The organism is Sphingomonas yabuuchiae (genome assembly GCF_014199595.1).
GTDB lineage: Bacteria > Pseudomonadota > Alphaproteobacteria > Sphingomonadales > Sphingomonadaceae > Sphingomonas > Sphingomonas yabuuchiae.
This window is the reverse complement of record NZ_JACHNX010000011.1, coordinates 55,794-110,557: the sequence shown is the minus strand read 5'-3', so window position 1 is coordinate 110,557 and position 54,764 is coordinate 55,794. Positions and strand designations below refer to the sequence as shown.

Sequence of the window (54,764 nt, the reverse complement as noted above, 5' to 3'; positions counted from 1 at the left end):
CAGCCGCATCGCCGACCATCCAGCCCGCCAGATCAATGAACTGCTGCCGTGGAACTACCGTCCCGCCTGACGCGACGCCTTCACCGGACGCTTACGGGCCGCCAGCACATCTTCGTGGCGAAGCTGACGGGCGACCACCAGCGCCAGGCACTCGCGGCTGGCCTCGTCGATGATCGTGAGGATGCGGAACTTGCGCCCGTCGTGCGTCCGTGCCTCGACAAAGTCGTACGCCCAGATGTGCCCGGGATATTCCGGCCGCAGCCGAATACACGAGCCATCGTTCAACCACAGCCGACCACGTTTCGGCTGTCGCTGAGGCACCTTCAGCCCCTCGCGTCGCCAGATCCGTTCCACCCGTTTGTCGTCTAATCGGTCAAGCCGTTTGCCAAGGTGCTCGTAGTCGATCTTCTTTTGCGCATCGTTGTCGTCTTCGAGGTCAGGACGGGTCCAGCCTCAGCATGGCGCCAGATCGCCGGCCTCTCGATGTGGTTCCCGTGTTCCAGATGGTCACGAAGCGGGTCACGAGATGGCCGTGGCCGCACCCTGGCGGGGCGGCAGCTCGGAAAGCAGATATCAGGCCATGGCAGTCACCTTTGGGTCAAAGCCTCGCCCGTCGATCCACATCCGGTGGAGGATCACCGCCAGCTTGCGGGCCAGCGCAACGCGCGCCTTCCAGAAGCCCGATCTCCGGCCGATGGCGGCAGCCCAGTCCTTCAGCGCCGACGCCTGCGAGGTCCGCGACAGCATGACATTGGCCGCTTCGAACAGCAGCTTGCGGGTGAGACGATCTCCGCACTTGGAGATGCGGCCGTTGATGTCGACCTCGCCCGACTGGTAGCGACGCGGAGTGAGACCGAGATAGGCGCCGACATCCTGCGAGCGTCGGAACCGGTGAGGATCCTCGATGGTGGTCATGAAGCTGACGGCCGTCAGCGGTCCGACGCCGGGCATCGTCATCATCAAGCGGCAGGCGCCGCTTTGCCGGGCAACCCGGGCGAGCTGCTTGGCAATGGCAAGCTGTTGCTCCCGCAATGTGCTCAGCATCGCCAGTAGGCTCTCGAACAGTGCGGCGACCACCGGATCGTCCGGCAGCGTTGCCCGGACCTGACGTTCGAAGGTGCCACCCTTCCCGGGTCCGACCAGAATGCCGAAAGTCTTCGCCAGGCCGCGTATCTTGTTGATGAGCGCGGTGCTCATGCCGACCAGCTGGTCTCGCGTGATCAGGAGCGCACGCAACCGGTGCGTATCCATCGAGCGAACAGCGACCGGCCGGTACCAGCCCGAGCGGACCAGCCGTGCCAACCCAAACGCGTCGTTGCGGTCCGTCTTGTTCATCTGCAGCTTCAGCGCTGCCGCAGCATGCCTGGCATGAAGACACACCACCGGCAGCTCTCGCTCGGTCAATGCGTGCCACAACCACACGGTCATCGGGCCCGTCTCGATACCGATCCTCACGGCTCCTGCGGCCCTCCGCGCCAGCACGGCCGCAATAGCGTCCGGGTCCGTTCGCGACTTACCGTCCCATATGCGATCGCCCGTTTCGTCCACGACGCAGATCGCGGTCTCCTTCATCGACACATCTAGGCCAACATAGCAGGTCATCTTCCGTCCTCCTCTTCAGGGGACGACAGGCTATCCCAACGAGCACCGCTCCTGATTACGCCATGTGGTTCACCGACCAGCCGGCCGCATGCAGCAGTGCGGTTACCCGGCGATAGCCGTAGCGCCCGTACTGCCTGGCCAGCGCGACGATGTCGTCGGTCAGCGCCTCCTCGTCATCTGCCCCACACGGCACTTTGCGCTGCGTCGACCGATGCTGCCCGAGGACGCGGCACACCCGTCGCTCGGACACATCCAGCACCTCACGCACCTGGTCGATGCACCGCCGGCGCCGTGCGGGGCTCAGAAGTTTCCCCGCGCCGCCTCCTGCAGGATCAGCTTGTCCAATGTCAGGTCCGAGATCGCGCGACGCAGCCGGAGGTTCTCCTTCTCCAAATCCTTCATCCGCCGCGCCTGATCCGTCTTCAGACCACCATATTCCTTGCGCCATCGGTAATAGGTCTGCTCGCTGACTGCGATGCGCCGGCATGCCTCGGCCGTCGTGCCGCCCTGGCCCAGCATGATCTCAACCTCACGCAGCTTGCCGATGATCTCCTCGGGCTTGTGCTTCTTCGCTGGCATTCGTCGTCCCTTCCTCGATCCAGACTGTCATAGTCGATGGACCACTCAGAAGGGGGCAGCTCACGGGGCTGGACACACCAAGCATATCCATTATGCTGGATATATGGAAAACGAGGATGCCATCTCGGCGCTGGGTGCTCTTGCACAAGGAACGCGCCTTGACACGTTCCGCCTCTTGGTACGGCACGAACCGGATGGTTTGGCTGCCGGCGATATCGCGCGTCAGCTCGACGTGCCGCAGAACACCCTGTCGGCGCACCTCGGCATCCTCGCCCGCGCTGGCCTGGTCCGCTCCGCACGGCATAGCCGCTCGATCATCTACCGTGTCGATCTGGACGGCCTGCGCGCGCTGACGCTGTTCCTCGTCAAGGACTGCTGCGCCGGCAATGCGGAGCTGTGCGCGCCGCTCGTCGCCGAACTCACCCCCTGCTGCTGAAAGGACGCCCTGTGGCCGTCGATGTCGTCGTCTATCACAACCCCGAGTGCGGCACGTCGCGCAACACGCTCGGCCTTATTCGCAACGCCGGCATCGAGCCGCACGTGGTCGAGTATCTGAAAACCCCTCCAGCCCGCGCGTTGCTGGTCGAGCTGATCGATCGCGCCTGCATGACACCCCGCGAACTGCTGCGCGAGAAGGGGACGCCCTATGCGGAGTTGGGCTTGGGCGACACGTCGCTATCCGACGACGCGCTGGTGGACGCGATGATGGCGCATCCGATCCTCATCAACCGGCCGCTGGTCGTATCGCCGCTCGGCGTGAAGCTCTGCCGGCCCTCCGAAGCCGTGCTCGACCTGCTGCCGACCAATCAGCTCGGAGCGTTCGCAAAGGAAGACGGCGAGCAAGTGGTGGACGCATCGGGCCAGCGCGTCGCCTGATGCTCCTTGCTGTCCTGATCTTCGTTGCGACGATCGCGCTCGTCATCTGGCAACCCAAAGGCCTCGGGATCGGGTGGAGCGCGATGGGCGGGGCCGTCGTGGCGCTGCTTGCAGGCGTCGTCACGCTGTCCGACGTGCCGGTGGTGTGGGGCATCGTCTGGAACGCGACAGCCGCGTTCGTCGCGATCATCGTTATCAGCCTACTCCTCGATGAAACCGGATTCTTCGAATGGGCGGCGCTCCATGTCGCGCGCTGGGGGAGGGGGCATGGTCGCCGGCTGTTCGTTCTGATCGTGCTGCTCGGTGCGGCGGTGTCCGCGCTGTTCGCCAACGACGGCGCGGCGCTGATCCTGACGCCGATCGTCATCGCCATGCTGCGGGCGCTGGGCTTCAACGACAAGGCGACGCTGGCGTTCGTCATGGCGGCGGGGTTCATCGCCGACACCGCCAGCCTACCGCTGGTCGTGTCGAACCTCGTCAACATCGTGTCGGCCGACTTCTTCCGGATCGGGTTCGGCGACTATGCGTCCGTGATGGTGCCGGTCGACCTGGTGTCGATCGCAGCGACGCTTGGCGCGCTGCTGCTGTTCTTCCGGCGCGACATACCGGCGGATTATGACGTAGGCGCGCTGCGCGCGCCGCGTGACGCGATCCGCGATGCCGCGACATTCCGCGCGGGCTGGATCGTTCTTGCACTGCTGCTCGCCGGCTTCTTCCTGCTCGAACCGCTCGGCGTCCCTGTCAGCGCCGTCGCCGCTGCCGGCGCGATCCTGCTGCTGGTGATCGCGAGGCGAGGCCATGTGATCCCAACGGCCAAGGTGCTGCGCGGCGCACCCTGGCAGGTCGTGATCTTCTCGCTCGGCATGTACCTGGTCGTCTATGGCCTGCGAAACGCCGGCCTGACCGACCATCTGGCAGCACTGCTGGATCGCACCGCGCAAGGCGGCGTGTGGGGCGCGGCGCTAGGAACGGGCGTCATCGCAGCGGTCCTGTCGTCGGTTATGAACAATATGCCGACGGTGCTGGTGGGCGCGCTCTCGATCGACGCCACGCACGCGAGCGGCGCGATCAAGGAAGCGATGATCTACGCCAATGTGATCGGCTGCGATCTCGGCCCCAAGCTGACGCCGATCGGCTCACTCGCGACGCTGCTCTGGCTCCATGTCCTCGGGCAAAAGGGCGTGCGGATCGGATGGGGCTATTACTTCCGTGTCGGCGTCACGCTCACCGTACCGGTGCTGCTCATCACGCTCGCGGCGCTTGCAATCAGGATTAGCATCGCATGACCAGAACGGTCGCCACGTTGCTCGAACCTGCCGGTCTGGCTGGCTTGGCACAATTGCTCGATGCCGCGGACCTGCCGAGTGCCGATATCGCCGATCCCGGCCGCCTGATCATCCGGATTGAGGCCGATAGCCTCGTCGGTTTCGGTGGGCTCGAGGGAGAAGGGTCCGACCGCTTGCTCCGCTCGATCGTCGTCGTCCCCGATCGACGTCGACATGGCCTCGGGCGGGTGTTGGTCGCCGCCCTCGAACGACAGGCACACGACCTCGGGGTGGAGCGCCTGCACCTCCTGACGACCACGGCCGCACCATTCTTCCGGGCGCTCGGCTATGCCGATGCCGATCGCGGCGCTGCTCCCTCGGCCATCGCCGCATCGCGCGAATTCACCGCACTGTGCCCCGCGTCGGCCGCCTACCTCGTGAAAGCCCTCTGATGCCGCTCCGCACGCTCGCCGATCCCAATATCATGCCGGCGCTCGATCCGGCCTATGCCATCCAGCGACCCGCCGTGAGGCTCGGCCCGCTCGATCCCGCGCCGCGTATCCTTCTGCTCTACGGTTCGCTGCGCGAACGGTCCTTCTCCCGGCTGTGCGTTGAGGAAGCGGCACGCCTGCTCCGGTTCTTCGGCTGCGAGACGCGCATCTTTGATCCATCGACCCTGCCGCTGCCTGACCAACATGCTGGCGACGACCATCCGGCCGTCCACGAGCTGCGCGAGCTGTCCTTATGGTCGGAAGGGCAGGTGTGGTGCAGCCCGGAGCGGCATGGCCAGATCACGAGCATTATGAAGCTTCAAATCGATCATCTGCCGCTTTCTATGGGCGGGATGCGTCCGACACAGGGGCGCACGCTGGCGGTCATGCAGGTGTCGGCCGGATCGCAATCGTTCAACAGCGTCAACACGCTGCGCGTGCTGGGTCGCTGGATGCGAATGATCACGATCCCGAACCAATCGAGCGTTGCCAAGGCGTTCAACGAGTTTGATGACGCGGGGCGCATGAAGGCGTCCAGCTACTATGACCGGATCGTGGATATGATGGAGGAACTGGTGCGGTTCACGGTGCTGCTGCGCCCGCACGCGGTTCAGCTTGTTGATCGCTACTCAGAGCGGAAAGCGGCGGGCGTGCCAATCGACCGCGCGACCGATCTGTCGAGCATAGCGATTGCGGCCAAACCGCGTGGCCGGCACGCCGTCAAGGCAGGCGGCTGATGCGACGTTTGCCGAAGCGAGCCACGCTAATGTGGTCCCGCCGGCTAATCCGGCTTGTGCTCTGCGCTTTGAGAAACCTACGGGTTTCAACCTGCGTGGCCGGCCTCCCCAGGCGTCAGCTGGATCGTCGAGCGCTACCTGTCTTGCGCTGACGCGATTATCGCTTCAGGTCGCTACAGCGACAGATGAAGGGGAGCGTGCTTGACGATGAACACCAAGGATCTGGCCAAGGACGTTGCCGCCAAGCGGGGCGTCACCGAGAAGCAGGCCCTCGAGGTCATGGCTGGGCTCCTCGAGGGTATCGCGGAGGCGGCCGCCAAGGGTGAGGAGATATCGCTTCCCGGCTTCGGCAAATTCAAGGTGAAGGACACGCCCGAGCGCTCCGGGCGCAATCCGTCGACCGGCGAGGCGATCACGATCGCGGCGTCGAAGAAAATCACATTCACGCCGGCCAAGGCGCTTAAGGACCGACTGTAGGCTCGACAGCACCGGCCGGCGTCGCCCGGCCACGTGTTGGATGTTCACGAATTATTCGCTATCTAAGGCGTTGGAGAATGACAGGCGCGTGAACACTGCCAAATCTATGCGGCTGGCCCGGCAGGTGAAGGGGAGGTTCGGCACGTGGGCGGCCGTGCGTCAGGCCTCGCGCGTCGAGAACGGCGTATATGTGGTCGATCCAAGCGCTGGCGGTGACCGCGACAGCAAGGATGTAGCGGTTCCCGCCACGGCGTAACGGCCGTGACGTTCAGCTACTCGCTGTTCCTCGCACTGCTGCTGCTTTTCCTGGGGCTCTGCTTCTGGGCAGGGTGGCGCGTCGGCGAGCGCACCGATTTCCTCAGCCCAACCCCGGACCGGCCGAACTCTACGGTGACGCTGTTCATCGTGGTGTTCGGCACCATCGCAGGGCACCTTCTGGGAACCGGCTTCTTCGCCGCCCAGGCGGCATGGTGCCGGGCGACAAGCGTCTGTTTCGACCCCGGCTTCGATCCAAATATCTATCGCGCGCTCGCCCGCGGCGGCGCTGGGGCACGCGATGCGTCCGACCTCGCGCTGGAAATGTGGCTTTTCGCGATGCTCCTCATCGGAGCCGCGACGGGCTCGATCGCGCACTGGTTGGTGCAGCGGGAAGCAGTTAGCGGGAAGACCGACGCGATCGCGTTCGGCTGGCTCAACCCGGCCGTCCAAGCGGTCAAGAAGGGAGACTCGTTTGTCGTCGCCTATGTGCTGACAAAGACGAGCCACGAGTGCTTCACGATCGCATACGAGGGCACCGTCCAGCAGCTCGCGCTGGACGAGGAACAATCGATCAGGTTCGTCGTCCTGAACGACGTCGACCGATTCCTCGTCAAGATATCTGAGAACGGCCTCGAGCGTGTGGACGCGCCGTCGACGCCGATCACGCAGCTTCAGATCACCGCGGTCGAGATCGCCAACGTCGCGCTTGAGGTAGTACGGGCGCCAGACATGGATGTTGCGGCAATCGAGGCTGAAGACGCGGGTTCATAACGCGGCGTTCGAGATCGTCAGACGTCCGTCAGACCTGTCTCCATCCATAAAGTCTAAATCCAAAAAGCTCTGCATTTAACATAATCTATGTTATCGGACTAGCAAATCTGCTCTGCGGCGGAAGCACTTAGGCCGCTCTACCGGCACTCACCCGATCAGCGACACCCGCTCGCGCTGGCGTGCTTCGGCTCGGCGAGCCACGCATGAAACTGCGCCAGAATGTCGGCAACGTCCAGTCCCATTTGCCGATGGTGCATTGGCCACGAGCGCGCAGCGGCGCCAACCAGTCCTTGCAGTTCTGGATCAACATCGCCTGGACCCATTTCGGCGTGCTAGCGAGCAGCCATTCCAGTGATGGCCAGTCATAGGCGGGCCGTACCCGCAATTAGGCGGCTGACCGGCTCATCCGAAGCAGTGCGATATCCAGCGTCCCGTTTCAGGAGAACCAACACGCGCCCTGCCCGGCCACTCTCTTTTTCCAGGAAGAGGGGTTACCGGAAAATACAATGAGGGTGACGAAGCCGGTTAGATCGCTTATATGTTAGCTAGACTAACCGTAGGAGCTGCTCATGGCGACCCTCGCCAACGCCGTTGATCCGGGTGCCTTTGCCAATCTGGTGTTCGCCAGCTTGGTCGAGACCGCACGCAACAAGCCAGCCAAACAGCGTGGATCCGAGCCGGCGCCTACGGTCGACGAAACCTTATATATAGCGCCCACGGTTGAGGGCTTCTCCGCACAATATCGCACCGCCGTCGATCACGCGCTGGAGCAGCTAGCTGAAGCCGGTATTGCAACTGATCCGGATCGGCAGGCGCTCTACGCCATCGTCGACAAGCTGCTGCCCGACATTCGCACCCGACACCTCGAGCGCAAGATCGAGCAGCTCCTCGATGTGTTGGCCGACACGCATGACCCGATGGCGGAATTTCACACTGCGGTCGCGGCCGATAACACCGCGATCCGGCAGCGCTTCCTTCAGGAGGTCGAGACGCTTACCTCGGTCGAGGTTGCCGCGCGCGCCGGGCACGAAGCCAAGAACCGCCACCAGACGGCCGCGCGCTGGAAGGCGCAGGCCCGTGTCTTCGCCGTCCCCTATCAGGGGCAGGATCGCTTTCCCGCGTTCCAGTTCGATGCCGACGGCAAACCCCTTCCGCTAATCCGGCAGGTTCTCGCGGCCCTCCCCGCGAACCGCACGCCATGGCAAGTTGCTTTCTGGTTCGTATCGTCCAACTCATGGCTTGGTGGTCCCGCACCCATTGAGCGGTTCGACGAACCAGCAGCCGTTCTCGAGGCGGCAGCCCACGAAGGTGATGAGATCAGCGGGTGACGGCCCTCGCTCCGACAGGCATCGTTGCGAAACCGCCGACCGCCTTCCCGACCCACGTTACCGACCTACCGGTGGGGACGGTGCTTTGGCGCATTCACGCCGAGAAGCTTGCCGGAGACGCGTTCAATCCGGGTTTCGGCGCTTCGCGCTTCGCGCCGATCGGCCCGGTGCGCAAGCGGGTGCCGACGGCCTATGCCGCAGACGGGTTTGAGGCTGCGGTGTACGATACGATCTTCCACGATCTCGATTCCACGCAGACCTTCAAGACCTTTGCGCTGAGCAGGCTTGCCGATGTTCGCTGCTCGGTACTCCGGGTCGCCAGCCCGCTGGTGCTTCGCTCCTTTCTCGCGCCCGATCTGATGAAGCTGGGCGTCGCCCGTACCCAGCTGATCGACACGCCCGCGCGCGAATTTCCGGACACGCGGCGCTGGTCTGCGGCACTGCATCGCAAAGACGCCGCCACGCATGGGATGGTCTGGGAGTCTCGCCCCTATCCCTCGTCGCAGGCGATGATGTTGTTCGGCGATCGCGTGCCGCCTGGTGCGCTAAGCGTGGTCAGCACGTCTGGCATCGATGGTGATCCGGGGCTCGCCATGCGCTTCAAGGCGCTTGCCGATCGCTCCGGCGTGACCCTTGTCGCGTAAGATGGGAGCGAAATTTGCGGTAAAATAACGCCGTGCTGACGCTCCCGCAGGTGGGGTATCGTGGTATATGTATCTCCTAATCGACGCGTAGCGCCGGCTGCCAAGATCAGGAGCACGGGCCGTCGCGTTCCGGCCTCAAGGCCTCGTGTCCGTCACCAAGGTGGCGACCTTAAAATCGGATTGGCCTGTGGGCACACATCAAGGCGCGCGCGACACGTAAGTTCTTGCGATCAACCACCGTCTGAGCTCAACTTGCTTCTAAGAATGCATTGAGGGGGCGAACCAGTGGCGACGAATCCTTCCGAGAGGGTAGAAGCAGACCGATCTGTGATCCTGCGAGACCTCGCCGAAGACGCCTTGGCGACGTTCGAGCGGATCGTCGAGGCGGCTCTAGCTCGACACCGGCGCGTAGCTCGGCGATCTCATCGGATCGCCGCTCAGCACGTTCACCCATCTTCCAGGTGCCTTGACCCATTGAAGGAACCACTTCCCCGCCGAGCAATGTCACGTGTTTCATGTGCTTTCGTCCAATGAGATGAGTTCGACTGTTCGGTCGCGGGAGGCGGATTGGCAGATGACCACCATGTAACGATCATATCGCGGCCGGCCATCGATCGAGTGCCATTTTGGCGATGGAGAGCAGTTCGTTGATCGTAGCGCCGTCGCGCGCCTGAACGGACATGCCTTCCATGACCGTATTGATGAATTTGCCTAGCACGGCCGGATCGGTGTTGGCCGCAAGCTCGCCCTGCGCGGCGCCGCGTTGCAGACGCTCGATCAGGAGAGCCTCCGCCGCGATACGCTTGTCGCGCAGCAGGCATTCGATGGCGGCGGACGCCGGCGAAACGGCTGCCGCTGCCGAATACATGAAGCAGCCGGCCGGCGTTCCAGGTTCCGAGAATGATGACGCCGCTCGTTCCAGCAGGCCTTTGACGGCCTCGTAGGTGGACAACGCCGGATCGTTGATGGGTGAATAGAGGTGGACGCTGAACGTCGCGGCGTAGCGCTCGATCACCGCCGCAAACAGCCCCGCCTTGTTGTCAAACGCTGCATAGAGACTGGCAGCGGCGACGCCAGTCTCCGCCACCAGATCGGCCATCGATGTCGCCTCGTAGCCGCGCTGCCAGAACAGCCGCACCGCCTTGTCGAGCGCAGCGTCAGTGTCGAACACACGAGGGCGACCTGCGCGGCGACGGGCTTTCGTCTCTGTCATCTTTCGTGCACGATATGGAACGATCGATAAATAATATCTTGAAACGGGTGGTCCGTCTCCTTACAGAACGATCATTCAATAATCAAGGATTTTACAATGAGCCGCATCGTCCGCATCCACGAATATGGCGACGCCAGCGTCCTCAGGATTGAAGATGTGGCAGTCCCCGCGCCCGCGGCCGACGAAGTGCAGATCGCGGTGAAGGCGATAGGCATAAACCGCGCCGAGGTGATGTTCCGCAACCATGCCTACCTTCAGGAAGCCGAGTTCCCGAGCCGCCTTGGCTATGAGGCTGCCGGCACTGTCGTTACGGTCGGCGCGGACGTGACCGGGTTTGCGGAAGGCGAAGCCGTCAGCGTCATCCCCCCGCTCGATATCGCGCGCTGGGGCACTTATGGCGAGGTCGCCAACGTGCCCGCCCGCCTCGTCGTCAAGCATCCGGTGGCGCTGACGTTCGAGGAAGCGGCGGCCGTGTGGATGCAGTATGTCACCGCCTGGGGTGCGCTGGTGGAGCAGGCGAAACTCGGCGAGGGCGATTTCGTCATCGTCACTGCTGCCTCCAGCAGCGTCGGCCTTGCTGCCTTCCAGATTGCGCGGATGGTCGGCGCGACGGTAATCGCGACGACGCGTACCGGCGCCAAGCGCCAGGCCCTGATCGATGCCGGTGCACATCATGTCGTCGCGACCGGGGAAGAGGATCTGGTAGCGAGGGTGATGGAGATAACCGATGGTCAGGGTGCGCGCGTGGTGCTCGATCCGGTCGGAGGCCCGTCGTTCGAGCCGCTGACCGAGAGCATGGCACGCGGCGGCATCCTGCTCGAATATGGCGCGCTCAGCGGCGAACCGACGCCGTTCCCGTTGTTCTCCGTGCTGGGCAAGAGTCTCACGCTCAAGGGGTATCTCTACAGCGAGATCGTCTCGGACGATGCCGCCCTCGATCGCGCCAAGGCGTTCATCGTGGCGGGTCTGGAATCGGGCGCGCTCAAGCCGCGGATCGCGCGCACTTTCCCGCTCGACGCGATCCAGGACGCTCACCGCTTCCTCGAATCGAACGACCAGGTCGGCAAGGTCGTCGTTACGGTCTGACCTGCATACCGGGGGGAGTGAGCGATCGCTCCCCCACGAATTTGCGCTGACGCGACGGCCTCGCACCAGCAATCGGTTTAACTCAACGAGGGTATCCCAACATGAAATCTCGCGCCGCTGTAGCCTTCGAGGCGGGCAAGCCACTCGAAATCGTCGAGATCGATGTCGCCCCACCCCGGAAAGGCGAAGTCCTCATACGGGTGACGCACACCGGTGTGTGCCACACCGACGCGTACACGCTGGCGGGGAGTGATCCGGAGGGTGTTTTCCCGGTGGTTCTGGGCCACGAGGGCGCGGGCATCGTTGTCGAGGTCGGAGAAGGCGTCACCAGCGTCGGACCGGGCGATCACGTGATTCCGCTCTACACCGCCGAATGCGGCAAGTGCGACTTCTGCCTGTCGGGCAAGACCAACCTGTGCGTCGCTGTCCGCGAAACGCAAGGCAAGGGCTTGATGCCCGATGGGACCACGCGCTTTTCTTACAATGGTCAGCCCCTCTATCATTACATGGGCTGTTCAACCTTCAGTGAATATACTGTCGTCGCCGAAGTCTCGCTCGCCAAGATCAATCCCGAGGCAAACCCCGAACATGTCTGCCTGCTCGGCTGCGGCGTCACGACCGGCATCGGCGCAGTCCACAATACCGCCAAGGTCCAGCCGGGAGACTCGGTCGCCGTGTTCGGCCTCGGCGGCATCGGCCTCGCGGCGATTCAGGGTGCGCGCCAGGCGAAGGCGGGTCGCATCATCGCCATCGACACCAATCCATCCAAGTTCGAGCTGGCACGCCAGTTCGGTGCTACCGAGTGCATCAACCCCAAGGACCATGACAAGCCTATCCAGCAAGTGCTGATCGAGATGACGGGCTGGGGCATCGATCATACCTTCGAGTGCATCGGCAACGTCCACGTCATGCGCGCCGCGCTTGAATCAGCGCACCGTGGCTGGGGTCAGTCGATCGTGATTGGCGTTGCCGGCGCGGGCGAGGAAATCTCCACCCGCCCATTCCAGCTCGTCACGGGCCGCGTATGGAAGGGGTCCGCTTTCGGTGGCGTCAAGGGACGGACACAGCTCCCCGGCATGGTCGAGGATGCGATGAGAGGCGATATCGATCTGGCCCCATTCGTAACCCACACGATGGGTTTGGAGGAGATCAACGAGGCCTTCGAACTGATGCACGAAGGCAAGTCGATCCGCACGGTCATTCACTACTGACCCGCCGATCCGAAGCGGCGCGAGGCGCTCGGATCGACAACTCGGCCGTCATCATGGCCCGACCCCGGCCATGATGAAGCGCGCTCTGGCAAATGGGCAACGCGTCGCGATGCGGTAACAAGCGCCGAAGTACGGTCGTTACATGCCGATAGCGGCACGGACCAGGGCCGCCCAGCCCAGGCGCTTACCAGCGGAGTGTGTGTGGCCTCGTCGCGCGACCCAACAGGGAAAATGGTTTTATCGTAACCTTTGTCCACTGCTGGAAAAATACTTCAAAGGTGCCGAATATCGGGCCAGCCTGACCTTTGGATGTATTGAGTCGGAAAAGCATTCATCTGTTCCCCGACTGTGATGAACCACGGGCCGCACGGGCGGATAGGGCAGGAAGACTGAATTGAAGAGCAAGGATATTCACGCGACGACGCCGGCCACCGATCATGGGCATACGGGGCTGCCCGCTTGCGTGCAGGTTCGCGGCGCGCGCCAGAATAACCTCAAAAATATTGACGTCGATGTACCGCGCGACGCCTTCGTGGTGTTCACCGGCATATCGGGCTCGGGCAAGTCATCGCTCGCGTTCGGCACCCTCCCGCGAACGAATGGTGCCGTCACGTCGCGACCCATCAACGGCGCCTTATCGTTAAATTCAGAGATATGATAAGTGCAGAAGACAAGGTCATCCACTATTGCGGATGACCTGCCATATTCATCTATTCATTTCCCGATACGGCCGGGCCACCCATTCCGGATAGAAACACGAACCTTACCCTGCAGTCAGACAGCAGCTTAGGGTGCCGACCGCTCGGCTATTTCGCGGCCAGCAGGGTGAACTTGTGAATTTGCGGCGGTTCAGAAAAAAGTTCTTCTGCCTTGTCCATCAGTGCGGCGGCAACCTTGCCGTCGAGATGGGCTTGCCGATCCTCCTCTGTGTCGAACGTATCGAAGATCGCGTACGCACCGGGACCTTCCTCGATCGCATACCAGGTCAGAGTGCCCGCCTCAGCTTGAACGAGCGGCAATGCCGAGGTCAGGAAATTGGCGACATCACGCTCTTTTCCGGGCTTGGCCTTCAGTGGTACATACAGGGCAAGTTTGGGCATAAATGACTCCTCAAGTGAAACCGACAGTCATTATTCGGCAGAGTAACGGAAGAGCGGGCCGCTACGTTCCCCATGAGGCGGAGCAAACGCGGCCCCGCCTCCTCGTCGAAATCAGAACTGCTGTGCGGTCGGCCGGATGACGATCGCGTTGACGTCGACGTCATCAGGTTGTTCGACAGCGAACGCGATAGCACGCGCCACCGATGCCGCCGGGATGGCCTGCTTGTAGAAGTCCAGCACCGTCTCAGCAGCCGTACCCGACGTCGTGAACTTCAGGTCGCTCTCGACGGCTCCGGGCTCGATCGACGTGACGCGGACCTTCTCGCCCACCTCCTGGCGAAGACCTTCGCTGATCGCGCTGACGGCGAACTTGGTGCCGGAATAGACCGTGCCGCCCGGGGCGAAGACCTTGATGCCGGCGACCGAACTCAGGTTGATGATGTGGCCGCTGCCCTGCTCCAGGAAGCCGGGAAGAGCCGCGGCGATGCCGTAGAGCGTGCCCTTCAAATTGACGTCGATCATCTGGTCCCACTCGTCGGTGTTGACCTCGGCCATCGGACGGATCGGCATCAGACCGGCGTTGTTGATCAGTACGTCGAGACGGCCGAAGTCGGCGACGATCGCGGCGACGACGGTCTGGACCGCCGACTTGTCGGTGACGTCGAGCGCATAGGCGCGTGCCGTTCCGCCGTTCTCGGCGATCTGCGCGACGACCTCGTCGAGCTTGTCCTTGCGCCGTGCGGCGATGGCGACCTTCGCACCGCGTTCGGCGAGAAGACGCGCGGTCTCGGCGCCGATGCCGGTGCTCCCGCCGGTGATGAGAACAACCTTGCCTTCGATACCTTTGGTCATGACTGTGTTTCCTTCACTTCAGATGTTGATTTTTCGCTGCGTCGCGGCCCCGCGCCAGCGGTAGCCGCGTGGATGAACGAGGCCGATAAGGCCCGCGCGAAGCGCAGGTGCCAACAGGCCGATCATCCGCAGCTCCTCTATGTAGAACGGTTGTGCCAGCAGCGCCGACCCCACCCATTCTTTAAGCTTGCCCATGGCAGCACCCTTAGGTCGCGGAGACGGGGTTGAGGACAAACGTGGCGCGCTCGGCCAGATCGCCGATCTGAGAGAGGTAGTTTTGGAAGTGGGGCGTCGCGCGGTGGGCGGTAACCGCATCCGCGTCCGCGTACAGCTCGTCGAGGACGAAGCGGTTCGGATCGCTCTGGTCCTGCCAGAGATCGTAGCGCAAATTGCCCGGTTCGGCACGGCTTGGCTTTAGCATGGCGTCGAGCAGAGCGCGCAGGCGGTCGACGGTATCCGCACGGGCGGTTAGGACGGCGACGATCTTCACGTTGGCGGTCATGGCACCATATCCTGTCCTGGTTATATCCGAAGCGGGGCGCATCCTGAGCGCCCCGCCCGTCATCCTGGTACTCACGCAGCGGCGCGATCGAGGGCTTCGATCAAAGCGTCGGCCATGGCTTGGTCCGACGCCGGATTCTGACCCGTGATCAGCTCCCGGTCCACGACGACATTCGAAGCGAAGTTCTTGTCGGTGACAGAGACGTCGCCACCGGCCGACCGCAGCGCCTTTTCCATGTCGAAGAAGAGCTCGCCCTTCAGCACTTGCTCCTCAGCGATCTTCTCCTCGCTCGCCGAGAAGACGGTCATGCGGTAGCCTGAGTAGATCCAGTCTCGCGCCAGGTCGGCCGCCCCGGCGTCATCGCCTTCCTCCAGCGCCTTGCGGAAGGCCGGAGCATCGTCGAGCGTAGAAACAACGACCACCGGTCCGTGGCAGAGGAGCGCGGTCGGCTTGGCCGCCGCGTGGAAGTGACGGAGGATCGTGCCCGCATCGCGGTCCTGCATCAGATCGACGATGGGCGCGTGACCTCCCGGCACGAACACGCCAACGAAGCCGTCCAGACCCTCGTCGACGACCGATTTCAGCGTGCGGACGTCGTTCATGGCCGGGTGGCTGGCGAAGAAGTCCTTGGCGCGCTGGTATGCCGCCTCATCACCGCCAAAGTGGTCCTTCGTGTCGGAACCGGCATCGATGTGCGGCTTGGTCCCATTGGGCGTAGCGAGAACAATATCATAGCCGGCGTCGAGCAGTGCCAGCGCGGGGACTGCCGTTTCGTTGAGATACTGACCGACCGTTGCGGTACTGCCGCCACGCAGACCGAGCTGTGTCGCGTTCGATCCAAGAACGAGAACCTGACCCTTGCTCATCTGAACCTCCATGTTCGCGGCGCCCGTCGCCGATGGATGGGAAATGGGCCTAGTTGATATATTCTAGAAGTTTATCTTTCTAATGTCAGATATACGTCTGACAGGATGACTGCGTGCGCTACGATCTGAACCTGCTGCCGATCTTCGTGGCGTTGATGGAGGAGCGCAGCGTCACGCGGGCCGCCGAGCGAATGGGCATGACACAGCCCGCCCTGTCTAATGCCCTATCGCGTCTACGACTGATGCTTCAGGACCAACTGTTCGTCCGCGAGCGCTACGGCATCCAGCCGACCCCGATCGCGCTTGAACTCTCACCGCTGATCGCCGAGGCACTCGCGCAGCTTGACGACGCGGTCCTCGGTCAGCAGGCCTTCGATCCCGCACAGGCCGAACGGCTCTTCACCATCGCGCCGAACGGCTATGTCGAGTTCGTCCTGGTCCCCGCTGTCGTGGCGCGCCTGGAGAAGGTCGCGCCCGGCATCAAGCTCCGCCTGACGCCCTACGGCAACGATCTTGTGGAAACAGGCGTCGTGTCGGGCACGACGGCGCTCGTGCTGGGCCGCATCGTCGATCCGCCCGACAACCTCGTCGTCCAGCACCTGATGGACGAAGGGCTCGCCTGCGCCGTCCGCGCCGACCATCCGGGCGTCGGCGATGCCATGACGCGCGAGCAGTTCGAGGCGATGAAGCACGTCAACATCGTGCCGCCCGGACGGATGCGCGCCGGGCTGTTCCAGGCGCTGGCGCAACAGCAGCTGAAGCGCGACGTCGCAATCTCCGTGACAAACTTCTTCGCGGTAGCCGAGATGGTGGCGGTGACCGACTATTGCGCCACCTTGCCCTCGCTCATCTGCAGGCGGCTGATGCACGACCCCCGGCTGAAGATCCTGCCGGCTCCGGTCGACCTTGGCAGCTTTCCCGTGGAAATGGCTTGGCACGTCCGCTATCGGCATGATCCCGCACACCGCTGGCTACGGGCGCTGATCGGCGCGGTCATCACTGACCTCACGGGGAAGACGGCAGCGGCAGCCACGCCGTCGCCAGCCTGAGGACGATGTCGAACCGCGACGTCGCTTGTGCGTATCCCGTAGGTAACAAAATTCGCTATATAGCCTCTGACGATAGGATTTATCATGCGCGCAATCGGCTACCAGCAGCCCGGAACGATCGATCGCACAGAAGCTCTCGTCGATATCGAACTTCCCGATCCCAACGCTACCGGCCGTGATCTCCTCGTCGAGGTCAAGGCTGTCTCGGTAAACCCGGTTGACACGAAGGTGCGCGCTGGCTCGGGTTCGATCCACGGTGATTGGCGCGTCCTGGGTTGGGATGCCGCCGGTGTCGTTCGCGCGGTTGGCCCTGAAGTGCGCGGCTTCGAACCGGGCGACGAGGTGTTCTACGCGGGTAGCATCGGCCGCGATGGGACCAACGCCGAGTTGCACTTGGTCGACGAGCGCATTGTCGGGAAGAAGCCGGCTAGCCTCGATTGGGCAGAGGCAGCGGCGTTGCCGCTGACGGCGATCACTGCGTGGGAGGCCCTCTTCGAGCGATTGTCCGTGCGTACTCCTGTAGCCGGTGCAGCACATGCGCTGTTGATTGTCGGGGGTGCCGGCGGGGTAGGCTCGATGGCAATCCAGCTTGCTCGCCAGGTACCCGAGCTGATCGTCATTGCGACAGCCTCGCGCCCTGAAACGCAGGCCTGGGTGGCCGAGCTCGGTGCGCACCATGTCATCGATCATCGCCAGCCGCTGGCTCGGCAAGTGGCGAATTTGGGCATTGGCGCGCCGGCTTTCGTCTTCTCGACCACGCACACCGACGAGCATATCGAGCAGATCGCCGAGATGATCGCCCCGCAGGGACGTTTTGCGCTCATCGACGACCCCAAGACGCTCGATGTCGTACCATTCAAACGCAAGTCGGTGTCGACCCACTGGGAGTTCATGTTCACCCGGTCCATGTTCGAGACCGCTGATATGGAAACGCAGGGTCAGATCCTGTCGACCATCGCCAGCCTCGTGGACGCCGGCGACGTGCGCACCACCCTCACCGAACGGTTCTCCCCCATCAACGCCGCGAACCTCAAGCGTGCGCACCAGGCGCTTGAGAGCACTACCGCACGCGGCAAGATCGTCATCGAGGGTTGGCAGTGATGCGGTTCACGCTCACCCGCAACGTCCGCCGTGCCCGCGGCCCCCGCCGCACCAACTGAAAAGGACCAAGCCTCGGCGTTATCGATGCCAGCCATGTGCGGTTGTGGGCGTCGCTTTCGCTGGGTCACTGATATCTACAATCATAAAAGACCGTGATGTTTTGAGATAGCAGACGCGGTCCTCGGGTGAAAACTCGGGACGTCTGCTAGCTCGGCCTCTCACCAATCGGTGCCAAGAGCGGGGAGTGCTTCGGCTAAGAAGTCAATCCACGCCCGCGTCTTGGCGGCGGGGCGCCGCGTCGGGTGTGTGATGGCATATGCCGCTCCCAGCATCATAGGCGGCTCGTCCAGCTCAAGCTCGCTCAATTGGCCGGCGCGAAGCGCCTCTGCCGCAATAAAGCGTGGCCCATAGACCAGCCCTTGGCCCGCGATGGCAGCGCGAACCAAGGCCTCGCCATTGTCGGAACACATCGATCCTGAGATCGGCACCTTGATCGTCCCGTCTTTGCCGAACGCCCACGATGTCGTTCCTGCAAGCGACGCGTTGGTGTGGCCCAGGCAATCGTGATCGCCGAGATCGGCCAGGCGGGTTGGCGTTCCCCGCCTCGCCAAATAAGAGGGTGCGGCACACAACACGACGCGCATCGCCACGAGCTTGCGGGCAACAAGCGCACTGTTGGCGAGGCGCCCGATCCGTACGGCGACATCCCAACGTTCTTCCAGCAGGTCGACGTAACGATCGTTGAAGCCCAGTTCGATCGTCACTTCGGGATGACGTGCGGAGAAAGCAGGGATGAGTGAGGCAAGGTGCAGAACGCCGAAGGTGGCGGGCGCACTGACGCGCAGCAGTCCCTGCGCGGTGATCGACCGCGACGATGCCTCCGCCTCGGCTTCTCCGATCTCCATCAGGATACGTTCGGCCTTTTCGAAATAGTCGGTGCCTGCCTCGGTCAGCGACAGCCGACGCGTCGAGCGCTGGATCAGCGTGGTGCCGAGCCGCGCTTCGAGGGCGTCTAGGTGCTTGGCCGCCATCGCCGGCGACATGTGCAGATCGCGTGCGGCAGCAGAGATGCCACCGAGCCTGATCGCCCGGACGAACACGTCCATACCCGTCAATCGATCAGCCATGATTTCCTACCCGTGGTTGAAGCTGATCCTTCTACGCGAACGATTATCATTGCGCGATATCGGGCACATATTCCGGTCAACAGATCGAACAATGATCCAGGCGGCTTCCGTGGCGCCTGCACCGGAGTGTATGACCATGAGCGTCCAGCCTACCTACTTCATCCCGCATGGCGGCGGCCCCTGCTTCTTCATGGACGATCCGCGCGGCGTGTGGAGCGGTATGGAAGCGTTCCTGCGCAGCCTGCCGAACTCGCTTGCCGAGAAGCCCAAGGCCATCCTCGTCGTCTCGGGACACTGGGAGACGGACGGCTTCGCCTTCACCGGCGCCGAACGGCCCGAGCTGATCTACGACTATTACAACTTCCCGCCCCATACCTATCAGCTGCGCTACGACGTGCCGGGCGCACCAGCGCTCGCCGCCCGTGCCGCGGCTCTGCTCAAGGATGCGGGCATCCCCTCGTCTGTCGACCCGAAGCGGGGCCTGGATCACGGCGTGTTCGTGCCCCTCAAGGTCGCCTTTCCGGATGCGGACATTCCGCTGATCGAGATGTCCGTCGAGCGCGGGCTGGACCCGGCCCTCCATGTCGCTGCGGGCCGCGCCCTTGCGCCGCTGCGTGAGGAAGGTGTGCTGATCCTAGGTTCGGGCATGAGCTTCCATAACATGCGCGCCTATGGCGATCCGCGCTCGACGCCCGGCTCGCAGGCGTTCGACCAGTGGCTGGCCGAAAGCATGGAGCTGGACGGCCCACAGCGGGCCGAGCGTCTTACGCAATGGGCCGATGCGCCCTCGGCGCGGTTCGCCCATCCCCCGGCCAAGGAGGAGCATCTGCTGCCCCTGATGGTCGCGGCCGGCGCGGCCGAAGGCGAAGGCGCCCGGGTCTATGCCGAGGAAGTGCTGTCGACCGCCATCTCCGGCTTCCGTTTCAACTGATCTCAACTCTCAACGCGTCATCGAAGGAGAATTGTCATGACCATCGCCGTCACCGGCGCGACCGGCCAGCTTGGCCGCCTCGTCATCGAAAGCCTGAAGCGCAAGTCGACCGGCGAGCCGATCGTGGCGCTGGTGCGCTCGCCCGAGAAGGCCAGCGATCTGGGCGTCGAGGCACGCGCGTTCGATTACGCGCAGCCCGAGACGCTTGCTCCGGCACTGGCCGGGGTCGACACGCTGCTCCTGATCTCGTCGAGCGAAGTCGGGCAGCGCGAGCCGCAGCACCGCAACGTCATTGAGGCCGCCAAGCAGGCGGGCATCAAGCGTATCGTCTACACCAGCCTGCTCCACACCGACCGCTCGCCGATCAGCCTAGGCGAGGAGCACCGTGCGACCGAAGCGATGCTGGCATCCTCCGGCATCCCGACGACCCTCCTGCGTAATGGCTGGTACACCGAGAACTACACGGGCTCGATCCCGGCGGCTCTGGAGAATGGCGCGTTCGTCGGCAGCGCTGGCGAGGGACGCCTGTCGCTCGCGACCCGTGCCGATTATGCCGAGGCCGCAGCCGTCGTGCTGACCAGCGAGGGCCATGAGGGCAAGACCTATGAGCTGGCTGGTGACGACGCGGTGACGCTTGCCGACCTTGCCGCCGAGATCTCGCGCCAGACGGGTCGCGACATCCCGTACCGCGACCTGCCGCAGGCCGACTACGCTGCGATCCTGAAGCAGGTCGGCCTGCCCGAGGGCTTCGCCGAAGGGCTCGCGGCGTGGGACGTCGATGCCTCGAACGGCGCGCTGTTCGATGACGGCCATCAGCTCTCGAAGCTGATCGGACGTCCGACGACGCCGCTGGCCGACGCCGTGCGGGCGCAACTCGCCGCGCAGGGCTGACGTTACGCAATCCTCCGACGGTTAAAAAGCCATCCCTGGAGATAGCGCATGAACATCGACCTTTCCGGCAAAACAGCGCTCGTGACCGGTTCGACCGCCGGTATCGGCTTCGCAATCGCGAAGGGGCTGGCGGCAGCCGGGGCGATCGTCGTCCTGAACGGGCGCGACGAGAGCCGCACCCAGGAGGCGGTGGCCAGGCTGAAGCGTGAGGTCGGGGATGCCGATGTGCGCGGTGTAGCCGGAGACGTTGGAACGGAAGCCGGATGCGATGCCATCGTATCCGCGCTTCCGGCGGTCGACATCCTGGTCAACAATGCCGGCATCTTCGGCCCGCAGGACTTTTTCGAGACGCCTGACGCGGAATGGGAACGCTTCTTCAAGGTCAATGTGCTGTCGGGCGTACGCCTGTCCCGGGCCTATCTGCCGCGGATGCGCGACAAGGGCTGGGGTCGCGTGCTGTTCCTGTCCTCGGAGTCGGGCCTGAACATCCCGGCGGACATGATCCACTACGGCGTGACCAAGACCGCCGACCTCGCCCTGTCGCGTGGCCTCGCCAAGCGCATGGCGGGTACGGGTGTAACGGTGAATGCTATCCTTCCCGGTCCGACGCTCTCGGAGGGCGTATCCGAGATGCTGGCGGATGCGGTCGCCTCGGGCAAATCGTTGGAAGAGGCCGGCGCCGATTTCGTCAAGGCACACCGATCGTCCTCGATCATCCAGCGCGCTGCCACGGTCGAGGAAGTCGCCAACCTGTGCGTGTACATCGCCTCTCCACAAGCGTCCGCGACCACCGGTGCGGCGCTACGCGTTGACGGCGGTGTGGTGGATACGATCGCCTGACTTTCAGTTTGTCCTATCCCGATTGGGAAGGGCGGCCAGCACTACCAATGCGCGAGTTGCACGACATACGGCAAGGCGGGTGCCGTTTCCCGAACTGCTTGTCGAGCGTGGCGAAACGGAAAGCCAGACCGCCAGAAAATCGACCGGGGCTGTTGAAAAATGCGCCGCTGGTGGCCGGTCCGGTTGAGGGCGAGATGACACCCCAAGGTTTCGGGATCCCGTCTCGCATGGGATCCCAATCGGAACGGGGGCCGCGGTAGCCAACGTCAGCTATGCGCCTTGCTTTACCCAAAAGCGGCCGGTCCGCTAACCACCAGAATTTCTAGGTTCCGTTACCGACCTCCCGCCAGGCTAATCCGGTTACCAAGATGGCGAAAGGCGCGATCACGACAGGTAAGCAGGATGACCTGCATTCGCGTTGCTGCCTCCGTCAGAATCTCGGTCATAAGATCGAGGCGGGTATCGTCCGAATAGACCAGCGGGTCGTCCAGGATCAGCGAGACCGGCATGCCCTGCTCGAGGAGCATGTCGGCAAAGGCAAGCCGCGTGAGGACTGCCAGCTGTTCCTGCGTGCCCCTGGAGAGATCGCCGCAACCCTCGGCTAATCCGCCCCGCGCAATCGACGCCAGGCCAAGGTCGTCGCCAAAGCCGGGGTCCGCGCCCGGCAGCAGCCGTTCGATGTGCCGGCGCGCACGCCGCGCCACAGGCCCGACGAACGTCCGTGACGTCTCGGCGCGTGCGCTCTCCAAAGTGTCGCGAAGCAACTTCAGCGTTTCGGCTTCCTGCGTCACACGTGCCAGATTGGCAGCTGCGGCATCAGCCTCCTCACGCGCAACTGCGGCGCGGTCGGCCAGCCCCTTGCCGCCTTCCGCCTCGATCCGCGCCTCGAGCCCGGCAATCACCTTTTCCAGGTCGGTACGCTGGGCCCGGGCCACCTCGACCCGCTTGTCCAGCAGTCCGATCTGCCGTTCGATCGTCACAACGTCATGCGCAGTCGCCGCGCGTTCGGCATCCTGCAGGTTGACGAGCGCTGCCGCCTCCTGCTGGCGCGCATCGCGCAAAGCGTCGTCAAGCGAGGCCACCTCGGACTTGGCTTCCAGGGTGGCAAGCTGGGCCGCGACATTCAGCGCATCCCGCTCGGCGCCAGCTTCCTGAACCATCAATGGAGCATTGCGCGCCTCCACCTCGCGCAACTGCTCGGATGCCACCGCATCGACACCTTCAGCCTTTGCCAGCGCTATATCCGCCTCACGTGACGCGATCGTCAGCGCCTCGACGTCTGGTTCTTCGCCACTCCCCTCCCCTTCCGCGCCTTCCCGCAATCCGGCGATGAAAAGTTTCAGGGCCGAAGCACCCGCCTCGACGTCGAGCAACGTCACGGCAGGCGTGATCCCGGCGATCCGCGCTTCAAGCGTGCGAAGGTTGGCGACCGCGTCTCGTGCCGCCTCGTTACGATCACGAGCCGCAGCGACACTCTCCACCCCGTGCTCAGCCAAGGCTGAGTTCAGATCATCGGTCGCATTGGCGAGTGCCGTCTCGGCGCCTTGCAGCCCGACCGGCGGACGGATGATCAGTTCGGCATCGCCCAGTCTGATGCGCGTCTCGCGAGACAGCATGCGGTCTCCACGCTCCGCCGCAGCTCCGTCGATCGTCAGACCGCTGACATCACCGGCGAACTCTATCCGCGTCGCACCGGCATCCATAGCCGCCCGCGCCTTGTCCACGGCACGTTCACGTTCTTCGAGGGCCTTGATGACGGTGGCAGGGATCGTCGCAGTCGCGAGCTGTCGCGTCGCTTCGTATTCGGCCTCCAGCCCAACCAACTCGGTATAACGCCGTCGTGCCTCGCCGATTGCCCCCCGGCGCTCGCGCTCCGCAGCCCGAATCCGAGCAGCATCAAGTGCCGCGTGAGCGGTCCGCCGAGTGTCACGAGCACGGGTTAGCAGCTCACGGGCTATCCTCGCTCTTTCCTGTGCGGCCGCCAGCTCCCCGACCAAGCCGGATCGACTATCCCGTGCCTTGCTGAGCGCCGTAGCCGTGTCGCTGACAGCTTTGCGGGCGGTTGCGAGGCGCGATGCGAGATCCTCAAGGGCCCTGACGCGTTCGACAAGGCGGCCGTGCTCTGCGCGGCGTGTGTCGAGCAGCTGAGCGGCAGAGCGCGCCACATCGAGCTGGCCTACCAGCGTCCGACGCTGCTCAGCATCGGTGGTATCGGCAAGATCGCGGTCTAGCACCTTTAGCCGCGCTCGCGCAGCCTCGAGATCGGAGAAGCCTTGTTCCAAGGCGGCAAGCCGAGTGGCCGCCTCGCTCGCGGCGCGTTGTGCTGCCTCATGCTCGTCGCGTGCCGCGGTCTGGCGACCGGTCGGCCGACCGCTGTTGGTCCAGTATTCCGCGAACTGGCTGTCGATGCGGGGACGAACACGCTGGTAGGCGGCACCGCCCATGATCGTGCCGACCTCAGCTTCCAGCGTAGCGCGAACGCTGTCGCGCACGATCTCACCCGGCGCCGTCACTTCAAGCGCCTGTGCCTGCCCGACCCACAGCAGGCCGAGTGCGCCGTGGGCGGCCGCGTCGCCGCCCTGGCTGGTGTCGCGACGCGCACCGAGCAGTGCTTGCAGCTGCGCCTCGGCATCCTCGCCCTGCGCACGCCCGTTCGGTCCCCGAACCTCAACCGAAGCACTTTTCAGGAAGCGCTTGCTGACTTCCCACGCCTCACCTTTCGCCTCGAAGCCGATCTCGATCTGCGGAGCGACGGCCTCACCGTAAGGCGCATAGCTACGCGCAAGCCGGTTGGCGGTGTTGTGCCGGATGAAGAAGGCGGCGCGCATCGCTTCCAGCAGCGTCGACTTACCAGTTTCGTTGGGCTCGATGATGACGTTGAGCCCGTTGGTCAGCCCGTCGAGCACGAAGGGGTCGCGGTATTTGCGGAAGTTTGAAAGCGCAACGCGCCGGATTCGAAGGCTCATGCCGCGTCCTGCCCACGCTGATGTTCCACAAACAGGCGCTCAAGCGCGCGCCTGGCAATGGCGCCGTCGCTGCCACCGGCCTCTATCATGCTCATCAGCTTGCCCGCGGCCGTACCTATCATTCCCTCGACCCGCAGGTCTGCCAAATCCTGTTCGCTCGGCCGACCGACGAGATCGTCGGCGGTAACCACCAGATGGCGCAGGCGATGGCGCAGGTCATTGTCGAGACGCGCAAGGATCGCGATACGATCGGACAAACTGACGATACCCGAGAGCGAGAGCTGCAGGAGGGTTGCCGATGGTTCGACCTGCGCAAGCAGCCGGTCGCACTCGGCGGCAAAGCCCTCCGCGTCGGCCACCGTCCACGAGCGCATCAGCCACTGGAACCTGCCAGTACGGATTGGCGATACCGACGGCTCCGCCCCTGCCTCAAGCGTCACGAGCAGAGCGTAGCCCGGCTCATCCCGCTGGAAGCGGTCGGTTTCTGGCGTTCCTGAGTACCAGGTGCGCGCATCGACCCTGAGGCTCCCGTGCCAGTCGCCGAGCGCAAGATAGTCGAGGTTGGAGCGCTGCGCGCGATCAGGTGCGATCTGGTTCTGCGCCTCGCCGCGCGACGAGAAGTCGCGGATCGAGCCGTGAGCGAGACCGATGCGCGAGCGCGCGCCTGGCGTCTCCATCGTGTCGAACAGCGCGGTTGGATCGTCGAGATTGTGCCGGTGGGTTAGCGGTGCCGGCAGCAGCCACTGCCCGGGCTCCAACTCGCATGGCACCGGCTCGGCGAGGACGCGGACATTGGCGGCGCCCTTGGCGCGGACACGGTCCCACAAGCCGCTATTGCGGGCGAAGTCGTGGTTGCCGGGCAGCAGCCACCAGGTACAGGCATAGCGCTGCATTCGCGATACCGCCTGCACGATCACACGGTCTTCTGGTCCTTCGGTATCGAACACATCGCCGGCGACCAGTACGTGCCTGACCTCATGCTCCGCTGCCGCCTTGCCGATCGCGTCAATCGCATCGAATCGGGCTTCGCTGAGGGCAGCGCGCACATCGCTGTCGAAGCGGCCGTATGGCTTGCCGAGTTGCCAGTCTGCTGTGTGGATCAGGCGTAGCATCGAAACCTTCTGGCGGTGTGGGCCATGGCAGTCGAGCCGAGCCCCCTACCCGCTCCCCTAACCCTTGACCGTACGAAGTCAGCGGATCGCGACAACCTTGACCTCGACGGCGTCGGCGACCTTCTTCCAATTCTGGTCGCTGGTCCATGCGGGCAGACCGTCGCGCCGTGCGAGTGCCAGGCAGAAACGGTCACCGAGACTGAGCCCCGCCTCGGCTGTGGCCGCCCGCAACCGCCCAGCGATCTGCGCGAGCGCCTTGTCGGCCGGCACGACCGTCAGCGGCAATGGATCAAGCATCGCATCGACTTCGCGCTCGGGCATGCCGGCATGGACGAAGTGGCTGACGACCTCGGCATAGTTGACGCTGCTCACTCGCGCGCCACCGATTTCCGCCGCAACTTTTGCCGCGCCGCGCTCGCCCTTGAGCATCGCGATGATCGCAGACGCGTCAAGCACCACGCTCATTCGCCGCTCTCTTCCCGACGTCGGGCGAGAAAAGCGTCAACAGAAGCGTCAGGGTTACCGCCGGTGTACTGCTTGGCCAGGGCTTGGGCACGTGCCACTGCCTGACTTGCTGTTCGCAAGACCACACCATCTTCGGTTTCGTCGAGGTAGACCGCACCACCGCCACTCAGACCGAGGCGCTTCCGGACGTCCGCTGGCAGACTCATGCGCCCGTTAGGGGTAATATTAATTTGCAAGGTCATGTTAGCACGTCAGCCCCGATGCACCACTTCGATGCAATATAGCTAAAACGTCCGCCTACGACAACAATGTCGCTCTTGCGCCTATCTTCCACTCCAATGTCATGCTTGTCCTTACGTGTCACACCGCTACGATCCTGCCAGATGCGCTTTTTAGGAGGTGCGTTTTGGGTATACCCGTATAGCACTACCGGGTCTCAGTACACTTTCCGTGTGCTACAGGTTCAAAGGTACCACTCTCAATTTTGGTGCGTTTTGCATGCGATGAGCTAGCTATAAAAGACCATACGCACCGATCCATAGATCCGAAGCGCCCGATCATCGTCGACCCGTAAGACGGGATCGATTTCTTTCTCGCCAGTAGCCCGCGGTGTGTCACGTGGCACACCGTTGGTCGCGGAAGCCGAACCTCGCGCCGCGATCCACGCGGTAGCGGCGTCGATGCGTTTCAAGGCGGGCGCTGGGGCTACCGCACCGAACGGCCACGGTGCCGGCGGGCCCGTGTTCCTCGCGAAGGGCACACCATCGGACTACCTGTGGATCCCGGACATTTGAAAGTTTGGCCGCTCCCCGGATGGATGGGGCGAGACGTACGTGTCGCGCCGCTGGTCGTCGGTGTGAACACGCTCGCGGCATCAAGCACCAACTCTCCGGTCGAAAGCCCACAACCTGCATGACACGGCGTTGAACGTCATGTACCCCGTCATCATGGGTATGCTCCAACAACCATGTTCGCGCCATCTGGCGATATGGTTCGCGGTGCTCGCGATCGCAGCAAGACTCGTCGTCCCGAGCGGCTTCATGCCGCAGAGGGCGGGCAACCACGTGGTCATGGCGGTTTGCACGAGCTCTGGTCCGCTGGTGACCCTCGTTCAGGTTCCGGGTGCGTCGACGGACACGCGCGACGGCTCCGAATCCATCCGCCCTGCGTCACCGTGCTCGGTCTCCGCCACGGACACCTCGATCTGCTCGGCGGTCGATCCGGTCCTACTGACTGCCGCCCTCGCTTTCATCATCAAGACGTCGATCTTCCACGCCGTACGAAGCACTGTGCCGGCTCCTCCACGTCTTCGTCCTCCACTACGGGGACCACCCTCGACCCGCTAGGCATCGGTCAGGCGGCATCCTCTGCGTCCGCCGCCTCCAACCATAATTCCATGACCGATGGAAGATTCGAAAGGTCGCATGACGCCTCCGGTCCGCGGATGGCGCGCGACCAGACTCGACCTAAGCGAGGAACATACCTTCATGCTCAGCCAACGTCACAGCGAGACAACGCTCGCAGCCATCAGCACCAAACGCTTCCTGCTCCTGGCAGGGCTTGTATCGATCCTGATCAGCGTCGCCACTTGGACGTTGGATCTCACACAGGCGACCTACGCCTGTCCGTTCTGTCGAGTCCAACGTTCGGCGATCGGTATCCTGGGGATACTGATTCTGCTTCTCCCGTACGGCAATCGGTTCTTCCTCCGGTATGCCGCAGTCGCTGTTGCCACGCTCGGGTTGGGCGTCGGCATGATGCAGAACTTCAATGGCGGCTGGCTCGCGATGTTCAAAGGGACGTTCAAGCTTCATGATCCGATCTGGTTCGACTCGACGATCCTCTCGTCGTGCGCCATCGTGATCATGTCCTTTCAGCTCGGGATCATCTTCGAGGTCTCGGCGAGGCAGACGCTTCGGACGGAGAGGGCCTGATCATGCTGAAGTCGACGGTGGCATGCATCGCATGGCTCTTGATGGTCGCGCCCGCGGCGGCCGAGCCGACGCAGATCGTCGTGCGGGTAATCAGCCAGGACGGGAAGTTCGTCGGCGATCACACGGGAGGAGCATCCATCACGCTGCGCGAGGTGAAATCGGGCAGGGTGCTCGCACGCGGCGTCACAAGGGGCGGGACGGGCGACACGGAGCGGATCATGGAGGCGTCTCGACGCAGCCCTTCGATCGCGCTTGCCGATGCCGCATCCTACAAGGTCACTCTCGATCTCGGCGAGCCGACGCTCGTTGACCTTGAGGTGGAGGGCCCCATAGGTCGTCCTCGATCCAGCATCAGCGTGAGATCGCAGCGCTGGATCGTCCCAGGCGTGCCGGTGACGGCAGGCAATGGCTGGCTTGTCGAGCTACCGGGGCTCGCGATCACGCCCACCATATCGACGCAGGGCCGATCGGTTTTGATCACGGCCAAGGTCGAGCTGATGTGCGGCTGCCCGATAACTCCCGATGGACCTTGGCCATCCGCCGATTACGCCGTCACTGCGAGCATCTGGAGCGGGCGCCACGAACTGGCGAGCGCGCCGCTTGCGTTCACCGCGGCGCCTGGGACGTTCAGTGGGCGCATCACCCTACCGCGAGCCGGGAAGGCGAAGATCTACGTCAACGCCGTGAACGGCCGAACGGGCAACTCGGGACTGGCGACAGTCAGGTTGCCGTGAGCCGAGGCGCTGCGCGTGGGAAACCGAAGCGCGCAGCGCCTCCGTCGATTGACGAGCTATTGATGAGGATCCGCCGTGTCCAAACCTCAATTGCGGATCGGCAGGGGAAAGATGCAAATCCGCTAAGAATGGTTTCACTGGCATGAGCCGGATCGAACGCCATCGCATGTATGAGAGGACCTGTGGCTTCTGATGATGCAGCGCAGGTAAGACCTGCATCATCGCATTAGATGCACCTTTCTTCGACGAACACGCTCCCGCACCCTGCGCAAGTCCCAGGTTCAGGTTATAATCGGCGAGACTTCCGCAGGCACGTCGTCCGAGTCGGTATCCACATGCTTCAGGTGAACGGTCTGCGTGGCGTAGGCTATCGGAACCTTAGCCTTCTCCAAGCTGGCATGGATCTTCAAGAGCAAATCCTGTCGGATGATCAAGCTCTCGTCGAAGTCCTCGGCCTTGATGTAGGAGAAGATTTCTATGTCTACGGAGCTCAGATTAATGTCCTTCAGGCGCGCCCGCGCGCCCGGCTTGATGATATGTTCGTTCGCCTCCAGGATTTCCGTCATCATGTGGAGGGTCGCGAGCAGCTTGTCGGACCTGATCCCGTGCTCCAACCTGATGATCGGATTGAATAGGAAGGAGTCCCGTCGAGCGAAGTTTTCGATCTGTCGCGCCGAGAAATCTCCGTTTGGAATGGTCACCACGGTCCGCTCCAAGGTGCGGATGCGAGTGGAACGTATGCCGACGTCCTCCACCGTGCCTACCACGTCACCGACCTTGCAGAAATCGCCGACCTGCACGGGTTTGTCTGCGATCAACGTCACGCTGCCGACCAGGTTCTCGACCGTCTTCTGCGCCCCGAGAGCCAAGGCGATGCCGCCGATGCCCAATGCGGCGACCCCCGTCGTGACGTCGATCCCGAACGTGTCGAGGACGGCCACGACCGCGATGAACAGCAGGACGAGCTTCGCAGCGCGACGGACGAGACTGATCACGGACACCGCTTGCCGTCGTTCCAGCCCCTTGAGCCGATTGATGCTGAGCTGTGCCACCGCATCGATCATGCGGGCGAAGAACCACGCCAGCGCGATCCAGGCGAAAACACCCAGGTACCGCAGCAGGATCTGCCGTGCGATGATGGAGACCGGCAGCGATCCCGCCCATAGCTGGAACAGCAGGGTCGCCCCGAACAGGCTTACCGGCGGCATCGCCGCCTGGGCCACACGATAGGTCCTGCTCCTTTCGTGATCGTGGATCGTGCGCCTCATCACGAAGAGGATCCCGGCGCTGACCACGTAGAAGCCAAGGAAGACGAGCGACGCGAGGCCGAGCAGGGTCGACCAGTCCCCGACCGCGGCGCCCCCGATTTCGATCGGTTGCCCGCCTTTGCCGGTGTTCCTATGCTCGTGCAGCCGCCGTGCGGCGATGCTGGTCTTCAGCGCCACACGCCAGACGTTGCCGGCCGTTGCCGTTCCGCCACGCGTAAGGAGTATGGGAACGTCACCTGTTCTCGAGAGGCTTCCTACCCGTTCGATGTTGGCGCCGAGACCGTCCTCTAGATTTCCCTGCGGGTCGTTGGACAGCGAAACGAACGGATCGATCGCACCGCTCCGATCCAATACGGACTGAAGCTCCTCCGTCAGACGGCGAACGTCCGCCTTGGCTTCGAAGTAGCGGCCGGCCCGACTGTAATCGCGCTCGGCCATTGCGGAAAGAAGACCTGAGACGGTGCCTCGCGGCGTGTCGCGGCCATAGATGTCGGTCGGGGGCTTTGTGGACGACGCGGACGCGCCGGCTTTCGGGGCGGCCTGCGACTGTGCCCGACCCGGCACGGCGCCCGCGAGGAGCACCATGCCGATCAAGTGCAGGCGTGATATACGAAGCATCGATGGCCTCATGCGCCTGCGATGAAGTTCTCGACCGCGATCTGGGCGAGGTCGTCGGTCATTTGGGTTCGCGGATGCTTGCAGAAATAGGCGGATGCGGGGTCGATCACGCCAGCGATGCCGCGGTCCTTGGCGATCGCGGCGCAACGGATCATGTCGATCGCGACACCGGCGCTGTTGGGCGAATCCTCAACCGACAGACGCAGTTCCAGGTTCATCGGCACGCCGCCGAACAGCTGGCCTTCCATGCGCAGGAAGCACACCTTGTTGTCGTTCTGCCACGGCACGTAATCGGACGGGCCGATATGGACGTTGTCGTCCTCCAGCCGCTTGGCCGCGACAGACTGCACGGCTTCCGTCTTCGACACCTTCTTGGATGCGAGGCGACGGTGGTTGGACATGTTGAGGAAGTCGGTGTTGCCGCCGGTGTTGAGCTGGTAGGTGCGGTCCAGCTTCACGCCGCGCTTGGCGAACAGGTCGGTCAGCACGCGGTGGACGATCGTCGCGCCCAGCTGCGCCTTGATGTCGTCGCCGATGATCGCGACGCCGGCATCCTCGAAGCGCTTCGCCCATTCGGGGTTGGAGGCGATGAAGACCGGGATGTTGTTGACGAAGGCGACGCCCGCTTCCAGCGCGCATTCGGCGTAGAATTCGGTCGCCTCCTGGCTGCCGACCGGCAGGTAGTTCATCAGCACGTCGGTGCCCGAACGCTTCAGTTCGGCGACCACCTCTTCCTTGGTCGGCTGGGTGTCGTTGGCGACGACGAAGGTACGGTCGTCCTTGTATTCGCTCATATGGTCGGCGACGCCGTCCAGCACCGCGCCCATCTTCACCACCGTGCCGGTCAACGGGATGGTGGCGGCGAACACCGCGGTGCAATTGGGCTTGGCGAAGATCGCCTCGGCGACGTCCTTGCCGACCTTGCGCGCATCCACGTCCCAGGCGGCGACGACCTTGATGTCGGAGGGTTCATAGCCGCCGACTTCCCAGTGCATCAGGCCGGCCGCGTCGTTGGTGCCTTCGCGATAATGCTCCAGCCCCTGGACGAGCGAGCTCGCGCAGTTGCCAATGCCGACGATGGCGATGTTGGTGAGTTTCACGAATTCACTCCGGTATGCAGCCGTAGCTCGGCTTTATCGATGGTGAGCATCCATGCGTGACGCCTGCGTGGACATCGCTCTTATCATGCCGAGGACGCCGCCTGGATTGGCGGCGCCCTTGATCACGTCGGCTTGAATGCTGCTTGCAAGCGACGGCTCTTCGTCACCTTGCTTTTCAGTGGTTGAAGAGGCCGTCGATCAAGCCCCCTCGTCGACTTCGCTCATGGCGGCCAGCGCCGCGAATGCCGGGCGTGCTCTTCGGTCTGGTTTCAGGCCCCCGGGCAGGGAAGCGGGCGCTGGTGGGATGCGGGCTGTCCCGCGGACCATCAATGCCAGCGGAGGCGGGATTTCGCGCGGTGACCTTGTCGAGTCTGCTCGGGTCGAACCAGACGCCTCGGCAGCGGGTGCGATAGTCGAGCTCGCCCCCCCGGCGGTCGGCGGTCAGCAGTCCGAGCTGACGTCCGGGATCCAGCATAGCGCCGGCACGGCGCTGCGATGACGATGGGATGTCGTTCATGGCCTGCCCTTGAGGTTCGTCCGTGAGGCTCAAGGATGGATGCCCTGTTCGGCGCAATCGCGTCCCGAAACCTCAGTCTGGATCGTGCTGTGTCCGATCTCGTATCGGTCTCGCAGAAGCGCCTGAACGGCCGCGCGCGTCCCATCGACGTCGGCACCGCGATCGAGTACGAGGTGGACCGTACAGTTCACCTCGTCGTTGCTCATCGACCAGACATGCAGGTCATGAAGGTCGGCGACGCCGCGCACGCCGGCGATGGCGGTGCGAACCTCGCTGAGCTTGAGGCCGCCCGGAACGCCTTCGAGTAGGACGTTGCTGGTGTCGCGCAGCAGGATCCACGTACGCGGCAGGACCCACAGGCCGATGCCGACCGCTACGATTGGGTCGACCCAGGTCCAACCCGTGAAGCGGATGGTGAGAGCGCCGGCGATGACGCCGACGGAGCCAATCATGTCGGCCCAAACCTCCAGATAGGCGCCCTTGACGTTGAAGCTGCCTTCCTTACCCGCCATCAGCAACCGCATCGACACGATGTTCACGACGAGTCCGATCGTCGCGACGATCAGCATGCCCCAGGATTGAACCTCCTGTGGGGTGTTGAAGCGCTTGATCGCCTCGACGAAGACGTAGATCGCTACGCCGAACAGCAGCACAGCATTGAAGGCCGCAGCGAGGATTTCGAAACGACGATACCCGAACGTCCGCTTGTCGTCGGCCGGTTTCTGGCCCAGCTTTATAGCTAGTAGCGCGATCACCAGCGCCATCACGTCGGTCATCATGTGGGCGGCGTCCGAGAGGAGCGCCAGGCTGTTGAAGACGAAGCCGCCGACCACCTCCGCGATGAAGTAGGTGAAGGTCAGCGCGAGCGCCCAGCTCAGCATCTTGGCGTTGGCGCCGGCCGCATGGTTGTGACCGCCCGCACCATGGCTGTGCCCGTGACCTTCGGCGACATCGTGCGCTTCGGCACCGTGGTTGTGGTCGGCGCTCACTTGCCGGCCTCCCGCTTCGCGAGCCAGATGCGCATCCGCGAGATCTCAGCCCGCTGCGCCATGACCACCTCCCGTGCGAGCTTCCGCACCTCGGGATCGCGGCCGTATCTCAGCTCGACCTCCGCCATCGCGATCGCGCCTTCGTGGTGCGGGATCATCGCACGCATGAAGTCGACATCGGCATCCCCGGTGAACCGAATGTCCATGACGCCGTGCATCTTGGCGTTGGCTGCGCGATACGCCCGCGTCGCGGGAGAACCTGTCGGTGCGGCCGGTCGCGGGTGCCGTCCGTGCGGCATGGTCTGCGCGACCGGTCGCGCGCTCACCGACGCGGTCGCGGCGACGGCCGCGACCGCCAGCATTCTCTTCATCGTGGGCATGTCGTCTCTCCTTTCGGATGGGTGGGCGCAGGGCGCCGATCGGGATCGAAGTGGTTCATCCGGCGATCTCCTCAAGCGCGAGCAGCGCGAGAAAGCCGATGAAGAAGAAGGCGCTGATGAGTGGACTGTCTGGCTTCTCGTGCGCCTCGACCAGCAGCTCCTCGGTGACCAGATAGAGGAGCGCCATGAGGCCGAAGCTCAGAAAGCCAGCGATCACCACGGGTGACAGTGTGGCCACCGGCAGCGCGGCCAGTGATCCGATCGGAAGCAGAAGGGCGAGGCCTGCGACCGTCAGCACGACCCGCAGCCTGGAGCGCATGGTCTCACCGAGTTCCGTCGTGAGCGTCACGCCGAGGAACAGCACCTCGAGCGTCAGCGCGACCGTCAGCAGGATGCCGGCCTTGGCGCCGGCGACGAATGCCAGTCCCAACACGAGGCCGTCGATGAGCAGATCGATCCCGATCGCGCCCAGCAGCGCGGCGGGACCTTCGAAGCGTTCCTCGAAGCCCTTGAGCGCGAGCATGACCGCCACACCGGCGGCCCCGCCGATCAACGTCGCGGTCGGGCTCGCCTCATGCTTGACCTGCGGAAGGATCTCTGTCGCCGCCGCGGCGAACACGACGCCGGCCGCGAGATGCTGCATGGCGCTGGTGAAGGCGGCACCGGGACGTCGCACGACCGCGGCAATCGCGCCCAGAATGACCGCGATGGTCGGGATGATGGTGTAGTTCAGTGCCAGCATGGCAGTACTCCCAAACGCGAATGTCCGCGCGATCGGCTTCGCCCGGTCGGTCGGGACGGCCTTCCGTCGCCAATCGTCCGAAGTCGGATCGTGCTCTGACCGCTGCGGCGCTTCGGCGTCTTCGCAGCGTATCGTCGCTCCCACGATGCGGTCGATGCCGGTCGGTATGCCGACGTTCGGATCCTCACAATCATGCGATCGGCCCTGGTTGTGAGGACCAGTGCCACTTCCCTCCGCGGCGCCTCCATGTCGCGAATCCGATGCGATGGAACATTCCGATCCATCGGATCAGCACGAGCACATGCGGGGTGGAGATCAGCCTGTAGGTTCTGCCAAGGCGCGTCGTGCGTACAAGCAGGTTGGCTGCCAGGAGCCACAGGCCGGCCGGAAGAAGAGCGGCGAGAAGCTGAAGCGTCTTCATCGTGTGGTCAGGCAACGCTTCTGCCCTGTGATGGTCCGCAGGACAGGCAGGGCGATCGCACGGCCACTCAAGGCGCCCGCCGAAGAACGGATCCGGGTGCGATCCGAGCGGGCCTGGGCCCGAATGGATCGACGCGCGCGAAGATTACTGAGGGCCATCAGTGCCCCCCCTCGATGGATCGAACGTTGCGACCCTCCAGGCGTACCAGATGAAGGCGGCAACGATCACGGCGTTGCTGGTGGGCTCGATGAGGTCGGCCACCTGCCGATACCGGGTGCCCAATCGGAAGCCGGCCACCACCAGGACGCTCGTCCAGATTGCGGATCCTGCGAACGTCGCAACGAGAAACGGTACGAGCGGCATTCCGCTGACGCCGGCCGGCACGGATATCAGCGTGCGGATGCCCGGGATCATGCGTCCGAACAGCACCGCCCAGCGCCCGCGCCGATCGAACCAGCGGTCAACCCGATCGATCTCGCTTGGGGTCAGTGTCAGCCAGCGGCCGTGCGAGGCGGCGAAGCGCTTCAGGCGATCGACGCCGACCCAGCGACCGGCATAGTACCACAGGAGCGCACCGACACCCGATCCGAGCGTGCCGGCGACGATGACGGCTGGCACGCCGATTTCACCTCGCGTGGCGACATAGCCGCAGAGCGGCAGGAGCACCTCCGACGGGATCGGCGGAAAGACGTTCTCCAAAAGCATCAGCAAAAAAACGCCGAAACCTCCCAAGGAGGAAAGTACATCCAGTATGATGTCGAACATTGTGATTCAGATCCCCGAGCGTCGCGGGCGCAGCCGAAGACGATGCTCGAGCAACATCCCCAGGCTGCTGCACGCAACTGTCTTTTCAGACGTGGGCGTTCTCACGGCTTCCACCGTCATCCTGCCCTACCGGTCGGATCGCGGTAGGCTAGCAGCCTCAAGGCGTTGACGACGACCAGCAAGGTCGATCCCTCGTGCACCGCCACCGCGGGTCCGATGCCGAGTCCCAGGATGGTTGCCGGCACGAGGAAGCCGACGACGCCCAGGCTGACGAAGACGTTCTGGCGGATTACCCCTCGCGTGTGCCTACTGAGGCCGACCGCGAACGGCAGGTGCGCCAGGTCGTCGGCCATCAGCGCCACGTCTGCGGTTTCCAGAGCAACGTCCGAGCCCGCCGCGCCCATCGCGATGCCGACGGTCGCACTCGCCATGGCAGGTGCATCGTTGACTCCATCGCCGACCATCGCGACCTTGTCCTCGCCTGCCAGCTTCTTGATTGCGGCCACCTTGTCCTCGGGCATCAGATCGCCCCAAGCTTCGTCGATCCCGACGTCCCGCGCGATCGCCTCGGCGACCTTTTGATGGTCGCCGGAGATCATGATCATTCGCGACACACCCATGTCGTGCAGACGACGCAACGCGGTCCTTGCAGCTTCGCGCGGCGTGTCCATGAGACCGATAGCGCCGAGATCTCTGTCTCCCATCCGCACGACCATCGTGGTGCGGCCGCTCTCGCGCAGTGTTGCAATGGCACTCGATGCCTCTTGGCCAAGCGCCGGAATGCCTTCCTTGCCGAACATCTCGGCCTTCCCGATCCACACTGTCTCGTCCCCGACCGTTGCGGTGACGCCGCGGCCGGTGAGGCTCTTGAGGTCTCCGGCTTCGGGAAGTTCGCGTGCGCCCAGTCGTTCGCGGCCGTCCTTGACGATCGCCTGCGCAAGCGGGTGGTCGCTGAGCGCCTCGACCGCGACGGCGAGTGCCAGTAGCTCGTTCTCGTCGGCAGCGTCGACTACCACGACATCGGTGATGCGTGGCCGCCCCTCGGTCAATGTGCCCGTCTTATCGAAGGCGATCGCCTTCAACGATCCGAGGTTCTCGAGCGGCGCGCCGCCCTTGACCAGCACGCCGCCCCGCGCCGCTCGCGCGACGCCGGAAAGCACCGCACTCGGCGTCGCGATCGCCAGCGCGCAAGGGCTTGCCGCCACCAGCACGGCCATCGCCCGGTAGAAGCTGTCGCGGAACGGCTCGTCGACGACGACCCAGGCGAACAGGAGGAGAAAGGCGAGTGCGAGGACGGCAGGCACGAACACCCGCTCGAAGCGATCGGTGAACCGCTGCGTCGGAGATTTCTGCGTTTCCGCCTCGCTGACCATTTTCACGACCTTGGCGAGTGCACTCTCGTTGGAGCGGCGCGTCACCTCGATCTCGATCGCGCTCCCGCCATTGATCGTACCGGCGAACACCCGGCTTTCGGCACTCACCGCGTCCGGCTTGGCACGAGCGGTTACGGCATCGGCGACGGGAACCTTGTCGACCGGGATGCTCTCGCCGGTGACGGGAGCCTGGTCGATCGCGCTGGAGCCCTTGATGATGAAGCCGTCTGCGGGCAAGCGTTCGTTTGGCCGAACGATCGCGACATCGCCGATCACCAGCTGTTCGACGGGTATCTCGCTTTTCTGACCGTCCCGCCGGACGGTCGCGATCTCCGGCGCGAGCTTCGCAAGCGCCTCGATGGCCTTCTTGGCACGACCCATGGCATAATGCTCGAGCGCGTGACCGAAACTGAAGAGGAAGAGCAGCAGCGCGCCTTCCGCCCAAGCGCCAAGGGCCGCAGCACCGGCCGCGGCGACCAGCATCAGGGTGTCGATCTCGAACCTGCGGAGGCGCAGGTTGTCGATCGCTTCGCGGAGCGTGAAGAAGCCGCCGAAGAAATAGGCCGCGACGAAGCAGGCGGTCGGCAGCCATTGCGCCGCGTCGGGCATAAGCTTCTCGATGCCGTAGCCGATCCCGAGCAGCGCACCGCAGGCGAGAGCGAAGATCAACTCGGTGTTTGGCCCTAGAAACTCGGCGTGCGAATGATCGTGCCCGTCGCCTGGGCCATGCTCCTCCTCCCTCGTTTGGTCGCCCGTCCCGTGATCGTGTCCGGCATGATCGTCGGATGCGATCCGTTCACCGAGACCTACCTTGAGCTTGCGAAGCGACGCACGGATTTCGTCCTCGTCCGTCCGCTGGCGATCGTATTCGACGCGGATCGTTCCGCTGGTGCTCGCGCTCGCCTGGACAACGCCGGGCATCGCGCCGAGCGTGTCGCCGACGGTGCGTGCCCGGCGTTCGTGCGTGATCCCCGTCACCTGCCAGATGGAATGGCCGTAGCGTTCGGTGATCTCGGCGCCTGCCGCACGTACCATCTCGCGCAGACGCGGCAGCGGCAGCTTGGCGGCGTCAAAATGGATGCACAGTGCTGCAGGGGCGTCACCGTCGACCGTGATGACGTGGGCCTTTTCGACACCGTCGCGCGTCGTCAGGGTGGAGACGAGGCGATCCAGGCAGGCGTCGGCGGCATCGGGCAGGTCGGGCAGCAGCATCGGAATGTCGAGTTCGAGCTTGTCGTTCATGACGGTCTCCCAACGTTGGTCTTTGGTCGGATGCGGGCAAAGCGGCATATCCCGTATGTTGCGGCGGTAAGTACGAAGCAGACGTTGACGTATAAAAAGCTAGAGAAAAGTCATAGCTCTCCTAGTTTAGCGTTGATCATGCCTAGGCTATAGATACGTATTGACAGCACTAAATATTCAATAATGAGCGTTAGCCACCCTCCTCAATTGGATGACAGGCACGTATTCTTTTATTTGAAAAGGTAAATGCGATTGATTTGCCGGCAACAATCGCTTTTAAATGGCGACTTCGAAATTCCTCTCCTGTGCGATTTGCTCGCAAAATCTGTGTTTTGCCATGCGGCAGCCAGGTTACTGCCATTTGCAACCCGTCAACAAGATAGTCGACATCGGCACGCGACCCATCATCGCAATAGACAATGCGCTGACCGAGAAACCCAGGCACCGTACTTGCATTATGGGGCCCAACCATTGACCTATCGGAGCCACCATCGCAGGAAGATAGTGCCAAAGCCGAAACTGCCAGCGGCAAGAACGTCGCGAGTCTTAAAGCTGATTTTGGCAATCCGTTACGTATACCGCTCACCATAGAACTCCACCTACTGGAGTTATTGGCGCAGGAGCCTCTAGCCTAGCGGCCTCTAATAGATTGATTTCGATTGTCCTGCACATTGCTGTGAGCGGTACATCATGGACGGAATTTGCAAACGGATCAGTTAAATCGTCTCCAATGCTCAATACTGCCAAAAATATAAGGCCTATCAATGTTGATCCAATTGGCGTCGCGACACCAAGCGACTCAACTAGCGCAACTGGCAAGAGAAGGCAGAATATCCTTGTGAATAGATTTGGAAAGAATCGAAATCCATTTGGTAGTGGCGTATTTTTGATACGCTCCATCCCGCCTTGGGCATTGGCGATGTCTATAAGGATGCGTTCTACAGTTGCCTGCTGAATCGTGTCTATGCGACCCGCAGATAGTTCATTCGCAAAGACAAGAGATATACTATTCAAAATCGCATTAGCGGGATTGCTTTCGTAAGCGGTGGCTTCAGCCAGCAACACACCAGCAGAACGATCAATCTCGCCACGGACAGATTCCTTGCGAAGTTGGCAGCGGAGCGCATTGGCGAAGGCGATCTGGCGGCGAATTACATCTCGATGAAGGTCATTACCCGTGTTGCTTGCGGCTGAAAGGCTGAGAGTGAATCTGGACAGAGAGCGTGACGCGTTGATAAGCGCGCCCCACAGCGTCCGCGCCTCCCACCAGCGCGCATAGGCGGCGTTGGTTCGGAACCCCATGAACAGCGCGATCGCGGTGCCGAATAACGCCGTCGGAAGCGGCGGCTCCTTGATCGGCGTCATGAAGTGGAAGGCGGTGACCGCGACATCCCATACGAAGAGGATCGTCAGCGGCTTCCATACCTCAAACATGATCTGCCGAAATCGTGGCGTGGCGCCCACAATCATAAATATTCATTGCTCCAGCATGCTTCGGCTTCAGCCGAGCGGCATGTTCATGATGTCTTTGTATGCGGACAGAAGTTTGTTGCGGACCTGAAGCGTCGCTTCGAACGCGACACTTGCACGGTTCTGGATGAGCGCGACGGTCGCGATGTCGTTCGTCTCGCCGCGCTCGTAGGCCTCGGTGGCGACGTCTTCCCGCTGCTGCGTCTCATTCACCTTCGCCACGACGCCGTCGAGCGTCTGCGCGAAACTGGACGAGGGGACGCCCGGCACTGCGCCGGGCGCCATGTTCGCCTGCGCTTCGCGAAGCGCTCGACTGCGCGCGATCATGTCTGCGCGGATCGCCATGACGTTCGAGATTGTCGGATCGGACATCGTCACGCCCTCCGCTGACGTCTGCGCGGACGTGTTCCGGCCGAACCGCACCGTTGGTACGACCGGGTCACTTGCTGCCCTCCTGGACGCAGGTCCGGGTTCGGCTCGTGCCCTCGATGATCGTCAGCTGCTTACCGGAGAACGTCGCCGTGATGCCGTCGCCGACATATTGCAGCCTTTGCGTGGGCGCGCTGAGTATCCGGGGAGGAGTGTCGTTCCCGTCGCGCAAGTCGAGCCGCAGTCCATCGTCCTTGTAGTCGATCAGCAGCCTGCTTCCGTCGTCGCAGCGATAGCGGTGACGGCCGAGTTGCCCGGTCGACACCCCGCTGTCGGCGGAATGAACCTCCTGCTGGGTGGGCGGGTCGCTGGGCGCGGGCTTCGAGCAGCCGGTCAGGACCACGAAGCCGACCATCGCGACGATCCTGATGCCAATCATCGTACCTTCCTTCGATAGTGCTGCGCTATGCGGCGCCGGTCGGCTCCGCGGACCGCCTGTCCGGCGCGCCAGTGAAGGTAGGCCGCAAGTCGGTCGTCGGCCTCGATCATCAGTACGCGCAGACGACGCAGAACCATTGCGGCGATTGGGAGCGAGAGCAGGCCCCGGAGGACGCAGCTGTGCGACACCGTGGTGCCGCCGTCGTCACCCTGGAGTTCGAAGCGCTCCTCGATCATGAACACGTGAGAAATGCCGCACGACCAGGCGAAAGCCCGGGGCTTGTCCAGGCGGTCGACCTCGGCGGGTGAACGGACGGACCGTGACCAGCCCGGGAAGGCGAACGTGCACTGGGTTTCGCCGACCTGGCTGGCATCGTCGAGCTGGATCATCGGCCTCCAGGCTTGACGGTGCTCGGGCTCTATCAGCGCGGACCAGATCCGCAGCGGCGGACCATGGAAAACTCGGGAAATCGTGATCTCCGGCATGGGTATCCCCATCATCGATATGGGAGGGCGGCACGACGAGGCCGCCCCCCTCGTTCGTCAGGCCATGGTCTTCCCGAAGGTCTGACCGTGATCATCGCCTTCGTGCTCTTCGTTGTAGTGCTCCGGCAGCTCGATCGCCTTCTGCCCGAACCGCGCGTAAAGGGTGGGAAGCACGAAGAGCGTCAGCAGCGTCGCCGAGATCAGCCCGCCGATGACGACCGTCGCCAACGGCTTCTGCACCTCGGCTCCGGCACCATGTCCGAGCGCCATCGGTACGAAGCCGAGCGATGCCACCAGCGCCGTCATGGCGACCGGACGCAGGCGCTGCATCGCACCAACATGCGCCGCCTCGGCGCGATCCATGCCCGAACGGATCAGGTCCTGGATGGAGCTGACCATGACGAGGCCGTTGAGGACCGCGATGCCGGACAGCGCGATGAAGCCCACCGCGGCGGAGATCGAGAAGTCCATGCCGCGCACGAAGAGAAGCAGCACGCCGCCCACCAGCGCGAAGGGCACGCCGGTGAACACGATCGCGGCATCACGCACCGATCCCAGAGCGCCATAGAGGAGGAACAGGATCAGGACGAAGCAGGCCGGGATGACCAGCTTCAGCCTTGCGCTGGCCGACTGGAGGTTCTCGAACTGTCCACCCCATTCGAGATAGCTGCCCGGTGGCAGGCGCACCTGGCTGCCGATGGCAGCCTGTGCGTCGGCCACAACGCTTCCGACGTCGCGACCACGCACGTTGGCCTGCACGACCACCCGGCGCTTGCCGTTTTCGCGGCTGATCTGGTTCGGCCCGTCCACGACTCCGATGTCGGCGACGCTGGAAAGCGGAACGAAGGACCCGCCGGCGACCGGAACCTGGACCTGTTGCAGCAGCCCCAAATCCGAACGCTGCGCCTCCGAGAGGCGGATGACAACCGGGAAGCGGCGGTCTCCTTCGAAGATCTGCCCGGAGGTGCGGCCGCCGAGGGTGGCGGTGACGGTGTCCTGCACATCCTGAGCGGTGACGCCGAGGCGTGCCATCGCATCGCGGTTGACGCGGATGTCGAGCATCGGGAGACCCGTCGTCTGCTCGACCTTCACGTCGGCCGCGCCCTGCGTCTTGCGCAGGATCGACGCGACCTGCTCCGCCGTCCGGTTCATGGCGGAGAAATCGTCGCCGAAGACCTTGACGGCGATGTCGCCGCGAACGCCTGCGATCAGCTCGTTGAAGCGCATCTGAATCGGCTGGGTGATCTCGTAGGCGTTGCCCGGGAACTTCGCGAGATTCCCCTCGATGCGCTTGACCAGATCCTCCTTCGCCAACTTGGGGTCGGGCCATGCGTCGCGCGGTTTCAGGATGACGAACATGTCCGTGGCGTTGGGCGGCATCGGGTCCGATGCGAGCTCGGCGGTGCCCGTCTTCGAATAGACGAACTGCACCTCGGGCTGCTTCGACATCATGCGTTCGATCGGCACCTGCATCGCCTGGCTCTGCTGGACCGACGTCGCCGGGATGCGCAGCGACTGGATGAGCAGGTCACCCTCGTCGAGCTGCGGCAGGAACACCTGCCCCAGCGTTCCGAACGCTAAGACCGCCAGGACGAGGCTGCCGACGGCCGCCCCGATCGTGATCGTGGGACGCCTCATGGCCCGATCGAGCCCCGGCTCATAGCGCTTCTTGAGCCAGGTGACGATGCGGCCGTCCTCCTCGTCGACCTTCTTCGACAGCCAGATGGCAATCATCGCAGGCACGAAGGTGAGCGACAGCACGAACGCGAAGGCGAGCGCGATGATGACGGTGAGCGCCATCGGCACGAACGTCTTGCCCTCGACGCCGGTGAGCGTGAGCAGCGGTACGTAGACGAGTATGATGATCGCCTGTCCGTATACCGAAGGCCGGATCATCTCGCGCGCGGCAGCCGCCACGCTCGCGAGCCGCTCCTTGACCGTGAGCAGTCGGCCTTCGTGATGTTGGCGCTCCGCGAGCCTGCGCAACGCATTCTCGACGATGATGACCGCGCCATCGACGATCAGGCCGAAGTCAAGCGCGCCGAGGCTCATGAGGTTGGCAGAGACGCCTGCCTTGAGCATCCCGAATCCGGTTAGCGTCATCGTGATCGGAATGACGAGCGCTGCAATGAGCGCCGCGCGGAAGTTTCCGAGCAGGAGAAAAAGGACCACGATGACGAGGACCGCGCCTTCGCCGAGGTTGCGCGCCACCGTCCGGATGGTGGAGTTAACCAGCTCGGTGCGGTTGAGTACCGGCTGCACAACCACGTCCGGCGGAAGCGAGGCGTTGATCGTCTTCAGCTTGTCCGCGACCGCGGTCGCGACCGAGCGGCTGTTCTCACCGATCCGCATGATCGCGGTACCCACCACGACCTCGGTGCCGTTCTCGGACGCGGAACCCATCCGGATCGCCTGTCCGGTGCGAACGGTCGCGACCTGATCGAGCGTCACGGGCACGCCGTTGCGGGTCGCCACGACAGTCCGGGCCAACTCGCCGGTGTTGCGGACCAGAGCGTCCGACCTTACCGCCAGTCCCTCACCGTTGCGGTTGACGAAGCCGCCTCCGACACTGGTATTGTTCCGCTCGAGAGCGTTACCCAGTTCGGTCAGCGTGATGCCGAGTGAAGCGAGCTTTTGGACATCGGGGACAACCAGGAACTGCTTGGCATAGCCTCCGATCGAGTCGACACCGGCCAGGCCGGGCGTGTTCTTCAGTAGCGGGGTGACGATCCAGTCCTGCGCGGTACGCAGATAGGTCGCCTTGTCCTCCTCGCTCGTCAGCCGATCGCCCTCGGGGGTGATGTAGCTGCCGTCGGGCTGCTGGCCCGGCTCGCCGGGCTTGTGCTTGTCGTCGGCGCGGTGCTGCAGGCGGACGGTGTACATGTACACCTCGCCCAGACCGGTCGCGATCGGTCCCATTTCGGGGTTCACGCCGTCGGGCAGGTTCTCGGCCACACCCTGCAGCCGTTCGCCGACCTGCTGGCGGGCGAAGTAGATGTCGGTCGCGTCGGAGAAGACGGCCGTAATCTGCGCGAAGCCGTTGCGGCTCAACGAGCGGGTGTATTCAAGGCCCGGGGTGCCGGCGAGCGCCGTCTCGATCGGGAACGACACCTGCTTCTCGACCAGCTCGGGCGACAGCGCTGGCGCGCGAACGTTGATCTGTACCTGATTGTTGGTGATGTCCGGCACCGCGTCGATCGGCAGCCGGTAGAGGGAGAAGGCGCCGATGGTTGCGGCGATGACGGCGAGCAGCAGGACGAGCCAACGCTTCTCGACCGCCCATGTGACGATGCGGGCGATCATGATCTCAATCCTCTACCGCTTCGCTCTTGCCGAGTTCGGCCTTGAGCGTGAAGCTGCCGGTGGTGGCGATCTGCTCACGGCCAGTCAGGCCGGAGCGGACGATCACCGTGTCACCGGATGCGTCGCCGAGCTGCACCTGGGTCGCCTGGAAGCCTTTTGGAGTTCGTACGAAGACGACCGATTTGCCCTCGTCGGTCTGCACCGCCGTGGTCGGCACACGGATCGCACCGCTGCCGCCGCTACCCGTCAGTTCGACCGAAGCGGTCACGGGTTCGCCAACGCGCCAGGTGCCACCACGATTGTCGAGCGTCGCGATCGACGGCACGAGGCGGGTCTGGGGATCGAGCGCTGGCGACACGAAGGTGATCCGCGCCGTCGCCTGCCGGCCCGCGGCCTTGACCGTCACGACGTTGCCGGGACGGACGCGGCCGGCATCCTCCGGCCTGAGATTCAAGGCCAGCGACACCTGGCCGAGATTGGCGATGCGATAGAGCTCGGCATCGGCCGTCACGGTCTGACCGAGGGTCACGGGCCGTGCGATCACCTGGCCCGAGATCGGGGCGGCGATTCCCAGCCGGTTCAGTCCCGCCCCGCCGACGCCGGCTGCCGAAACGGTACTCTGCGCCTGGGTGAGCGCGATGCGCGCCTCCGTCGCTGCGGTGCGCGCCGCGATCAGGTCCTGCTCGGGCGAGACCTTCTGCGAGAACAAGCGCTGTTCGCGCGCGAGATTGGAGTTCGCGAGCTGCAGCCGTGCACGCGCGGCCTGCACCTCGCCCTTGATCTGTGCGGCCTCCCGGCTTTCGATCACGGCGATCGTCTGACCGCGGCCGACGGTCTGCCCGAGATTGCGCGTGAGCGCGACCACCCGACCGGCGATGGCAGCCGACACGACCTGCGTGCCCTGCGGATCGCCTTCGATGATCGCGGGAAGCTCGATCGTTCCCGCACCTCCGACGATCGGACGGCCGATTTGCACTCCGGCCGCTGCGATCTGCTCGGAGGTTAGCGTAAGCGCATCCTTCTGAGCCGGTGCTTCCGCCCCGGCATTCGCCGGGGCACTGCTCGCTGCCTCGTTCGCAGCGGCTTCGTTTCCGGCGTCGCTTCCACCGCCGCATGCCGACAGCAGGAGGGCGGCCGTCGCTGCGCCCACGAGATAATAGCTTTTCATCACTGATTTCCCCCAACGGGCGCAGGGGCGGTCAGCCGCTCCACTTGCGCGCGTGCATTCTGGTAGTTGGCGAGCGCGTCGATCGCGGCGACGCGCGTCTCGGCGAGGGTGCGTTCGGCGTCGAGCAGTTCGAGTTGCCCGAACTTGCCTTCGCGGTATCCGATACGCGCGATCCGAGCCGCTTCCTGCGCGGCTGCCAAAGCCGGTCCGGACGCCGCACGCGCGGTCGTCGCCGCGTTCGCCGCCTGAGCCTGCGCGTCAGTGATGGCTTGCTCGATGTCGAGCGCCGTCACCCGGCGAAGAGCGTCCGCCTGGGTACGCTGTGCAGTCGCCTGCGCGATCGCCGCGCGGCCGTTGTTGAACACCGGGATCGGTATCGAGACCGTAAAGACGGCCGCGGTGTCGTTCGTTGCTTCCAGCCTGCGCAGCGCCGGGCCGACGTTGATGTCAGGTACACGGTTGGCGCGTGCGAGCCTTACGCCGGCATCCGCGATGCTGAAGTCCGCATCGGCTGCGGCCAGCGCCAGCGTTCCCACCGTTCGTACCGGTGCCGCGGGCCCATAGGCCGCAGCGCCGGGCAGTCGATCGAGCAACGCGTCGTCGAGGCGGCCATCGATCGGCCGACCAATCCGTCGCGCCAGGTTCGCCCGGGCCGCCTCTGAGAGCCGAAGCTGACGCTCGACGTTGGCCTCGGCGTTGATCCGTGCGACGTCGGCGCGTTGTTGTTCAAGCGGCGACGCCCGTCCGGCCTGGACGCGAACACTCGCCGCTCGGAGTGCATCGCCCGCTATCCGCGCCTGATCCCGCGCCGTTGTCACCCGTCGCTCGGCTGCGACCGCTTCTACGTAGAGCTGCGTCACTTGCAACCGCACGTCTGCGGCTATGATGGCCGCCTGGATCTCGGCGCGTGAGAGTTGGGCGTTGGCGACTCCGACCCGGGCGCTGCGCTTGCCACCCAATTCGATCGGAATGGCGAACCCGACCGTAGTCTCTGCGGCGCGCACGCCCCGATAGGGTCCGGAGCCCGTTATATTCTCGATCTGTCCTTGGAAGACCGGGTTGGGTCGCAATCCCGCAACGGTCCGGCCCGCACGTGCGGCTTCGATGGCAGCGGTAGCGGCCGAGGTCGAAGGCGCCGAACCGCCGGCAGCGACGACCGCCTGGTCGAGCGAATAGATCGGTCCAGCCTGCTCGATAGGCACAGGCGGCCCGGCTTGCGCGTGGGCCACCGAGGCGCACGACGCCGCAGCCAGCAAGGCTGCGCACAATTTCTGCATTGTCGAAGAATCCTAACGAATGTCGTCAGGCCGGGTCGTCCCGGCCGGCAGCATCCGTCAGGCGTTCGGCGGCCGCAACGCCGGATCGACGGAACTCAGCGCCCGCACGGCGTCGAAACCGGGCTTGGGACGAGCGCCCTCGATATTGAAGGTGACCGGGATGGCGTCGGCCTGCGGAATGCTCAGAGCCTGTCCGTGACAGGTTCCATGATGATGCGGGATCGCCTTGTCGGCATCACCCTGCGATTGATCGGCATCACCATCTACATGGACGACGCCTGTGCATTCGATCGTCGTCGCCTGCCCCGGCACTTCGCGCGCGTGGACGGTCGCCGTCATCACGAGCGACGACGCCAGCAGGAGGAGCAGCAAGGACCAGGCGCGGGCCAGCATGGGAACGCACCTATCACCATGACGGCCCGATGTCATGCGTTCTCTCCGCGATGAGGGCGATTGTAGGCACTGGACCTGTCAGCAGAACGCCATGCGGGGATAGCATCCGCGAACACCCGCCACGCGGAGCGGAGGAAGATAATCGCAATGACGCCTCCGACCACGATGTCGGGCCATGCGGCACCTGTGAGGTGGACGAGGCTCGCTGCGATGAGCACTCCGATGTTTGATGCGACATCGTTGCGCGAACACTCGAAGGTGCTCGCCATGTTCACGTTCGCAGCGCGGAAACGCCACAACAGCGCCAGACACGTGAGGTTCGCTGCCAGCGCCGCCCCGCCGAAGCCGAGCATCAGCGTCGAAGACGGCGGCACGCCGTTGGCGATCTTACCGGCGATTTCGACGAGGACGGCGATGCCGAATACCAGGATGAGGCCGCCCTTGGCGATCGCCGCTCCCGCCTCCCAACGTGCGCCACGATTGAGTGCATAGAGGCTCAGCCCATAGACCACGGCATCGCCGAACATGTCGACAGAGTCCGCCATCAGCGCCGACGAGCGGGCCAGCAGCCCACCACCGAACTCGATGGCGAACATCGATAGGTTGATGACCATGACGACGATCAGCGCGCGTCGCTGCTCGGCCTTACGGCCAAGTTCCGCGATCGTGTCGCGCTTTGCTGAACAACAGGCGTCCGCCATCATCGTGCTCGATTCGTTGGGTCGGACCCCCTATATGAACCCTCATCCCACTAGAGGGTCAAGGGTCTGTGATGAAGATCGGTGAAATAGCAAGATTGACCGGGTTGAAGGTCGAGACGGTACGCTTCTACGAAGCGGAAGGATTGATCGGGGCGCCGATCCGCAGCGGAGGGAACTACCGCGTTTACAACGGCTCCCACCTGGATCGCCTGTCGTTCATCAAGCGCTCGCGCGATCTGGGCTTCACCCTCGACCAGGTGCGTGACCTTCTGCGGTTAGCAGACGATCCGCGCGGCTCCTGCGCGGAGGTCGATGCGATCGCCGCGGTTCACATCCATGAGATCGATCGCAAGCTCGCCGATCTCGCCGCGCTGAGAACCGAGATCGTGCAATGGGGAGCGACCTGCGACGCGACAACGATCGCCGATTGTCGGATCATCGACGCACTTTCGAACGCTGGCTGACTAAGCCTTCAGGCCGTCAGATGCTGGTATAGGACCGTGACCCATAGACGCGGCGCGATCGCGTCCCTATGTTGTCCACATGGCCACTGTTCTGACCCCTCGCGAACAGCAAGAGACCGCCTCGATCGCGTGGCAGCTTGGCGGTTACGATGACATGTTACGCCTCGAGCGGGAGCTCAAGGCTATGAAGGCTGCGGGCAAGCGCCCTAAGATGGTCATTGACCAGGCGACCGGTAAGCGGAAATTGGTCGAGGCCTGAGCCTTGTTCTCACTGACGCTGGCCGTTGTCACAGGCGTTGCAATCCTCCTTCCTGGCTTCTTCGCAATCCTGCTCTGGAATACCCGCGCCCGCCGGTACGCCGTTGCGCGCCCGGATCTGCCGGTTAACGCATTGAGCGTGCTAGCGATCGGGGTCGCCGTTTCCCTGATCGCGCACCTGCTGACCGGGCTTGCTATCGGGCTGGTGCAAACGCTTCTGATCGACGTCAGCCGCTTCTTGCCCGCAGATTACCGGACGCCCGCGGTCAATCCGATCGGCACGTTGCTGATCGTCGCGCAGGGTGGGCCAAAGGCAGCCGCGTTGAGCGCTAGTGATCTGGTGTGGGGCATCTGCGCACCGATTTTCTCGACGCTGGCAGTCGTCATGCTGATGGCCGACGATGCACTCGATGTCGCTACGGAAGGGTGGGACTTTGGCGGGCACGGCTGGGCCTACACGCATATCATCAAGCCTACGCAGCACGGTCATCGCCCGATCGCCTATGTGCTGACCGATCTCCAGCATGACGGACTTGGGGTCGGCTATCGCGGCGTGGTCGCCGACATCCGCCAGAGCAGCGATGGCCAAACGCAGAGCATCAGCCTGGCCTCCCCTGCTCGCTTTCTTTTCGAACTCAAGCCCGGCACGTCGCGACGTTGGACGCCGTCCAGCGAGCCTGCGCTGGTTCGCTACGCGGAACGTCCGGTCGGAGACGTGATCAGCCTCGACCAGAAGGTCATCCACGATATCGTGGTCTCGACGCCGGCCACCGATCTGTTGCGCGAGCTGCGCGACCTCGACACGCAGCGCCAGCATGGGTGATTTCTTGACCTTCATTGCTCCCAAGGCGCTGCTGTGGATCGGTTTCGTCGTCAGCATGGTGTTGACCGGCCTGTTGGTCGCGCTCGCGGCATGGGCAGTCGCAGGTCCGTGGTGGCCGACGACGCTGGTTCAGAACGGCTTTCGCCGTCATCGTTCCTGTTGGGCGCTGATTCAGGCATTCGCCATTGCCACGCTTCCCATCCTGCTGCTTGGCGAACACGGCGTCGGCGTGGGGGCCTTGATCTTCCTGGTTTTCGCGCCACGATACGTTAACTGGCGGGTTCGCTGGGGCGCCTGGCACGATGACAACGAGGCGACCCGCACCACCGCCCGCACGATCCGCAATCGCCTGCGGGACCGACAGGAAGAAGCTGCGATGCCACCAGGTGCCGGCCCATGGCCGGAATATGTAAACGACGTGGTTCGCGCGACTAGGGACCAGCTTTATACGCCACCAGAGACGGTAGTGCCACTTGATGCCCTCCCTAGCTGACATAGGAATCGCAGCTATGTCATCCGCGCAAATTCGTGATTCCGAGTAACTAGTTCAGCCCGAGCTTGGCAAAGAAGGCCTCGTTTCTCAGCCGGGCATCATGAAGCAGCTTGTTGTAAGGCAGAACCTCAACGACGGCATTGTGGATGGGCGAAAAGCCAAAGTACCCCTCGCCATCCGCACTTTTATTCTGAGCAATCGACATTGATACAACCTCGACCAGCTTTGGCGTAAAATCAGCGACGACGAAGCAGATAAATCTGGTGCTGGGAGGAATAGGTTTGCGGAACCTGCCGGTGCGATCCTTGAACGCTCCGCCGTTCCGCATGATGTTTACATATTCAAGCACCTGCGTGACCGGGTTGTCGCTATGACTGTAGTTGGGTCGGCCGGGTCGCTTGAATTCGACAATGATAATCGGTTCGTCAGTACCTTCACGGTCGAACGCCAGCGATCGATCGAAAACAACGGCGACGTCCGGTTCGCGGGTACTGTCGCTGTCGGTGAGAAACGTTGTGAAGGGCTTGTCGGACTTCAAATAGGAATAGAAGGCTAGTCGATCATCCAGAATCCATAGGTTATGGTCTTCATAGTCGAGCGCTTCGCCATCCGAGCGGATCGGTATGATGAGGTCATGGACGATCTCCTCACGCAAGTAGTCTCGCTTCTCCGGATCGACGTACGCCAGCGAACTGTCGAGGAGATCGAGGATCTCCTTCCGCTTAACGACATATTCGGCGAGCGACGCTTTCTTGTCCGAGTTGATCGCACTGGCAACCTTCTGCACCCGGTCGACGACCTCACTGGCATTGCCGGCGGATAGTGCCTTTATCTCGCGCTTCGTCTCGCGTTGCTTGCGTCGACGCTGGCGCGCCAACTCGATATAAATATCCTCCTCCGACTTGGCGTTGAGCGATAGATGCTCCTCGACGAAAGCCGGGATATTGCTGGCGACGGCCAGAAACTGCGGGTTCTCACGTACGACGCGCAAGGTAATACCGGCCTGTTTGGTGCGAACCTGTTCGATATAGGGCGCTAGGTGTCGCTTGGCAGCGTCGACCGCCGCCTGATGCAGGCTGCGATAGTCATCTTCGCGGAACGTGAAGTTGGTGCGCTCCTGATTAACGTGGCCGTTCAGGTAGTCGCCTGACACCAAGCCGATATAGACGGAGTCGCTATTTTCACCGATGTAACCAAGCCCAAGCTGATTATCGATTTTCTCGTCGCGAACAACACGGCCATCGCCCACATACAGGTTCCAGTGCTTGCCGCCGTCGTGCAGGCGCAATCCCTTGTTGAGCAGGATGTGGTACATATCAACGTCGATCGGTTCTTCCCCGGGCTCGAGGACGACTTTCAATGTCTCGGGCGTGTCGGACTCGACGTTGCTGCTGTAAAAATCGAGCAGGCTGATCCGCTCGGCACGATCAACAAGCGTGAAGGATGGCACTTCATAGCTGGCGAAGTTGCGCAGGAAATGACCAATGATGTGCGCGGCTATCGTGTCGACCTTGCGAGGACAATGCGCACTGTAGGATTGCACGTAAGGCTCCAGCCGCACTTTCGTGCCGATGGTCGGGGTCTCACCCGCAAGCCGCAACTCATGGCCAATCAGCGGACTGGCGTCGTTCTGGGCGACAGCGAAGTCGAACGACCGGTGTAGCGTTGAGCCGCCTTCGCTGAAGCTGCTGTTGACGTGCGTGTTCTGAAACACCTTGAGCCAGGAAAGGCGACCGACCCCCTTACCGCCGCGGCTGATCTTGCTGGCGGTATCTGCGGTGCGGAACGCGCGCCAATTGTCGGTGTTCAACCCGATCCCGTTGTCTTCAATCAGGAAGCCAGCGACCGGTGGGTTTTCGTCGTCCGAGCTGCTGCGTAGGATCGTCACCGTGATGACGCCCTTCGCCGTCGCCTCACGATCCCAGCGCGCCTCGATGGCATGGAACGCGTTGGCGATTGCCTCGAACAACGGGAACAGCGCATTCAGCGGCGACGGCGCAAAGCCCAGGTTGCGGACGCGGCCTGCCAAGCTGAACTGGAAGTCATCAGATGTATCGGTCTTCACAGCGCCCCCTCGTCCTCCTGCCTATGCGACATCCTCGCCAACGCCAACCCATCCGCGCCTGCTCTTCACGCAAAGCCTTCGCCAGCGTGATTACGAAACGCTTCTTGATCGCGAACATACTCGCTGAGCATTTCGAGCGACTTATGCCGACTATGCTCCTTCATCTTGAACAAATTGGCACCATGGCGGCCCGCCTCGGTCAGGAAGCCAGCGCGTAGCGAATGGCCTGAGAACAGTGCCGGATCATAGCCGGCCGCGGCTGCGCGCGCCTTGACCACCAGCGCCACGGTTTGCGGGCTGAGTGGCTTGTCGGTGAGGCGGCCGTGCGGAGTGAGGCGGCGGAAGACAGGCCCGTCGGTGATACCTGCGGCCTCCAGCCAGGCGCGATAGTGACGCACCGGCTCCATGCGACGGCCGTCGAGAACAGCGACGGTCTGCCCCCTGCCCTCCTGATCGCCTTTCGAAAACGGAATTGTCACCAGCAGCCCGCGTGGATCGTCGGCCACATCCGCGACATCGATCGCGACCAGCTCAGAGCGGCGGAACGCCCCCATCATGCCGATGCTGAGCAGCGCGCGATCGCGGTAGTCGATGAGGGTGGAGCCGGTGATATGGCGCACCATGTCACGCAGCACGTCGCTGTCGGCCGGCCGCTTCTTCGCCGGGCGATCGCTGCGTTTGGCGTTACGGATACCCCGCATCACGCGATCGAGCGCGGCCGCGCCGGCTTGTACGGTTGGCGGTTCGAGCTCAGCGGCGCGGTGAGCAAAGACGATCGCGGCCAGCCGCCGACCGATGGACGACTTGGATAACGGTCGCCCATTCGAATGGGCGCTACCGTCTCTGGCAAGTTCGCTTAGGAACGCAGCCGTGACAATGGGTGAAGCCGGGAGTGAGGCGTAGCCGCGTGTGTCGCACCAGGTCGTGAACAGTCGCCAGTCGGACCGATAGGCACGCAAGGTCGCATCCGCCGATGCGCGCGCCAGGAAATGGTCGACCCGGGCGCGGTCGCTCTGGTTAAGATCCGGTGCGAGATCGATTGACGCTGGCGACAGATCGATCGGCCCGATCGCGAGAAGCGCGCGGCGCTCCGCGGCATCATCATCGCCGATCATACTGGACCGTCATGCACAGGATCATAGAGAGTCACGTCCTTGTGCCATGACAGCGTGCCCTCCTGACGTAGCCAATGACCAAGCGGGCGCACTCGAGCCTTGTCACCAAAGGGAAAGATACCGGACTGGTGCTCGTAGATCGAGACGCTGGTCCAGCTTGCGAGGTGAGGTGTCGTCAGCGCTCGCTTCCCAAAGGCGATGGCACCGTCATCGCTGTCTTCGCGTTGATAGTGCTTCAGAAAAGTTCGCCCCGATCGTTCGCGGGGCCGGCCAAAGATGAAGTCGTAGCCATAGACAGTATCCCCCTGGCCATCGTTTGGTGGGCCGTCGATCTTCAGATGCTCGTCCTGCAGCTGGTAGCAGGTCAGGCACCGCTCCATGGCGATGACGTTACCGACACATTCCGGATACACACACTCGTCTCTGCTAACGTCAGTCGTCGTCTGGCAGACGACGCAGCTTAGCTCGGTCTCGCCGGGCACCTTGGCGGCAAACTGGGCTAGCTTTGGGAGATCCACCGCATAATCGTACGGCGTGGCCTCAAAGCAGGCAGGACAGAGATAGGCATGCTGCCTGGGATTGAAGCCGAAAAGGTCGATCGCCTCCGCGGGTGTGAGGAATTCGATGGCACAGGCCACCTGGCCGACAACGGCGCTGTAGACGTGGTCATCCAGGCCGAAGATGGCGAACTTGCTCTCCCCCTCCATCGCAAACAACCGGTCAGCCCATGATGTCTCCGCAAAAAGCGCGTTTGCCGCCATTAGGATGGTACGGGTGACCTCACCCGCAGTGAAGGTTACGCGCGGCGCCGAATGCATGATGCGGTTGCGGTCTTTGCGAACCGCGGTCCAGAAGGTGTTGAACGCCGGGTCCAGCGGCGGGTCCGCAACGCTGTTGTGCACGGCTACGAGCTTTGACGCCTCGAGGCTCGGCAGCTCGCCAAACGATGTTGCCCCCTTCGCCGCCTTCGGGCTCCAGTCGGCTGGATCGCCAAGGAGGAGGTATGGCGACACGCGCGCGATCCGGCCCTTGAGGCCGAGCTCCATCGCTTGCTGGATAAGGCTGTAGGCGTTCGACAGTGCAGGCTGCACACTTCGCCAATAGTCGTCGGTCGCCTCCGCATCCCCACTGGCACCAACTCCGATGGACCACGCGTCGTGCGCGTCCATGGTGATCTTCCATGCCAGGTAGAGCTGATTGACGCCGGCATCGTGAAATTCATCCGGCGTCGGCACGTCGATGATCACTGTTTCGGCTCCGTTCCGACCCATAATTTTGCCTGCCACCTTGCTAGCAGGAATCAGGCTTATCGCTAGTAACTATTGTGGCTGTCGGGATCGATGGCGGCTTGCGTTTACCCCCTCGCCTCTTCGCTATCATGGTGGCATATATAACTCCTAATGCCACCACACGCGGGCTTTGCCATATGACGCTACAAGTTAACATCACACCAAATGGTCGTATGAGCCTGCCGGTGGGCATTCGAAAGCGCCTAGGGCTTGAGGATGGCGGTGCGGT

General features: G+C 63.5%; 58 protein-coding genes and 2 pseudogenes (1 of these 60 only partly in view). 25 read left to right on the top strand and 35 right to left on the bottom strand.

Annotated elements, in window-relative coordinates:
• Positions 1 to 96: 96 nt before the first annotated feature.
• From GGQ89_RS13975 to GGQ89_RS13965, 3 genes and pseudogenes are all read right to left on the bottom strand, one after another.
• Positions 97 to 369, bottom strand: a pseudogene (locus tag GGQ89_RS13975) (IS3 family transposase); the annotation flags it as partial.
• Positions 370 to 573: 204 nt separating this feature from the next.
• Entirely contained in the window at positions 574 to 1,602 is a 1,029-nt protein-coding gene (locus GGQ89_RS13970; RefSeq protein WP_020493465.1) for an IS110 family RNA-guided transposase, read from the bottom strand.
• 67 nt (positions 1,603 to 1,669) lie between these two features.
• A pseudogene (locus tag GGQ89_RS13965) lies at positions 1,670 to 2,181 on the bottom strand (transposase); the annotation flags it as partial.
• Positions 2,182 to 2,284: 103 nt separating this feature from the next.
• Here GGQ89_RS13965 and GGQ89_RS13960 point away from each other — a divergent pair.
• The 10 genes from GGQ89_RS13960 (at position 2,285) to GGQ89_RS13915 (ending at position 9,028) form a co-directional block, all read left to right on the top strand.
• Complete coding sequence (locus GGQ89_RS13960) at positions 2,285 to 2,617, top strand: ArsR/SmtB family transcription factor (protein WP_042469209.1); 333 nt, start codon at positions 2,285 to 2,287, stop codon at positions 2,615 to 2,617.
• A gap of 11 nt (positions 2,618 to 2,628) precedes the next feature.
• Complete coding sequence (gene arsC / locus GGQ89_RS13955) at positions 2,629 to 3,057, top strand: arsenate reductase (glutaredoxin) (protein ID WP_042469211.1); 429 nt, start codon at positions 2,629 to 2,631, stop codon at positions 3,055 to 3,057.
• The gene (locus GGQ89_RS13950; RefSeq protein ID WP_184106163.1) at positions 3,057 to 4,343 is read left to right on the top strand and encodes an arsenic transporter; all 1,287 of its coding nucleotides are present in this window, start codon (positions 3,057 to 3,059) and stop codon (positions 4,341 to 4,343) included. The genes arsC and GGQ89_RS13950 overlap by 1 nt, the downstream gene beginning before the upstream one ends.
• Positions 4,340 to 4,774 carry an arsenic resistance N-acetyltransferase ArsN2 gene (arsN2, locus tag GGQ89_RS13945; RefSeq protein WP_042469214.1) on the top strand — a complete coding sequence of 145 codons (435 nt, stop codon included), beginning with the start codon at positions 4,340 to 4,342 and terminating at the stop codon, positions 4,772 to 4,774. The genes GGQ89_RS13950 and arsN2 overlap by 4 nt, the downstream gene beginning before the upstream one ends.
• Complete coding sequence (gene arsH, locus GGQ89_RS13940; RefSeq protein WP_042469215.1) at positions 4,774 to 5,550, top strand: arsenical resistance protein ArsH; 777 nt, start codon at positions 4,774 to 4,776, stop codon at positions 5,548 to 5,550. Before arsN2 ends, arsH begins: the two co-directional genes overlap by 1 nt.
• A 207-nt stretch (positions 5,551 to 5,757) precedes the next feature.
• Complete coding sequence (locus tag GGQ89_RS13935; RefSeq protein ID WP_042469217.1) at positions 5,758 to 6,027, top strand: HU family DNA-binding protein; 270 nt, start codon at positions 5,758 to 5,760, stop codon at positions 6,025 to 6,027.
• Positions 6,028 to 6,288: 261 nt separating this feature from the next.
• Positions 6,289 to 7,056, top strand: coding sequence for a hypothetical protein (locus GGQ89_RS13930; protein WP_042469218.1), 768 nt, complete (start codon positions 6,289 to 6,291; stop codon positions 7,054 to 7,056).
• 203 nt (positions 7,057 to 7,259) lie between these two features.
• Positions 7,260 to 7,424, top strand: coding sequence for a hypothetical protein (locus tag GGQ89_RS13925; protein ID WP_156477767.1), 165 nt, complete (start codon positions 7,260 to 7,262; stop codon positions 7,422 to 7,424).
• A 201-nt stretch (positions 7,425 to 7,625) separates the two neighbouring features.
• Entirely contained in the window at positions 7,626 to 8,384 is a 759-nt protein-coding gene (locus GGQ89_RS13920; protein WP_052814282.1) for a hypothetical protein, read from the top strand.
• Entirely contained in the window at positions 8,381 to 9,028 is a 648-nt protein-coding gene (locus GGQ89_RS13915; protein WP_043061441.1) for an RES family NAD+ phosphorylase, read from the top strand. The genes GGQ89_RS13920 and GGQ89_RS13915 overlap by 4 nt, the downstream gene beginning before the upstream one ends.
• Before the next feature lie 592 nt (positions 9,029 to 9,620).
• On the opposite strand, the gene GGQ89_RS13910 is transcribed toward GGQ89_RS13915, so the two are convergent.
• Positions 9,621 to 10,199 carry a TetR/AcrR family transcriptional regulator gene (locus tag GGQ89_RS13910; RefSeq protein WP_241769373.1) on the bottom strand — a complete coding sequence of 193 codons (579 nt, stop codon included), beginning with the start codon at positions 10,197 to 10,199 and terminating at the stop codon, positions 9,621 to 9,623.
• A 138-nt stretch (positions 10,200 to 10,337) separates the two neighbouring features.
• Here GGQ89_RS13910 and GGQ89_RS13905 point away from each other — a divergent pair, with 138 nt between their 5' ends.
• The 3 genes from GGQ89_RS13905 to GGQ89_RS13895 all read left to right on the top strand — a co-directional run bounded on the left by GGQ89_RS13905 (position 10,338) and on the right by GGQ89_RS13895 (position 13,196).
• Positions 10,338 to 11,327: a zinc-dependent alcohol dehydrogenase family protein gene (locus tag GGQ89_RS13905; RefSeq protein WP_043061439.1), complete on the top strand. Its 990-nt coding sequence runs from the start codon at positions 10,338 to 10,340 to the stop codon at positions 11,325 to 11,327.
• Between the two features lie 101 nt (positions 11,328 to 11,428).
• Positions 11,429 to 12,538, top strand: coding sequence for an S-(hydroxymethyl)glutathione dehydrogenase/class III alcohol dehydrogenase (locus tag GGQ89_RS13900; RefSeq protein ID WP_043061438.1), 1,110 nt, complete (start codon positions 11,429 to 11,431; stop codon positions 12,536 to 12,538).
• Between the two features lie 394 nt (positions 12,539 to 12,932).
• Positions 12,933 to 13,196, top strand: a complete 264-nt coding sequence (locus GGQ89_RS13895) for a hypothetical protein (protein WP_043061437.1) — start codon at positions 12,933 to 12,935, stop codon at positions 13,194 to 13,196.
• A 148-nt stretch (positions 13,197 to 13,344) separates the two neighbouring features.
• Here GGQ89_RS13895 and GGQ89_RS13890 read toward each other — a convergent pair whose 3' ends face one another.
• From GGQ89_RS13890 to GGQ89_RS13870, 5 genes are all read right to left on the bottom strand, one after another.
• The gene (locus tag GGQ89_RS13890; protein WP_037093999.1) at positions 13,345 to 13,638 is read right to left on the bottom strand and encodes a putative quinol monooxygenase; all 294 of its coding nucleotides are present in this window, start codon (positions 13,636 to 13,638) and stop codon (positions 13,345 to 13,347) included.
• Positions 13,639 to 13,749: 111 nt separating this feature from the next.
• Positions 13,750 to 14,490: an SDR family oxidoreductase gene (locus tag GGQ89_RS13885; protein WP_043061436.1), complete on the bottom strand. Its 741-nt coding sequence runs from the start codon at positions 14,488 to 14,490 to the stop codon at positions 13,750 to 13,752.
• Between the two features lie 18 nt (positions 14,491 to 14,508).
• Positions 14,509 to 14,685: a hypothetical protein gene (locus tag GGQ89_RS13880; protein WP_156477766.1), complete on the bottom strand. Its 177-nt coding sequence runs from the start codon at positions 14,683 to 14,685 to the stop codon at positions 14,509 to 14,511.
• Between the two features lie 10 nt (positions 14,686 to 14,695).
• Positions 14,696 to 14,992 (bottom strand): putative quinol monooxygenase, encoded by a 297-nt coding sequence (locus GGQ89_RS13875; protein WP_043061435.1) that lies wholly within the window; start codon positions 14,990 to 14,992, stop codon positions 14,696 to 14,698.
• Between the two features lie 71 nt (positions 14,993 to 15,063).
• Positions 15,064 to 15,858, bottom strand: a complete 795-nt coding sequence (locus tag GGQ89_RS13870) for a type 1 glutamine amidotransferase domain-containing protein (RefSeq protein ID WP_061780455.1) — start codon at positions 15,856 to 15,858, stop codon at positions 15,064 to 15,066.
• 113 nt (positions 15,859 to 15,971) lie between these two features.
• On the opposite strand from GGQ89_RS13870, the gene GGQ89_RS13865 reads away from it, so the two are divergent.
• Positions 15,972 to 16,907, top strand: a complete 936-nt coding sequence (locus GGQ89_RS13865) for a LysR family transcriptional regulator (RefSeq protein WP_043061434.1) — start codon at positions 15,972 to 15,974, stop codon at positions 16,905 to 16,907.
• Between the two features lie 84 nt (positions 16,908 to 16,991).
• The gene (locus GGQ89_RS13860) at positions 16,992 to 18,008 is read left to right on the top strand and encodes a zinc-binding alcohol dehydrogenase family protein (protein ID WP_043061433.1); all 1,017 of its coding nucleotides are present in this window, start codon (positions 16,992 to 16,994) and stop codon (positions 18,006 to 18,008) included.
• Positions 18,009 to 18,226: 218 nt separating this feature from the next.
• Here GGQ89_RS13860 and GGQ89_RS13855 read toward each other — a convergent pair whose 3' ends face one another.
• Complete coding sequence (locus tag GGQ89_RS13855; protein ID WP_043061432.1) at positions 18,227 to 19,135, bottom strand: LysR family transcriptional regulator; 909 nt, start codon at positions 19,133 to 19,135, stop codon at positions 18,227 to 18,229.
• A 130-nt stretch (positions 19,136 to 19,265) separates the two neighbouring features.
• Between GGQ89_RS13855 and GGQ89_RS13850 the strand changes: the two genes are divergently transcribed.
• From GGQ89_RS13850 to GGQ89_RS13840, 3 genes are read left to right on the top strand one after another with little or no spacing between them, the layout of a single operon-like run.
• Positions 19,266 to 20,066, top strand: a complete 801-nt coding sequence (locus GGQ89_RS13850; protein ID WP_174521625.1) for a DODA-type extradiol aromatic ring-opening family dioxygenase — start codon at positions 19,266 to 19,268, stop codon at positions 20,064 to 20,066.
• A gap of 36 nt (positions 20,067 to 20,102) precedes the next feature.
• Positions 20,103 to 20,957 (top strand): SDR family oxidoreductase, encoded by an 855-nt coding sequence (locus GGQ89_RS13845; protein ID WP_043061431.1) that lies wholly within the window; start codon positions 20,103 to 20,105, stop codon positions 20,955 to 20,957.
• 48 nt (positions 20,958 to 21,005) lie between these two features.
• Positions 21,006 to 21,797 (top strand): SDR family NAD(P)-dependent oxidoreductase, encoded by a 792-nt coding sequence (locus tag GGQ89_RS13840; RefSeq protein WP_061780454.1) that lies wholly within the window; start codon positions 21,006 to 21,008, stop codon positions 21,795 to 21,797.
• A 332-nt stretch (positions 21,798 to 22,129) separates the two neighbouring features.
• Here GGQ89_RS13840 and GGQ89_RS13835 read toward each other — a convergent pair whose 3' ends face one another.
• The 4 genes from GGQ89_RS13835 to GGQ89_RS13820 form a co-directional block, all read right to left on the bottom strand.
• Complete coding sequence (locus GGQ89_RS13835; protein WP_061780453.1) at positions 22,130 to 24,763, bottom strand: AAA family ATPase; 2,634 nt, start codon at positions 24,761 to 24,763, stop codon at positions 22,130 to 22,132.
• Positions 24,760 to 25,875, bottom strand: a complete 1,116-nt coding sequence (locus GGQ89_RS13830) for a metallophosphoesterase family protein (RefSeq protein ID WP_043061447.1) — start codon at positions 25,873 to 25,875, stop codon at positions 24,760 to 24,762. Before GGQ89_RS13830 ends, GGQ89_RS13835 begins: the two co-directional genes overlap by 4 nt.
• A 78-nt stretch (positions 25,876 to 25,953) precedes the next feature.
• Complete coding sequence (locus GGQ89_RS13825; RefSeq protein WP_043061448.1) at positions 25,954 to 26,340, bottom strand: type II toxin-antitoxin system VapC family toxin; 387 nt, start codon at positions 26,338 to 26,340, stop codon at positions 25,954 to 25,956.
• Entirely contained in the window at positions 26,337 to 26,582 is a 246-nt protein-coding gene (locus GGQ89_RS13820; RefSeq protein ID WP_022676113.1) for an AbrB/MazE/SpoVT family DNA-binding domain-containing protein, read from the bottom strand. Before GGQ89_RS13820 ends, GGQ89_RS13825 begins: the two co-directional genes overlap by 4 nt.
• 1,245 nt (positions 26,583 to 27,827) lie before the next feature.
• Between GGQ89_RS13820 and GGQ89_RS13815 the strand changes: the two genes are divergently transcribed.
• Positions 27,828 to 28,274: a disulfide bond formation protein B gene (locus GGQ89_RS13815; RefSeq protein WP_156477765.1), complete on the top strand. Its 447-nt coding sequence runs from the start codon at positions 27,828 to 27,830 to the stop codon at positions 28,272 to 28,274.
• A gap of 2 nt (positions 28,275 to 28,276) precedes the next feature.
• A complete protein-coding gene (locus GGQ89_RS13810; protein WP_076718506.1) occupies positions 28,277 to 29,008 on the top strand; it encodes a hypothetical protein in 732 nt (243 codons plus the stop codon).
• Positions 29,009 to 29,289: 281 nt separating this feature from the next.
• On the opposite strand, the gene GGQ89_RS13805 is transcribed toward GGQ89_RS13810, so the two are convergent.
• From GGQ89_RS13805 to GGQ89_RS13720, 18 genes are all read right to left on the bottom strand, one after another.
• A complete protein-coding gene (locus tag GGQ89_RS13805) occupies positions 29,290 to 30,861 on the bottom strand; it encodes a mechanosensitive ion channel family protein (protein WP_240456345.1) in 1,572 nt (523 codons plus the stop codon).
• A 41-nt stretch (positions 30,862 to 30,902) separates the two neighbouring features.
• Positions 30,903 to 31,994 (bottom strand): inositol-3-phosphate synthase, encoded by a 1,092-nt coding sequence (locus GGQ89_RS13800; protein ID WP_076718508.1) that lies wholly within the window; start codon positions 31,992 to 31,994, stop codon positions 30,903 to 30,905.
• A 175-nt stretch (positions 31,995 to 32,169) separates the two neighbouring features.
• Complete coding sequence (locus GGQ89_RS13795) at positions 32,170 to 32,511, bottom strand: TFIIB-type zinc ribbon-containing protein (RefSeq protein WP_184106161.1); 342 nt, start codon at positions 32,509 to 32,511, stop codon at positions 32,170 to 32,172.
• 29 nt (positions 32,512 to 32,540) lie between these two features.
• On the bottom strand, positions 32,541 to 33,500 hold the full coding sequence (locus GGQ89_RS13790; RefSeq protein ID WP_298808925.1) for a cation diffusion facilitator family transporter: 960 nt from the start codon (positions 33,498 to 33,500) through the stop codon (positions 32,541 to 32,543).
• Complete coding sequence (copM, locus tag GGQ89_RS13785) at positions 33,497 to 33,880, bottom strand: CopM family metallochaperone (protein ID WP_240456337.1); 384 nt, start codon at positions 33,878 to 33,880, stop codon at positions 33,497 to 33,499. Before copM ends, GGQ89_RS13790 begins: the two co-directional genes overlap by 4 nt.
• Before the next feature lie 55 nt (positions 33,881 to 33,935).
• Entirely contained in the window at positions 33,936 to 34,622 is a 687-nt protein-coding gene (locus tag GGQ89_RS13780) for a ZIP family metal transporter (RefSeq protein ID WP_076718511.1), read from the bottom strand.
• 565 nt (positions 34,623 to 35,187) lie between these two features.
• Positions 35,188 to 35,808, bottom strand: coding sequence for a DedA family protein (locus tag GGQ89_RS13775; protein WP_076718514.1), 621 nt, complete (start codon positions 35,806 to 35,808; stop codon positions 35,188 to 35,190).
• Positions 35,809 to 35,924: 116 nt separating this feature from the next.
• Positions 35,925 to 38,423: a heavy metal translocating P-type ATPase gene (locus GGQ89_RS13770; protein ID WP_184106160.1), complete on the bottom strand. Its 2,499-nt coding sequence runs from the start codon at positions 38,421 to 38,423 to the stop codon at positions 35,925 to 35,927.
• A gap of 190 nt (positions 38,424 to 38,613) precedes the next feature.
• Positions 38,614 to 39,009 (bottom strand): hypothetical protein, encoded by a 396-nt coding sequence (locus GGQ89_RS13765; RefSeq protein WP_237243630.1) that lies wholly within the window; start codon positions 39,007 to 39,009, stop codon positions 38,614 to 38,616.
• On the bottom strand, positions 39,006 to 39,893 hold the full coding sequence (locus GGQ89_RS13760; RefSeq protein WP_184106159.1) for a bestrophin family protein: 888 nt from the start codon (positions 39,891 to 39,893) through the stop codon (positions 39,006 to 39,008). The genes GGQ89_RS13765 and GGQ89_RS13760 overlap by 4 nt, the downstream gene beginning before the upstream one ends.
• Before the next feature lie 30 nt (positions 39,894 to 39,923).
• A complete protein-coding gene (gene fliE / locus GGQ89_RS13755) occupies positions 39,924 to 40,265 on the bottom strand; it encodes a flagellar hook-basal body complex protein FliE (RefSeq protein WP_076718597.1) in 342 nt (113 codons plus the stop codon).
• A gap of 67 nt (positions 40,266 to 40,332) precedes the next feature.
• Entirely contained in the window at positions 40,333 to 40,701 is a 369-nt protein-coding gene (locus GGQ89_RS13750) for a hypothetical protein (protein ID WP_076718522.1), read from the bottom strand.
• Positions 40,698 to 41,186 (bottom strand): SRPBCC family protein, encoded by a 489-nt coding sequence (locus GGQ89_RS13745; protein WP_076718599.1) that lies wholly within the window; start codon positions 41,184 to 41,186, stop codon positions 40,698 to 40,700. Before GGQ89_RS13745 ends, GGQ89_RS13750 begins: the two co-directional genes overlap by 4 nt.
• 57 nt (positions 41,187 to 41,243) lie before the next feature.
• On the bottom strand, positions 41,244 to 44,489 hold the full coding sequence (locus GGQ89_RS13740) for an efflux RND transporter permease subunit (RefSeq protein ID WP_076718524.1): 3,246 nt from the start codon (positions 44,487 to 44,489) through the stop codon (positions 41,244 to 41,246).
• A 4-nt stretch (positions 44,490 to 44,493) separates the two neighbouring features.
• On the bottom strand, positions 44,494 to 45,657 hold the full coding sequence (locus tag GGQ89_RS13735) for an efflux RND transporter periplasmic adaptor subunit (RefSeq protein WP_184106158.1): 1,164 nt from the start codon (positions 45,655 to 45,657) through the stop codon (positions 44,494 to 44,496).
• Entirely contained in the window at positions 45,657 to 46,934 is a 1,278-nt protein-coding gene (locus GGQ89_RS13730; RefSeq protein ID WP_076718528.1) for a TolC family protein, read from the bottom strand. The genes GGQ89_RS13735 and GGQ89_RS13730 overlap by 1 nt, the downstream gene beginning before the upstream one ends.
• Before the next feature lie 57 nt (positions 46,935 to 46,991).
• On the bottom strand, positions 46,992 to 47,327 hold the full coding sequence (locus GGQ89_RS13725) for a hypothetical protein (protein WP_061780451.1): 336 nt from the start codon (positions 47,325 to 47,327) through the stop codon (positions 46,992 to 46,994).
• A gap of 32 nt (positions 47,328 to 47,359) precedes the next feature.
• On the bottom strand, positions 47,360 to 48,028 hold the full coding sequence (locus tag GGQ89_RS13720) for a cation efflux transmembrane domain-containing protein (protein ID WP_076718600.1): 669 nt from the start codon (positions 48,026 to 48,028) through the stop codon (positions 47,360 to 47,362).
• A gap of 71 nt (positions 48,029 to 48,099) precedes the next feature.
• Between GGQ89_RS13720 and GGQ89_RS13715 the strand changes: the two genes are divergently transcribed.
• The 4 genes from GGQ89_RS13715 to GGQ89_RS13700 all read left to right on the top strand — a co-directional run bounded on the left by GGQ89_RS13715 (position 48,100) and on the right by GGQ89_RS13700 (position 50,066).
• The gene (locus GGQ89_RS13715) at positions 48,100 to 48,492 is read left to right on the top strand and encodes a MerR family transcriptional regulator (RefSeq protein ID WP_043061463.1); all 393 of its coding nucleotides are present in this window, start codon (positions 48,100 to 48,102) and stop codon (positions 48,490 to 48,492) included.
• A 79-nt stretch (positions 48,493 to 48,571) separates the two neighbouring features.
• On the top strand, positions 48,572 to 48,751 hold the full coding sequence (locus GGQ89_RS13710) for a hypothetical protein (protein ID WP_043061464.1): 180 nt from the start codon (positions 48,572 to 48,574) through the stop codon (positions 48,749 to 48,751).
• Positions 48,752 to 48,754: 3 nt separating this feature from the next.
• Positions 48,755 to 49,573 carry a hypothetical protein gene (locus GGQ89_RS13705; RefSeq protein WP_064312603.1) on the top strand — a complete coding sequence of 273 codons (819 nt, stop codon included), beginning with the start codon at positions 48,755 to 48,757 and terminating at the stop codon, positions 49,571 to 49,573.
• On the top strand, positions 49,566 to 50,066 hold the full coding sequence (locus GGQ89_RS13700; protein WP_184106157.1) for a hypothetical protein: 501 nt from the start codon (positions 49,566 to 49,568) through the stop codon (positions 50,064 to 50,066). Before GGQ89_RS13705 ends, GGQ89_RS13700 begins: the two co-directional genes overlap by 8 nt.
• A 49-nt stretch (positions 50,067 to 50,115) precedes the next feature.
• On the opposite strand, the gene GGQ89_RS13695 is transcribed toward GGQ89_RS13700, so the two are convergent.
• From GGQ89_RS13695 to GGQ89_RS13685, 3 genes are all read right to left on the bottom strand, one after another.
• Positions 50,116 to 52,131 carry a hypothetical protein gene (locus GGQ89_RS13695; protein WP_076718534.1) on the bottom strand — a complete coding sequence of 672 codons (2,016 nt, stop codon included), beginning with the start codon at positions 52,129 to 52,131 and terminating at the stop codon, positions 50,116 to 50,118.
• A 65-nt stretch (positions 52,132 to 52,196) separates the two neighbouring features.
• Positions 52,197 to 53,246 (bottom strand): site-specific integrase, encoded by a 1,050-nt coding sequence (locus tag GGQ89_RS13690; RefSeq protein WP_076718536.1) that lies wholly within the window; start codon positions 53,244 to 53,246, stop codon positions 52,197 to 52,199.
• On the bottom strand, positions 53,243 to 54,493 hold the full coding sequence (locus tag GGQ89_RS13685; protein WP_184106156.1) for a hypothetical protein: 1,251 nt from the start codon (positions 54,491 to 54,493) through the stop codon (positions 53,243 to 53,245). Before GGQ89_RS13685 ends, GGQ89_RS13690 begins: the two co-directional genes overlap by 4 nt.
• Before the next feature lie 179 nt (positions 54,494 to 54,672).
• Between GGQ89_RS13685 and GGQ89_RS13680 the strand changes: the two genes are divergently transcribed.
• A protein-coding gene (locus GGQ89_RS13680; protein WP_043061471.1) for an AbrB/MazE/SpoVT family DNA-binding domain-containing protein crosses the window boundary here: on the top strand, positions 54,673 to 54,764 show its start. It continues 151 nt past the right edge of the window; only the first 92 of its 243 coding nucleotides appear in the window; it begins with the start codon at positions 54,673 to 54,675; the stop codon falls past the right edge of the window.

Coding starts and splice junctions, on each gene's coding strand:
- GGQ89_RS13970 (WP_020493465.1), bottom strand. CDS start 1,602: ATGACCTGCTATGTTGGCCTAGATGTGTCGATGAAGGAGACCGCGATC.
- GGQ89_RS13960 (WP_042469209.1), top strand. CDS start 2,285: ATGGAAAACGAGGATGCCATCTCGGCGCTGGGTGCTCTTGCACAAGGA.
- GGQ89_RS13950 (WP_184106163.1), top strand. CDS start 3,057: ATGCTCCTTGCTGTCCTGATCTTCGTTGCGACGATCGCGCTCGTCATC.
- arsN2 (WP_042469214.1), top strand. CDS start 4,340: ATGACCAGAACGGTCGCCACGTTGCTCGAACCTGCCGGTCTGGCTGGC.
- arsH (WP_042469215.1), top strand. CDS start 4,774: ATGCCGCTCCGCACGCTCGCCGATCCCAATATCATGCCGGCGCTCGAT.
- GGQ89_RS13935 (WP_042469217.1), top strand. CDS start 5,758: ATGAACACCAAGGATCTGGCCAAGGACGTTGCCGCCAAGCGGGGCGTC.
- GGQ89_RS13925 (WP_156477767.1), top strand. CDS start 7,260: ATGAAACTGCGCCAGAATGTCGGCAACGTCCAGTCCCATTTGCCGATG.
- GGQ89_RS13920 (WP_052814282.1), top strand. CDS start 7,626: ATGGCGACCCTCGCCAACGCCGTTGATCCGGGTGCCTTTGCCAATCTG.
- GGQ89_RS13905 (WP_043061439.1), top strand. CDS start 10,338: ATGAGCCGCATCGTCCGCATCCACGAATATGGCGACGCCAGCGTCCTC.
- GGQ89_RS13900 (WP_043061438.1), top strand. CDS start 11,429: ATGAAATCTCGCGCCGCTGTAGCCTTCGAGGCGGGCAAGCCACTCGAA.
- GGQ89_RS13890 (WP_037093999.1), bottom strand. CDS start 13,638: ATGCCCAAACTTGCCCTGTATGTACCACTGAAGGCCAAGCCCGGAAAA.
- GGQ89_RS13885 (WP_043061436.1), bottom strand. CDS start 14,490: ATGACCAAAGGTATCGAAGGCAAGGTTGTTCTCATCACCGGCGGGAGC.
- GGQ89_RS13880 (WP_156477766.1), bottom strand. CDS start 14,685: ATGGGCAAGCTTAAAGAATGGGTGGGGTCGGCGCTGCTGGCACAACCG.
- GGQ89_RS13875 (WP_043061435.1), bottom strand. CDS start 14,992: ATGACCGCCAACGTGAAGATCGTCGCCGTCCTAACCGCCCGTGCGGAT.
- GGQ89_RS13870 (WP_061780455.1), bottom strand. CDS start 15,858: ATGAGCAAGGGTCAGGTTCTCGTTCTTGGATCGAACGCGACACAGCTC.
- GGQ89_RS13860 (WP_043061433.1), top strand. CDS start 16,992: ATGCGCGCAATCGGCTACCAGCAGCCCGGAACGATCGATCGCACAGAA.
- GGQ89_RS13855 (WP_043061432.1), bottom strand. CDS start 19,135: ATGGCTGATCGATTGACGGGTATGGACGTGTTCGTCCGGGCGATCAGG.
- GGQ89_RS13850 (WP_174521625.1), top strand. CDS start 19,266: ATGACCATGAGCGTCCAGCCTACCTACTTCATCCCGCATGGCGGCGGC.
- GGQ89_RS13845 (WP_043061431.1), top strand. CDS start 20,103: ATGACCATCGCCGTCACCGGCGCGACCGGCCAGCTTGGCCGCCTCGTC.
- GGQ89_RS13840 (WP_061780454.1), top strand. CDS start 21,006: ATGAACATCGACCTTTCCGGCAAAACAGCGCTCGTGACCGGTTCGACC.
- GGQ89_RS13835 (WP_061780453.1), bottom strand. CDS start 24,763: ATGAGCCTTCGAATCCGGCGCGTTGCGCTTTCAAACTTCCGCAAATAC.
- GGQ89_RS13830 (WP_043061447.1), bottom strand. CDS start 25,875: ATGCTACGCCTGATCCACACAGCAGACTGGCAACTCGGCAAGCCATAC.
- GGQ89_RS13825 (WP_043061448.1), bottom strand. CDS start 26,340: ATGAGCGTGGTGCTTGACGCGTCTGCGATCATCGCGATGCTCAAGGGC.
- GGQ89_RS13820 (WP_022676113.1), bottom strand. CDS start 26,582: ATGACCTTGCAAATTAATATTACCCCTAACGGGCGCATGAGTCTGCCA.
- GGQ89_RS13815 (WP_156477765.1), top strand. CDS start 27,828: ATGCTCAGCCAACGTCACAGCGAGACAACGCTCGCAGCCATCAGCACC.
- GGQ89_RS13810 (WP_076718506.1), top strand. CDS start 28,277: ATGCTGAAGTCGACGGTGGCATGCATCGCATGGCTCTTGATGGTCGCG.
- GGQ89_RS13805 (WP_240456345.1), bottom strand. CDS start 30,861: ATGGTGCTCCTCGCGGGCGCCGTGCCGGGTCGGGCACAGTCGCAGGCC.
- GGQ89_RS13795 (WP_184106161.1), bottom strand. CDS start 32,511: ATGAACGACATCCCATCGTCATCGCAGCGCCGTGCCGGCGCTATGCTG.
- copM (WP_240456337.1), bottom strand. CDS start 33,880: ATGCCCACGATGAAGAGAATGCTGGCGGTCGCGGCCGTCGCCGCGACC.
- GGQ89_RS13780 (WP_076718511.1), bottom strand. CDS start 34,622: ATGCTGGCACTGAACTACACCATCATCCCGACCATCGCGGTCATTCTG.
- GGQ89_RS13775 (WP_076718514.1), bottom strand. CDS start 35,808: ATGTTCGACATCATACTGGATGTACTTTCCTCCTTGGGAGGTTTCGGC.
- GGQ89_RS13770 (WP_184106160.1), bottom strand. CDS start 38,423: ATGAACGACAAGCTCGAACTCGACATTCCGATGCTGCTGCCCGACCTG.
- GGQ89_RS13760 (WP_184106159.1), bottom strand. CDS start 39,893: ATGATTGTGGGCGCCACGCCACGATTTCGGCAGATCATGTTTGAGGTA.
- fliE (WP_076718597.1), bottom strand. CDS start 40,265: ATGTCCGATCCGACAATCTCGAACGTCATGGCGATCCGCGCAGACATG.
- GGQ89_RS13750 (WP_076718522.1), bottom strand. CDS start 40,701: ATGATTGGCATCAGGATCGTCGCGATGGTCGGCTTCGTGGTCCTGACC.
- GGQ89_RS13745 (WP_076718599.1), bottom strand. CDS start 41,186: ATGCCGGAGATCACGATTTCCCGAGTTTTCCATGGTCCGCCGCTGCGG.
- GGQ89_RS13740 (WP_076718524.1), bottom strand. CDS start 44,489: ATGATCGCCCGCATCGTCACATGGGCGGTCGAGAAGCGTTGGCTCGTC.
- GGQ89_RS13735 (WP_184106158.1), bottom strand. CDS start 45,657: ATGAAAAGCTATTATCTCGTGGGCGCAGCGACGGCCGCCCTCCTGCTG.
- GGQ89_RS13730 (WP_076718528.1), bottom strand. CDS start 46,934: ATGCAGAAATTGTGCGCAGCCTTGCTGGCTGCGGCGTCGTGCGCCTCG.
- GGQ89_RS13725 (WP_061780451.1), bottom strand. CDS start 47,327: ATGCTGGCCCGCGCCTGGTCCTTGCTGCTCCTCCTGCTGGCGTCGTCG.
- GGQ89_RS13720 (WP_076718600.1), bottom strand. CDS start 48,028: ATGGCGGACGCCTGTTGTTCAGCAAAGCGCGACACGATCGCGGAACTT.
- GGQ89_RS13715 (WP_043061463.1), top strand. CDS start 48,100: ATGAAGATCGGTGAAATAGCAAGATTGACCGGGTTGAAGGTCGAGACG.
- GGQ89_RS13710 (WP_043061464.1), top strand. CDS start 48,572: ATGGCCACTGTTCTGACCCCTCGCGAACAGCAAGAGACCGCCTCGATC.
- GGQ89_RS13700 (WP_184106157.1), top strand. CDS start 49,566: ATGGGTGATTTCTTGACCTTCATTGCTCCCAAGGCGCTGCTGTGGATC.
- GGQ89_RS13690 (WP_076718536.1), bottom strand. CDS start 53,246: ATGATCGGCGATGATGATGCCGCGGAGCGCCGCGCGCTTCTCGCGATC.